Source organism: Microbacterium sp. UCD-TDU (genome assembly GCF_000340625.1).
Lineage (GTDB): Bacteria > Actinomycetota > Actinomycetes > Actinomycetales > Microbacteriaceae > Microbacterium > Microbacterium maritypicum.
Window position 1 is genome coordinate 806,747 of sequence record NZ_KB454446.1, and the last position, 56,428, is coordinate 863,174.

At 69.3% G+C, this 56,428-nt stretch carries 54 protein-coding genes and 1 tRNA gene (1 of these 55 only partly in view); 23 read left to right on the top strand and 32 right to left on the bottom strand.

Features of this window, described 5'->3' with window-relative positions; genetic code table 11:
- Positions 1-65: 65 nt before the first annotated feature.
- From D514_RS26785 to D514_RS26800, 3 genes are all read right to left on the bottom strand, one after another.
- On the bottom strand, positions 66-1,520 hold the full coding sequence (locus D514_RS26785) for a tyrosine-type recombinase/integrase (protein WP_144052973.1): 1,455 nt from the start codon (positions 1,518-1,520) through the stop codon (positions 66-68).
- A 129-nt stretch (positions 1,521-1,649) separates the two neighbouring features.
- Positions 1,650-1,737, bottom strand: a tRNA-Ser gene (locus tag D514_RS26795).
- A 51-nt stretch (positions 1,738-1,788) separates the two neighbouring features.
- Positions 1,789-2,835, bottom strand: a complete 1,047-nt coding sequence (locus tag D514_RS26800; RefSeq protein ID WP_017829409.1) for a hypothetical protein — start codon at positions 2,833-2,835, stop codon at positions 1,789-1,791.
- Positions 2,836-2,947: 112 nt separating this feature from the next.
- Here D514_RS26800 and D514_RS26805 point away from each other — a divergent pair, with 112 nt between their 5' ends.
- On the top strand, positions 2,948-3,745 hold the full coding sequence (locus D514_RS26805; protein ID WP_144052974.1) for a hypothetical protein: 798 nt from the start codon (positions 2,948-2,950) through the stop codon (positions 3,743-3,745).
- A gap of 23 nt (positions 3,746-3,768) precedes the next feature.
- On the opposite strand, the gene cydC is transcribed toward D514_RS26805, so the two are convergent.
- The 5 genes from cydC to D514_RS26830 are packed head-to-tail and all read right to left on the bottom strand — an operon-like array spanning position 3,769 to position 10,282.
- Complete coding sequence (gene cydC / locus D514_RS26810) at positions 3,769-5,460, bottom strand: thiol reductant ABC exporter subunit CydC (protein WP_017829411.1); 1,692 nt, start codon at positions 5,458-5,460, stop codon at positions 3,769-3,771.
- Positions 5,457-7,124 (bottom strand): thiol reductant ABC exporter subunit CydD, encoded by a 1,668-nt coding sequence (gene cydD, locus D514_RS26815; protein ID WP_017829412.1) that lies wholly within the window; start codon positions 7,122-7,124, stop codon positions 5,457-5,459. Before cydD ends, cydC begins: the two co-directional genes overlap by 4 nt.
- The gene (cydB, locus tag D514_RS26820; RefSeq protein WP_017829413.1) at positions 7,121-8,149 is read right to left on the bottom strand and encodes a cytochrome d ubiquinol oxidase subunit II; all 1,029 of its coding nucleotides are present in this window, start codon (positions 8,147-8,149) and stop codon (positions 7,121-7,123) included. The genes cydD and cydB overlap by 4 nt, the downstream gene beginning before the upstream one ends.
- Before the next feature lie 14 nt (positions 8,150-8,163).
- Positions 8,164-9,579 carry a cytochrome ubiquinol oxidase subunit I gene (locus tag D514_RS26825; RefSeq protein ID WP_017829414.1) on the bottom strand — a complete coding sequence of 472 codons (1,416 nt, stop codon included), beginning with the start codon at positions 9,577-9,579 and terminating at the stop codon, positions 8,164-8,166.
- Positions 9,566-10,282 carry a metalloregulator ArsR/SmtB family transcription factor gene (locus D514_RS26830; RefSeq protein ID WP_031205691.1) on the bottom strand — a complete coding sequence of 239 codons (717 nt, stop codon included), beginning with the start codon at positions 10,280-10,282 and terminating at the stop codon, positions 9,566-9,568. The genes D514_RS26825 and D514_RS26830 overlap by 14 nt, the downstream gene beginning before the upstream one ends.
- Positions 10,283-10,382: 100 nt before the next feature.
- Between D514_RS26830 and radA the strand changes: the two genes are divergently transcribed.
- Positions 10,383-11,750 (top strand): DNA repair protein RadA, encoded by a 1,368-nt coding sequence (gene radA, locus D514_RS26835; RefSeq protein ID WP_017829416.1) that lies wholly within the window; start codon positions 10,383-10,385, stop codon positions 11,748-11,750.
- An 18-nt stretch (positions 11,751-11,768) separates the two neighbouring features.
- On the opposite strand, the gene D514_RS26840 is transcribed toward radA, so the two are convergent.
- The 4 genes from D514_RS26840 to D514_RS26850 all read right to left on the bottom strand — a co-directional run bounded on the left by D514_RS26840 (position 11,769) and on the right by D514_RS26850 (position 16,368).
- Positions 11,769-12,179, bottom strand: coding sequence for a hypothetical protein (locus tag D514_RS26840; RefSeq protein WP_017829417.1), 411 nt, complete (start codon positions 12,177-12,179; stop codon positions 11,769-11,771).
- A gap of 339 nt (positions 12,180-12,518) precedes the next feature.
- Positions 12,519-13,169, bottom strand: coding sequence for a hypothetical protein (locus tag D514_RS26845; RefSeq protein ID WP_017829418.1), 651 nt, complete (start codon positions 13,167-13,169; stop codon positions 12,519-12,521).
- A gap of 65 nt (positions 13,170-13,234) precedes the next feature.
- The gene (locus D514_RS0119290; protein WP_017829419.1) at positions 13,235-13,735 is read right to left on the bottom strand and encodes an amino-acid N-acetyltransferase; all 501 of its coding nucleotides are present in this window, start codon (positions 13,733-13,735) and stop codon (positions 13,235-13,237) included.
- A gap of 98 nt (positions 13,736-13,833) precedes the next feature.
- Complete coding sequence (locus D514_RS26850) at positions 13,834-16,368, bottom strand: ATP-dependent Clp protease ATP-binding subunit (RefSeq protein ID WP_017829420.1); 2,535 nt, start codon at positions 16,366-16,368, stop codon at positions 13,834-13,836.
- Between the two features lie 189 nt (positions 16,369-16,557).
- On the opposite strand from D514_RS26850, the gene D514_RS38060 reads away from it, so the two are divergent.
- The 5 genes from D514_RS38060 (at position 16,558) to D514_RS26875 (ending at position 20,370) form a co-directional block, all read left to right on the top strand.
- Complete coding sequence (locus D514_RS38060) at positions 16,558-17,184, top strand: hypothetical protein (protein WP_017829421.1); 627 nt, start codon at positions 16,558-16,560, stop codon at positions 17,182-17,184.
- A complete protein-coding gene (locus tag D514_RS26860) occupies positions 17,184-17,825 on the top strand; it encodes a hypothetical protein (protein WP_017829422.1) in 642 nt (213 codons plus the stop codon). The genes D514_RS38060 and D514_RS26860 overlap by 1 nt, the downstream gene beginning before the upstream one ends.
- Positions 17,825-18,598, top strand: a complete 774-nt coding sequence (locus D514_RS26865) for a hypothetical protein (protein WP_017829423.1) — start codon at positions 17,825-17,827, stop codon at positions 18,596-18,598. Before D514_RS26860 ends, D514_RS26865 begins: the two co-directional genes overlap by 1 nt.
- Positions 18,595-18,831 carry a helix-turn-helix transcriptional regulator gene (locus D514_RS26870; protein ID WP_017829424.1) on the top strand — a complete coding sequence of 79 codons (237 nt, stop codon included), beginning with the start codon at positions 18,595-18,597 and terminating at the stop codon, positions 18,829-18,831. The genes D514_RS26865 and D514_RS26870 overlap by 4 nt, the downstream gene beginning before the upstream one ends.
- A gap of 114 nt (positions 18,832-18,945) precedes the next feature.
- The gene (locus D514_RS26875; RefSeq protein ID WP_017829425.1) at positions 18,946-20,370 is read left to right on the top strand and encodes a dicarboxylate/amino acid:cation symporter; all 1,425 of its coding nucleotides are present in this window, start codon (positions 18,946-18,948) and stop codon (positions 20,368-20,370) included.
- A gap of 89 nt (positions 20,371-20,459) precedes the next feature.
- On the opposite strand, the gene D514_RS26880 is transcribed toward D514_RS26875, so the two are convergent.
- Together D514_RS26880 and D514_RS26885 are read right to left on the bottom strand one after the other, a co-directional pair.
- Positions 20,460-22,190: a sodium:proton antiporter gene (locus D514_RS26880; RefSeq protein ID WP_017829426.1), complete on the bottom strand. Its 1,731-nt coding sequence runs from the start codon at positions 22,188-22,190 to the stop codon at positions 20,460-20,462.
- 54 nt (positions 22,191-22,244) lie between these two features.
- The gene (locus tag D514_RS26885) at positions 22,245-22,571 is read right to left on the bottom strand and encodes a MerR family transcriptional regulator (protein ID WP_017829427.1); all 327 of its coding nucleotides are present in this window, start codon (positions 22,569-22,571) and stop codon (positions 22,245-22,247) included.
- A 135-nt stretch (positions 22,572-22,706) separates the two neighbouring features.
- Here D514_RS26885 and D514_RS26890 point away from each other — a divergent pair, with 135 nt between their 5' ends.
- From D514_RS26890 to D514_RS26900, 3 genes are all read left to right on the top strand, one after another.
- Positions 22,707-23,129 (top strand): Hsp20/alpha crystallin family protein, encoded by a 423-nt coding sequence (locus tag D514_RS26890; protein ID WP_017829428.1) that lies wholly within the window; start codon positions 22,707-22,709, stop codon positions 23,127-23,129.
- Positions 23,130-23,280: 151 nt separating this feature from the next.
- Positions 23,281-24,327: an LLM class flavin-dependent oxidoreductase gene (locus D514_RS26895; RefSeq protein WP_017829429.1), complete on the top strand. Its 1,047-nt coding sequence runs from the start codon at positions 23,281-23,283 to the stop codon at positions 24,325-24,327.
- A gap of 125 nt (positions 24,328-24,452) precedes the next feature.
- Positions 24,453-24,662: a hypothetical protein gene (locus tag D514_RS26900; RefSeq protein WP_017829430.1), complete on the top strand. Its 210-nt coding sequence runs from the start codon at positions 24,453-24,455 to the stop codon at positions 24,660-24,662.
- A 44-nt stretch (positions 24,663-24,706) separates the two neighbouring features.
- Here D514_RS26900 and pheA read toward each other — a convergent pair whose 3' ends face one another.
- On the bottom strand, positions 24,707-25,648 hold the full coding sequence (gene pheA, locus D514_RS26905; protein ID WP_127483035.1) for a prephenate dehydratase: 942 nt from the start codon (positions 25,646-25,648) through the stop codon (positions 24,707-24,709).
- Between the two features lie 88 nt (positions 25,649-25,736).
- Here pheA and pgm point away from each other — a divergent pair, with 88 nt between their 5' ends.
- On the top strand, positions 25,737-27,380 hold the full coding sequence (gene pgm / locus D514_RS26910; protein WP_017829432.1) for a phosphoglucomutase (alpha-D-glucose-1,6-bisphosphate-dependent): 1,644 nt from the start codon (positions 25,737-25,739) through the stop codon (positions 27,378-27,380).
- Positions 27,381-27,444: 64 nt separating this feature from the next.
- Here pgm and D514_RS26915 read toward each other — a convergent pair whose 3' ends face one another.
- Positions 27,445-28,551: a glycerate kinase gene (locus D514_RS26915; protein ID WP_017829433.1), complete on the bottom strand. Its 1,107-nt coding sequence runs from the start codon at positions 28,549-28,551 to the stop codon at positions 27,445-27,447.
- Positions 28,548-29,510: a LacI family DNA-binding transcriptional regulator gene (locus D514_RS26920; protein WP_031205696.1), complete on the bottom strand. Its 963-nt coding sequence runs from the start codon at positions 29,508-29,510 to the stop codon at positions 28,548-28,550. Before D514_RS26920 ends, D514_RS26915 begins: the two co-directional genes overlap by 4 nt.
- Positions 29,511-29,676: 166 nt before the next feature.
- On the opposite strand from D514_RS26920, the gene galT reads away from it, so the two are divergent.
- The 3 genes from galT to galE are packed head-to-tail and all read left to right on the top strand — an operon-like array spanning position 29,677 to position 33,097.
- The gene (galT, locus tag D514_RS26925) at positions 29,677-30,879 is read left to right on the top strand and encodes a galactose-1-phosphate uridylyltransferase (protein WP_051056556.1); all 1,203 of its coding nucleotides are present in this window, start codon (positions 29,677-29,679) and stop codon (positions 30,877-30,879) included.
- On the top strand, positions 30,876-32,066 hold the full coding sequence (galK, locus tag D514_RS26930; RefSeq protein ID WP_017829436.1) for a galactokinase: 1,191 nt from the start codon (positions 30,876-30,878) through the stop codon (positions 32,064-32,066). Before galT ends, galK begins: the two co-directional genes overlap by 4 nt.
- Before the next feature lie 50 nt (positions 32,067-32,116).
- A complete protein-coding gene (gene galE / locus D514_RS26935) occupies positions 32,117-33,097 on the top strand; it encodes a UDP-glucose 4-epimerase GalE (RefSeq protein WP_017829437.1) in 981 nt (326 codons plus the stop codon).
- Positions 33,098-33,100: 3 nt separating this feature from the next.
- Here galE and D514_RS26940 read toward each other — a convergent pair whose 3' ends face one another.
- The 5 genes from D514_RS26940 to D514_RS38065 all read right to left on the bottom strand — a co-directional run bounded on the left by D514_RS26940 (position 33,101) and on the right by D514_RS38065 (position 38,260).
- Positions 33,101-34,426: an MFS transporter gene (locus D514_RS26940; RefSeq protein WP_017829438.1), complete on the bottom strand. Its 1,326-nt coding sequence runs from the start codon at positions 34,424-34,426 to the stop codon at positions 33,101-33,103.
- A complete protein-coding gene (locus D514_RS26945; RefSeq protein WP_017829439.1) occupies positions 34,423-35,352 on the bottom strand; it encodes a polysaccharide deacetylase family protein in 930 nt (309 codons plus the stop codon). Before D514_RS26945 ends, D514_RS26940 begins: the two co-directional genes overlap by 4 nt.
- 63 nt (positions 35,353-35,415) lie before the next feature.
- Complete coding sequence (locus D514_RS26950; protein WP_017829440.1) at positions 35,416-36,564, bottom strand: ROK family transcriptional regulator; 1,149 nt, start codon at positions 36,562-36,564, stop codon at positions 35,416-35,418.
- Positions 36,565-36,713: 149 nt separating this feature from the next.
- A complete protein-coding gene (locus tag D514_RS26955; protein ID WP_017829441.1) occupies positions 36,714-37,217 on the bottom strand; it encodes an HNH endonuclease signature motif containing protein in 504 nt (167 codons plus the stop codon).
- A complete protein-coding gene (locus D514_RS38065; protein WP_081603863.1) occupies positions 37,214-38,260 on the bottom strand; it encodes a DUF222 domain-containing protein in 1,047 nt (348 codons plus the stop codon). Before D514_RS38065 ends, D514_RS26955 begins: the two co-directional genes overlap by 4 nt.
- A gap of 582 nt (positions 38,261-38,842) precedes the next feature.
- On the opposite strand from D514_RS38065, the gene D514_RS26960 reads away from it, so the two are divergent.
- Together D514_RS26960 and D514_RS26965 are read left to right on the top strand one after the other, a co-directional pair.
- Positions 38,843-39,910 carry a M23 family metallopeptidase gene (locus D514_RS26960; RefSeq protein WP_236610923.1) on the top strand — a complete coding sequence of 356 codons (1,068 nt, stop codon included), beginning with the start codon at positions 38,843-38,845 and terminating at the stop codon, positions 39,908-39,910.
- A 51-nt stretch (positions 39,911-39,961) separates the two neighbouring features.
- Positions 39,962-40,486, top strand: coding sequence for a GNAT family N-acetyltransferase (locus tag D514_RS26965; RefSeq protein ID WP_017829444.1), 525 nt, complete (start codon positions 39,962-39,964; stop codon positions 40,484-40,486).
- A gap of 56 nt (positions 40,487-40,542) precedes the next feature.
- On the opposite strand, the gene D514_RS26970 is transcribed toward D514_RS26965, so the two are convergent.
- Positions 40,543-41,994: a gamma-aminobutyraldehyde dehydrogenase gene (locus D514_RS26970; RefSeq protein WP_017829445.1), complete on the bottom strand. Its 1,452-nt coding sequence runs from the start codon at positions 41,992-41,994 to the stop codon at positions 40,543-40,545.
- A 99-nt stretch (positions 41,995-42,093) separates the two neighbouring features.
- Between D514_RS26970 and D514_RS26975 the strand changes: the two genes are divergently transcribed.
- Genes D514_RS26975 through D514_RS26985 form a run of 3 tightly spaced genes read left to right on the top strand, consistent with a single transcriptional unit; the run spans position 42,094 to position 44,338 of the window.
- Positions 42,094-42,561, top strand: a complete 468-nt coding sequence (locus tag D514_RS26975) for an Lrp/AsnC family transcriptional regulator (RefSeq protein WP_017829446.1) — start codon at positions 42,094-42,096, stop codon at positions 42,559-42,561.
- Between the two features lie 29 nt (positions 42,562-42,590).
- Positions 42,591-43,994 (top strand): FAD-binding oxidoreductase, encoded by a 1,404-nt coding sequence (locus tag D514_RS26980; protein ID WP_017829447.1) that lies wholly within the window; start codon positions 42,591-42,593, stop codon positions 43,992-43,994.
- Complete coding sequence (locus D514_RS26985) at positions 43,991-44,338, top strand: cupin domain-containing protein (protein WP_017829448.1); 348 nt, start codon at positions 43,991-43,993, stop codon at positions 44,336-44,338. The genes D514_RS26980 and D514_RS26985 overlap by 4 nt, the downstream gene beginning before the upstream one ends.
- Before the next feature lie 18 nt (positions 44,339-44,356).
- On the opposite strand, the gene D514_RS26990 is transcribed toward D514_RS26985, so the two are convergent.
- Positions 44,357-45,862 carry a carboxylesterase/lipase family protein gene (locus D514_RS26990; RefSeq protein WP_017829449.1) on the bottom strand — a complete coding sequence of 502 codons (1,506 nt, stop codon included), beginning with the start codon at positions 45,860-45,862 and terminating at the stop codon, positions 44,357-44,359.
- 222 nt (positions 45,863-46,084) lie between these two features.
- Between D514_RS26990 and D514_RS26995 the strand changes: the two genes are divergently transcribed.
- Positions 46,085-46,654, top strand: coding sequence for a TetR/AcrR family transcriptional regulator (locus tag D514_RS26995; RefSeq protein WP_017829450.1), 570 nt, complete (start codon positions 46,085-46,087; stop codon positions 46,652-46,654).
- Between the two features lie 9 nt (positions 46,655-46,663).
- On the opposite strand, the gene D514_RS27000 is transcribed toward D514_RS26995, so the two are convergent.
- The 5 genes from D514_RS27000 to D514_RS27020 all read right to left on the bottom strand — a co-directional run bounded on the left by D514_RS27000 (position 46,664) and on the right by D514_RS27020 (position 51,358).
- Positions 46,664-47,584 (bottom strand): site-specific DNA-methyltransferase, encoded by a 921-nt coding sequence (locus tag D514_RS27000; RefSeq protein ID WP_051056586.1) that lies wholly within the window; start codon positions 47,582-47,584, stop codon positions 46,664-46,666.
- 128 nt (positions 47,585-47,712) lie between these two features.
- Positions 47,713-48,762 (bottom strand): biotin/lipoate A/B protein ligase family protein, encoded by a 1,050-nt coding sequence (locus tag D514_RS27005; RefSeq protein WP_017829452.1) that lies wholly within the window; start codon positions 48,760-48,762, stop codon positions 47,713-47,715.
- A 38-nt stretch (positions 48,763-48,800) separates the two neighbouring features.
- On the bottom strand, positions 48,801-49,538 hold the full coding sequence (locus D514_RS27010; RefSeq protein ID WP_017829453.1) for a DUF1684 domain-containing protein: 738 nt from the start codon (positions 49,536-49,538) through the stop codon (positions 48,801-48,803).
- A 195-nt stretch (positions 49,539-49,733) separates the two neighbouring features.
- A complete protein-coding gene (locus D514_RS27015; RefSeq protein WP_017829454.1) occupies positions 49,734-50,585 on the bottom strand; it encodes an alpha/beta fold hydrolase in 852 nt (283 codons plus the stop codon).
- A 35-nt stretch (positions 50,586-50,620) separates the two neighbouring features.
- The gene (locus D514_RS27020; protein WP_017829455.1) at positions 50,621-51,358 is read right to left on the bottom strand and encodes a copper homeostasis protein CutC; all 738 of its coding nucleotides are present in this window, start codon (positions 51,356-51,358) and stop codon (positions 50,621-50,623) included.
- Positions 51,359-51,417: 59 nt separating this feature from the next.
- Between D514_RS27020 and D514_RS27025 the strand changes: the two genes are divergently transcribed.
- The 3 genes from D514_RS27025 to D514_RS27035 all read left to right on the top strand — a co-directional run bounded on the left by D514_RS27025 (position 51,418) and on the right by D514_RS27035 (position 53,548).
- A complete protein-coding gene (locus D514_RS27025) occupies positions 51,418-51,858 on the top strand; it encodes a MarR family winged helix-turn-helix transcriptional regulator (protein WP_031205704.1) in 441 nt (146 codons plus the stop codon).
- Positions 51,859-51,863: 5 nt separating this feature from the next.
- Entirely contained in the window at positions 51,864-53,198 is a 1,335-nt protein-coding gene (locus tag D514_RS27030) for an MFS transporter (protein ID WP_017829457.1), read from the top strand.
- A 62-nt stretch (positions 53,199-53,260) separates the two neighbouring features.
- Positions 53,261-53,548, top strand: coding sequence for a hypothetical protein (locus tag D514_RS27035; RefSeq protein ID WP_017829458.1), 288 nt, complete (start codon positions 53,261-53,263; stop codon positions 53,546-53,548).
- 108 nt (positions 53,549-53,656) lie between these two features.
- Here the strand turns inward: D514_RS27035 and rocD are convergent, their stop codons facing one another.
- From rocD to D514_RS27050, 3 genes are all read right to left on the bottom strand, one after another.
- Positions 53,657-54,862, bottom strand: a complete 1,206-nt coding sequence (rocD, locus tag D514_RS27040; RefSeq protein ID WP_017829459.1) for an ornithine--oxo-acid transaminase — start codon at positions 54,860-54,862, stop codon at positions 53,657-53,659.
- On the bottom strand, positions 54,859-55,737 hold the full coding sequence (gene ddaH / locus D514_RS27045) for a dimethylargininase (RefSeq protein ID WP_017829460.1): 879 nt from the start codon (positions 55,735-55,737) through the stop codon (positions 54,859-54,861). The genes rocD and ddaH overlap by 4 nt, the downstream gene beginning before the upstream one ends.
- A 183-nt stretch (positions 55,738-55,920) precedes the next feature.
- Positions 55,921-56,428, bottom strand: partial view of an NAD(P)-dependent alcohol dehydrogenase gene (locus D514_RS27050; protein ID WP_017829461.1) — the 3' portion only. Its footprint extends 503 nt past the window's final position; only the last 508 of its 1,011 coding nucleotides appear in the window; the start codon falls outside the window, past its right edge — the gene reads right to left on this strand; the stop codon is at positions 55,921-55,923.

The window sequence follows — 56,428 nt, forward strand, 5'->3', positions numbered from 1 at the left end:
CTCAGGCTGTGGCTGTCCTTGGCTGCACATGCCGACCATTCAAGATGCGACGGGCTGAGATCGACCTACAGGTCGTCCCAGCCTTCGACCTTCGGCTTCTCCTTGAGGTATCCGTCAAGATATACCTGAATCATCGGGGCCGCCTGCTTCGCAGAGTCGGCACTACTGTAAGTGGCGATCTGAGCATCAGCGTTCTTGGGACTCCAGCCCATTGTCGCGATGAGATCTTCTCTCTCAGCCCCACCGTCGATGAGCGCAGTCGTCGCCATGTGGCGCAGAGTGTGGACAGTCATTCCTTCTGGCAGTCCATACTTATACTCGATCTGATCCAGAAGCTTGTGGAGTGCTGTTCGATCCCGCTGGCCGTAGATGGGTTTGCCACCTTCCCGGGTGAAGATGAGCTTGTCCAGCCCCTCTCCTGCTTCGGGCTTGAACCCCGGCAGAGTCCGCTTCTGCTTAACTGCCTTGATGTGTTGGTAGGCCAGCACCCACAGTTCTGCACTCAGTCCGATCTCCCGATAGCCGTTCACGGTCTTGGTGCCCTTGAGAACCCAGTGATTCTCTCCGACCCTCCAGGGACATTGAGTAGTCCTCCTGCCGCAGCTCCATTTGCCGGTGGTCGCATCCAGCTTGCAGCCATGCTCAGCTCCTACTCTCTGGAGCTGCTGCTTCACCACGAGCCGGAACAGCCCATCCCGTTCCTGGAAGCAATCATCCGTGAGGCCGAGGGCTTCCGCCTGTCGCAGACCTAGAAGACCTAGAATCCATCGAAGCTCCTGACCGTCCTTGCGGGCTTCCTGGATGATGAGGGGGCCGAGCTTACCGGCGGCCTTCCTGATTGCCAGGGTGTCATCCACCGTCTTCGCCTTCTTTGCTGGAGTCTTCAAACCCACCATCGGATGACGGTAGATGATGTTGTCTCTGAGGTAATGATCCAGCGCGCTTCGGAGACAGATGAAGGTCTGGCGGATGGAGTCGACGCCCAGCCCCTTCGCTGGCAGAGTCCTGCTGAAGAACTCCTTGAGCTCTTCGTAGGTCAGCCCCCGAACCAGCCTTCCGCCAAATGCAGGTAGCAGGTGATTTCTGATCCTGGCGTCATACATGTGGATGGTGGCCGGGGCCAGCCCCTGCTGCCTCTTCTCCTTGAGCCAGTCCAAGAGACAATCGCCTACGGTCAGCGTGGCGATCTTAGAATCTACGGGGAGGTTGGCCGGCGATTCGAGCTGATACTCGACGCGCTTTTTCAGGATCTTCTGATCCCGCTTCTCGATGGCGTCCCGCGCTGTCTTGGCCTGGGCCGTGAACTTCACGCGCGCGCCGCCCAGCTCCACGGTCTTGGCCGCCCAATAGACGGTGGCGATCGTCCCGTCCTTCCGGGTTCGCTCCACGGGGAAAACTGTTCCCTCGCCATGCGCCCGCTTTTTGGGTCGGCGCTCACCCTTCGGGCCGTGCTTCTTACGCGCGAGGAGCTGTTCCGCTTCTTTTTCGGCATTGATCAGCTCGATTTCGGCCTCGTCCATGGGTCGATCATCGACGAAGTCAACTCATCGAGTCAACTCACGCTGTGGTGTGTCATCACCGCCTGGCAATGAAAAAAGCGCATGTTTCCGCCAGATTTGATTTCCTGGCGGAAACATGCGCTCCCTGTGCGGTGACGGTGGGATTTGAACCCACGGTAGGGGGTTACCCTACACAACTTTTCGAGAGTTGCACCTTCGGCCGCTCGGACACGTCACCGCGGAATAGCTTACGCGACGCGGGGCCTGCACGCGAATCGAGACCCGCAGGTCACCAGGCGGCGGCGACGTCGGCGTGCGTGCGCAGGATGCCCTCGGTCGATCCTGCGGGCGCGCGGCCGATGCCGCACTCGGTCGCGACCCCGAACTCGGGGGCGAAGGGGGCGGCGGCGGCGATGCGACGGGCGGCGCCTTCCGCACCGTCCTCCCGGTGCACGAGGCCCAGGTAGAGCTCGCCGACCGGGGCGAGGTCTGCGAGCGGGGCGAAGTACGCCTCGTCGTCATGGTCGATCGGCACCGGCAGGTGCAGCCAGGTGAGCGGACGATCGGATGCGGCCACCACGGCGTTCGCGTAGCGGACGAGATTCCCGGCGTCCCGCGGCTCGAAGAAGTGCTTCTCCCCCGCGTCGCCGTAGCAGAGGTGCACACCCACCTCGACGTCGGCAGGCACCGCGTCGACCAGCGCGGCCAGGCGCGAGACGAGACCGTCGAACGGGTCGCCGGGCCACCACGCCTCCATGACGGAGCCGTAGCCGGCCGCGCGTTCGATGATGCCCATCTCGCTCGCGACATCCCACTGCACCGCGAGGTCTTCGTGCGGGATGGCGGCCAGGATCCGGTCGAGCTCGCGCACGATCGCGGAGGTGTAGACGGGCTCGATCGCCGCGCGGTCATCGCCGTGGAAGAACGAGGAGATCACGGCGAGCGGCGTCGGCAACGACACCTGGAACCGCACACCGGCGGGCACCGCGCCCTCGGCCCGGAGCCGCGTGAACACCGCGTAGGACTCGATCGCGGCAGCGGCGTAGCCGAGCGGAGGCAGCTCGATGCTCGCGGCATCCACCCCTTCGCCGATGCGCAGACCGCGGGCGTCGATGCCGGCGGGGAACGGGATGGGTTCGTCGCCGATGCGCTCGATGCCCTCGGCCCGGCCGATCACGTCGGGCTGGAACATGATCCAGTGGAACCGCTTGCCGACCTCGCCGTCGGGGATGCGGCGCAGTCGCGTGCCGAGCAGGTCCGCGGCGGTACGGATCGTGGTCTCGGCGTCGTCGTAGTTCACGCTGCCCACGAGAAGGGCGCCCTGGGGCTGAGTCATGTCCTCAGAATATCGACGCACCCCGACGGGCTTTTCCCCGGCGGCGGCTCCGCTCACACCGGGGGCATTCGAGTTAGGATGGCCTAAGAACCCGCCGCCTGTGGGGGCAGCGATGACGGGAAGGGCAATCTTCATGGGCTTCATCACGTCCGAGGCGCTGGCCGAGACCGGCTACGTCGTGCTCGACGACCACACCGGTCCCGCCGATCCCGCCGAGTGGCTCGCCCTCGAATACGTCGGCTGGCGCTCTTCCGGCGTCACGCGCTTCGCACCCCTCACCAGCTATGCGGGCGACGTGGACTGCAACGGCTTCTGGAATCACACGCCGCCGCGCGCAGACAAGGATGGCGTGTGGGTCGACTCGCAGGTCGCGATCGCCCCCACTCTTCAGCGCCGCGCCCAGGAGCCCGGTGCCGGCATCGGTCGCTGCCGCGTGATCGAGCTGCAGCCGAACGAGTACGCCGACGCGATCTACAACCTGCACCAGGACGACAACAACCGCCTCAATAAAGAGGGCACCGGCTGGGTGGTCCGCGGGTTCTTCAACCTCTCCGACGACACCGATTCGATGCTGATCCTGCGCGCCGACCGCTTCGACCCGGCGACCGAGATCCGCCTGCCCCTGCGCGCCGGATCCCGCATCATCGTCGACACCCAGCGCTTCTGGCACGCGGTCTGGCACCGCGGCACGGCGCCGCGCTACGCCCTCATCACGTCCTGGACCAGCGGCCCGGAGCTCGACGCATACATCGCCGCGAACCACGGCGACCCGCACCCGCCCGCGGTCGACCTCGACGCGCAGTTCGTCGACGCCGCCCAGGTCGAGCTGCACCGGCGCATCGAGGAGCGCCGTCGCGCGTTCGAAGCGCAGGGCATCGTGATGGAACCGCCCGTCGACATGAACGCCTGAGGCGTCGCAGAAGCGAACACCCCTCAGACCGTGCGGCCGCCCTCGATCCGCACCGTGCGTCCGACGGTTCCCGCCGGGGGCTCGACGTGCGAGATCAGCAGCACCGTCTGATCGCCGGCGGCCTGCAGCAGGTCGCGCAGCAGCGCATCCGAGGCCTCCGGATCCACCCCGGCCGTCGGCTCATCGAGCACCAGCACGGGGAACCCACGCAGCAGCGCCCTGGCGAGGGAGATCCGCTGCGCCTGCCCGCCCGACACCAGCGCGCCGCGATCGCCGACCCGTTCGTCCAAGCCCCCGCGCTCACGCACCCAGGTGCCGAGACCGACCCGGTCGAGCACATCCAGCAGCTCGTCGTCCGTGGCGCTGTCGCGGGCGAAGAGCAGGTTCTGACGGATGTCCTCGTCGAAGAGCTGCGGACTCTGCTCGCACAGCCCGATCACCCGACGCAGCGCCGGCCCCGAGAGCGCCGCAGCATCGCGCCCATCGACCAGATACTCGCCCTCCACGCGCAGGAAGCCGACCAGGGCCGCGGCCAGTGAGCTCTTGCCCGCTCCGCTGGGGCCGGTGACCAGCACCCGCTCCCCGGGACGAAGGTCGAGATCGATCTCCTTCAGCGCCGGGGCACCGCCGGGCCAGTTCGCCCTGACGCCGCGCAGACGCACGGCCGGGGTGCCGTCGATCTCGATGTCGTCGCCGGCGTCGGCACGCAGCTCGTCCGGCATCCGCTCCGGCAGCACGTCGACGATGCGCTCGGCGCTGGAGCGCACACTCCGCCACGATGCCGCAGCGATCGGCACCGCACCGAAGATCTCGAAGACCACCATCGGCACGAGCACGGCCACCGCCAGCCACGGGCCGTCGATCGACCCGTCGACGAGTCCAGGAGCCGCGGCCGCGAGCGCCCAGACCGAGGCGGCCCCGGCGACCGCGGAGACCACACCGGCGGCGATCGCCTGCGCGAGCGAGGCGCGGTCGACGACCTTTCTCAGTGCGGCATCCGCTGTGCTGATCCGCGCGCGCGCCTGCTCCTCTGCTCCGTACGCGATGAGCACGTCGAGGCTGCCGAAGTAGTCGACGAGAGCGGCGGAGAGGTCGGCGCGATGCGCCGAGACCAGCACCTCGGCGCGGGAACCGAAGACCCAGCCCAGACCGATCGCTGCGGCTGCAGCGACGAGCAGGCATACGGCAAGGGTGAGCGCGGCCGGGGGCGAGACGAACGCCACGAAGCCGACGGCCCCGACGGCGACGAGGGCCGCTACCCCGAGCGGCTGCACCACGCGCAGCGGCAGGTTCTGCAGATTCTCGACGTCGTCGACGAGCGCCGTGAGCACCCGACCGCGATCCGTCGAGCCGAGGCCGGCCGGAGACAGCGGGATGAGTCGGCGCACCATGTCGGCGCGGGTCGAGGCGAGCTGACGCAGCGCGGCATCGTGTCCGCTCAATCGCTCGAGGTAGCGGGTGACCGCGCGCGAGACCGCGAAGAAGCGCACCCCCACGACGGCGACCGACAGCGGCACGAGCGAGTCGACGATCGAGGCGCTCACGATCAGCCAGCCGCTGACGGCGAGCAGACTCACGGCGGCAGCGGCCGAGAGCAGGCCCCAGATGAGACCGGGCACGAAGCGCCCGACAGGGGGCTGCGCGAGACGGAGGATGTCGCGGACACGGTGTGTGCGCGGGTGAACGGCGTCGGCTGCGGCGCGGCGCGCGGTCATGCGCTCACCCCCAGCTCCACGATCTGATCCGCGATCTCCCGTGCGGTGCGACGGTGGGAGACGAGGAGGATCGTCGCCCCGGCGTCGGCCCTCCGTCGCAGCGATCGCCACAGCCGGTCCTCGGTCTCGGGGTCGAGGGCGCTCGAGGGCTCATCGAGCGCGAGCACACGGTCGGTCGCGGATGCCTGGCGGTACAGCGCCCTGGCCACGGCCACGCGCTGGGCCTGCCCGCCCGAGAGCCCCGCTCCCTGCACACCGAGCTCGAGATCGGCGTCGATGGTCTCGGCGCAGGCGTCGTCGAGGGCGGCGCGGGTCCGGTCGGCGTCGGGGACCGGGTCGCCGAGCGCGACGTTCGCCGCCACCGTCCCCCGCGTCAGACCGGGAGCCTGCCCCGCCCACGCGAGCCATGCCGACGGCGCGAGCCCCCGCACGTCCTTCCCCGCGAAAGCGGCCGTCCCCTCGAACTCGACCGCGCCGCGGAGAGCTGCGAGCAGCGACGACTTCCCCGACCCGCTCGGCCCTTCGATGACGGTGATGGTCCCCGGCGCGGCCGTGAATGACACGGGCGGCAGATCGCGCACCCGCAGACCGGTGACGATCAGCTCTCCGCCGTCCTCCGTCCGCACTTCAGGAAGAACGTGCTCCGCAGCGCGCTGAACAGGGTCCGCCGGACCGGAGAACGACGGGTGTCCTGAGTTGTGAACAGCGGCAGCACGCTCCCCCGCCGTGTCGAGCACATCGAACACGTCCTCGGTCGCGGCGACGCCCTCCGAAGCCGCGTGGAATTGCACGCCCACCTGTCGGATCGGCAGGAATGCCTCGGGCGCGAGCAGCAGCACGAACAGCCCCACCTCGAGCGTCAGGTCGCCGGAGAGAAGTCGGAACCCCACCGACACCGCGATCAGAGCCACGGCGATCGAGGCCAGCAGCTCCATCGCGAAGCCCGACAGGAACGAGAACCGCAGCACCTTCATCGTCTCGCGGCGGTACTCGTCGGCCGTGACCTCGATGCGATCGGCCGCGCGGCGATCGCGTCCGAACAGTCGCAGCGTCGACAGTCCCTGCACCGTGTCGGCGAAGCGGGCAGCCAGGCGCTGGAGCGTCTGCCACTGGCGCGTCTGCACCGTGCGCGTCGCCATCCCGATCAGGATCAGGAAGATCGGGATCAGCGGCAGGGTGATCACCGCGGTGAGACCGCTCGGCCAGTCCTGCCACCACATCACCGCGACCAGCACCGGCGTCGCGATCACGGTCAGCACCAGTTGCGGGATGTACCGCGCGAAGTAGGCGTCGAGCGCCTCGAGCCCGTGACCTGCGGTGACCGCGAGCTCGGTCTGATTCCGCTGCGCCAGCCACCCCGGGCCCAGGTTCCCGACCGCCGCGACGAGCGCCGAACGCAGCTGCATCCCGGTCTTCGCGGCAGCGCGTGTGCCCGCCGCGTCCGACGCCGCGATCAGCAGTCCGCGCAGCAGCGCCGCCAGCAGCAGCCAGAGCAGCGACGAGGTGACGTCGCGCCCCGCGATCGCACCGGTGATCGCGTCGGTCAGCAGCCACGCGAACGCGATCGTGACCGCCGTCTGGACAACGCCGATCAACGCGGATGCCGCGAGGAAGACCCTCGCGGCACCCGCGTAGCGCAGCAGTCGGGGATCGACGGGTTTCACGCGTGCGCCGGAGCCCCCTCGATCGACTTCCGGGTGACCCGCTTACGGAAGACCCAGTACGTCCACGCCTGGTACGCGAGCACGAGCGGCATCGCGATCAAGGCCGTCCAGCTCATGATCTGCAGCGTGTACGGCGTGCTCGACGCGTTCGCGATCGTGAGACTGTACGCCGGGTCGATCGTCGACGGCATCACGTACGGGAACAGCGCGGAGAAGAGCATGACCACGGCGAACAGCACCGTGAGCATTCCGGAGAAGAACGCCCACCCGTCGCGACGGACCATGGAGAGCCCGACAGCCGCGATCAGACTGACCGCCGCGAGCGCGCCGGCGCCGATGACCAGCCAGAGCAGCGGAGCCTCACGGCCCATCGCGATCGCGACGGTCCAGATCACCGTCGCGGCAGCGACGAGGATCGTCGGGATCGCAGCCTTCTTCGCCAGCTTCTGCGCGTCCTCATGCACCTGACCGTCGGTCTTGAGCGCGACGAACAGCACGCCGTGGAGGAAGAACAGCAGCAGGGTGGTGACGCCGACCAGCAGCGCGTACGGGTTCAGCAGGGCGAAGAAGCCACCCACGTAGATGTGGTTCTCATCGATCGCCACACCCTGCACGATGTTGCCGAACGCGACACCCCACAGCAGCGCGGGAACGACCGAGCCGATCACGATCATCCGGTCGAAGCCGGCCTTCCACTTCACGCTGTCGCGCTGGTGCCGGTATTCGAACGACACCCCGCGCAGGATCAGTGCGAGCAGGATCAGCAGCAGCGGCAGGTAGAACCCGCTGAACAGCGTGGCGTACCACTCGGGGAACGACGCGAACAGCACGGCGCCGGCGACGATGACCCAGGTCTCGTTGAGATCCCAGACCGGACCGATCGTGTTGATGACCTGACGGCGCGAGACGTCGTCCTTGCCGAGGAACGGCAGTGACATCCCGACACCGAAGTCGAACCCGTCGAGGACGAAGTAGCCCACGAAGAAGAAGGCGACGATGAAGAACCAGAGCGTTGCGAGATCCATGATGCTCCTCTCTCTCAGTAGACGACCGACGGCAGCTGGGCCGTCTCGTCATGCGGCTTCTCTTCGGTGTCGGGCCCCTTCTGCGCGGCCCGGATGATGAGACGGATCTCGACGACGGCGAGCGCCGCGTAGATCGCGGTGAACGAGATGAGCGATATCAGCACTTCGAGCCCGCTGACGCCCGGCGAGACACCGTCCTGCGTCGTCATCAGCCCGAACACGATCCAGGGTTGCCGTCCCATCTCGGTGAAGACCCAGCCCATGATGTTGGCGGCCAGCGCGAGCGGGAACGACCAGATCGCGACCTTCCACATCCACGGGGCGACAGGCTTCTTGGCGCCCTTGCGGGTGACCCAGAGACCGGCGACGGCCACGAGCGCTGCGGCGATGCCGAGGCCGATCATCCAGCGGAACGCCCAGTACGTGATCCACAGGACGGGGGCGAAGTCGGTCAGACCGGTGGAGGCATACGTCTGGGCGTACTCGGCGTTCAGGTCGTTGATGCCGTGCACGCACGCGTCGAGCGTGTGGGTCGACAGCAGCGAGAGCAGATACGGCACGCGGATGGAGAACAGCTCCGAGCTGCCGTCCGGTGTGCCGAGCGTGAAGATGCTGAACGAGGCATCCGGCCCGCACACCGTGTTGAACGTCGCCTCGGCGGCGGCCATCTTCATCGGCTGCGCAGCGTACATCGCGAGTCCGAGCTGGTCGCCCGTGAGCACCACGCCGGCGGTCGAGACGATCATGGCCCACAGCCCGAACTTGAGCGAGATGCGCATGGTGTCGAAGTGCTGGCCGCGCGAGAGGTGCCAGGCCGAGACCGAGATCACGACACCGGCCGCGAACATGAAAGCGCCGAAGATCGTGTGCGGGAACGCGGCGAGCGCGACCGGGTTGGTCAGCAGCGCCCAGAAGTCGGTCAGCTCCGCACGGTTGGTCGCCTCGTTGAACGTGTAGCCGACGGGGTTCTGCATGAACGCGTTGGCGGCGATGATGAAGTACGCCGACAGGATGCTGCCGATCGAGACGCACCAGATCGTGGCGAGGTGCAGCTTCTGCGGGAGCTTGTCCCAGCCGAAGATCCACAGCCCGATGAAGGTCGCCTCGAAGAAGAAGGCCAGCAGCCCCTCGAAGGCGAGCGGTGCGCCGAACACGTCGCCGACGAAGCGGGAGTAGTCCGACCAGTTCATGCCGAACTGGAACTCCTGGACGATGCCGGTGACGACGCCCATGGCGAAGTTGATGAGGAAGATCTTGCCGAAGAAGCGCGTCAGATGCAGGTACTGCACCTTGGCGGTGCGCACCCACGCGGTCTGGAAGATCGCGGCGACCAGCGCCATGCCGATCGTCAGCGGCACGAAGAGGTAGTGGTAGACGGTCGTCAGCCCGAATTGCCATCGGGCGAGAGCGAGCGGATCAAGCCATTCCATGCGCGACTCCTGTTCTGTGGTGCTGCGGCGTCGTGCGGTGACGCGGCGGCTCCGTTCCCTCGATCAGCGACGCGGTGGTGTCGCGCAGCTGCACGGTGCAGTCCGAGGCGAGGACGGCATCGCGAACACACTCGGCTTCGAGTGGTCCGCCTGCCTCGTTGAGGACGCCTTGCATGAGTTCGAGGTGCACACGGCACAGCATCGGACGATCCTCAGAGCGTCCGGCGGCGTGCGGGCAGGGGCTGAGGTCGACCGTGAGCCGCTGGTCGTCGAGCACGGGCTCGAAGCCGCTCTCCTCCAGGTGCTCCACGAGCGCGTCGAGCTGGTAGGTGGCGTCTCGGCCGAGTCCGGATGCCACATCGGGAAGCATGCTCCGCATCAGGTCGCCGCGGCGCGCAGCGGCCTTGGCCTTGTCCCGGGCGACGGGACTGGAGGCGCCCGGTGCTCCGGTCGCGGCGCTGTACAGCGTGCGCGGCCGGCCCCGCGTGGTGCGATGCTCGATCGTCGGGATCACGTAGCCGCCCTCGATCAAGCGCCCCAGGTGCTCGCGGACCGTGTTGGGGTGCAGTCCCGTGGCCTCGCACAGCTCGGTGATCGAGAGCTCGCCTCGGGTCTGCGAACTTCCCGCTTCGAAGAGCAAGTGCAGGATCTGCACCCGGGAGTAGCTCGAGATCGGCCCGCAAACGGGCCCGCCGTTGGCCATGAACCCAGTATCCCGCGAGACTGCGAGTTTGCAGAGAGGATGGGCCGTGAATAAACACCTGGCCGATAGGGATGTCTGATGCCGGCGATAGCCTGGGGGCATGGCCACCCGGAAACCCGCTCCACCCGCGTACGTGTGCACGGAATGCGGGTGGACGACCGCGAAGTGGGTCGGGCGCTGCGGCGAGTGCCAGCAGTGGGGAACCGTCCAGGAACAGGCGGCGCAGACCGGCATCCTCCGACGGGTCGGCCCGGTCGCGCCGACGGCCGATCGTGCCGCACGGCCCATCACCCAGATCACGACGCAGGATGCTCCTCGGCGCTCGAGCGGCGTCGGCGAGTTCGACCGCGTGCTCGGCGGGGGCATCGTGCCGGGCGCGGCGATCCTGCTCAGCGGCGAACCGGGCGTCGGCAAGTCGACGCTTCTCCTCGAGGTCGCAGCGCAGGCCGCTCGCGGCGGACGCCGTGTGCTCTATGCGAGCGCCGAGGAGTCTCCCGGCCAGGTGCGACTGCGCGCCGAGCGCACCGGCGCCCTGCACGACGAGCTGTATCTGGCGAGTGAGACCGACCTGGCGACGATCCTCGGTCACATCGACGAGGTGAAGCCGCAGCTCGTGATCGTCGACTCGGTGCAGACGGTCTCATCGTCGTTGATCGACGGTGCTGCCGGGCAGCCGAGCCAGGTGCGAGAGGTCGCGGCGACGCTGATCCGCATCGCGAAAGACCGCGACCTGCCGATCATCATCGTCGGCCACGTCACGAAAGACGGACAGGTCGCAGGCCCCAGGGTGCTCGAGCACCTCGTCGACGTCGTGTGCCACTTCGAAGGCGATCGGCAGACGTCGCTGCGCTTCATCCGCGCCCTCAAGAACCGCTTCGGGCCGACCGACGAGGTCGGCTGCTTCGAGATGACCGGAGACGGCATCGCCGAGGTGCCCGACCCTTCGGGGCTCTTCCTCTCGCAGGGGGCCACCGAACCGGGCACCTGCGTCGCGATCTCGCTCGAGGGCCGGCGTGCTCTTCCGGTCGAGGTGCAGGCGCTCACGGTGCCCAGCAACGCCCCCAACCCCCGCCGCATCGTGCACGGCCTCGACTCCTCGCGGGTGGCGATGGTGCTGGCGATCCTCGAACGTCGCGCAGGTGTGCCCACCGGCAGCCTCGACGTCTACGTGTCGACGGTCGGTGGCGTGCGCTTCACAGAGCCGGCGGCCGACCTCGCGATCGCGATCGCCGTGGCAGGGTCCATCCAGCAGATCTCGGTGCCGCGCACGGTCGCCGCCGTGGGAGAGCTGAGCCTCGCGGGCGAGATCCGTCCGGTCACCCAGGCGGCGCAGCGACGGTCCGAGGCCGCACGCCTGGGATACGAGCAGGTGGTCGACGACCGTTCGAAAACGCTCCGCGCCGCGCTCGGCGATGTGCGGGCGCGCAACACGTCACGCCGCTCCGATCGCGATATCCCGCCGTTCTGACGGGGACGCTCGGGCCTCTCAGGCGTCGAGCGCCTTGAGCAGCTCGGCAGGGTCCGCCTGCATGGGGTGAGGGCCGGCGATGTCGAGGAAGACCGTCGTGATCGGGTGCGCGGCGAGGAACTTGCGCAGCCAGTCGGCACCGTAGATGCCGACGCCGGGGGGCAGATTGGCCGGCTTGTTCTTCGCGTCGCTGAACAGCAGCAGCGCGAGGTCGCCGGTCTTCGGGTCGCGGTAGGTCCACACCTCGCCGCTGTCGAGCGGATTGTCGCGTGCGCCGGGCTTGATCAGCGGCACGACCGTGGTGCCGTGGCGGAGGGCGAGAGCGACCGCAGCGACGTCCTGCTTCTCCAGGGCCTGCGCCAGGGCATCCGAACGGAAGTCCTCGGGTGCGGGCTTGTTCTTCGCGGCCTTCGCCTTCTTCGCTGCCATGTGTCCAGCTTATTCACGGGACGAAGCGCGAAGCGCCGAATGTGCCGTGGAGACGATTGGGGCCCTCTCGAGTCCCACATTGGGGACTGGGGTACTCGAGAGGGCCCTCGGACTCTCGAGCGGCGGTGTCGAAGCGCTGGGGACGCTGTAGTTCGACGCCACTGGGGATGGCTTGGTGCCGCAGATGCGGAGAGTCGCTTCTATGGTATCCCAAAGAGTCACGGTTGTCAGCATCGCGTGCCTACGGCGGCAAACATCGCCCGATTTCGTCGCAACAGCGCCGACTTGCGACGATTTTCGAAGAGCGTCTTCGGAGTTCGCTTCGAAACTCAGCGGGCCTCAGTAGAGCAGGATCTGCGCGCTGGAAGGGCTCGTGAACCCGCCGATCGAGACCTCCACATGGTACGAAGCTCCTCCGCCCGGTGCCCGCTGTCGATTCTCCTGCGCGCACGTCTCGACGCTCGACCGAGTGCGATCCCAGGTGACGGGGTCTTTGCTCGTGACCGTGGTGCCCGCCGTGAGCGTGGCGATCATGCTGCTCGGGTTCTCCTGGCAGTCGGTCGAACGCCACCAGACATCGGCGCCGCTGGAGATCGTGAAGACCTGGGTCGTCGACCCCACATCGATCGTGCAGTCTTTGGCGCCCTTGTTCGTCAGCGAGATCGAGAGCTTCGGCAGCACCCCGGCCGCGTACGTGTCGGAGTCGGTGACTGCCGTGACCTCGATGTCGGCCGCCTCGCAGGCCACGATCGCCGGGGTCTGCGCAGCTGAGGGTTCGGGAGCGGGCGACTCTCCCCCGGCGGACGGATCGGCAGACGGCGAGGGCGACATCGACGGCGTCGCCGGCGCGGGCGATGCCGTGTCGGCGGCGGCCCACGGGCGCGCGATCAGAAGCCAGGCGCCGATGCCGATGGCCGCGACGGCCAGGACGAGCCCTCCGATCACGACCAGTCGCCGACGACGGTAGACGGCGGCGGAGCGACGGGGCATGACTCTAGGCTAAGCGATCCTCCGCTCTCAGCCTGGGAGGCCCCACGGCACGGGCGGAGGCGGAGTCAGAGCACCTTGAGCATGCGGGTGTTGCCGAGCGTGTTCGGCTTGACGTGGGCGAGGTCGAGGAACTCCTCGACACCCGCGTCACCGCTGCGCAGCAACTGCGAGTACACGTCGGAGTCGACCACCTGCTCGCCGATCGGCGTGTAGCCCCGGCGCCCGAAGAAGTCGACCTCGAAGGTGAGACAGAACAGGCGGGTCAGCCCGAGCGTCGCGGCGTTCTCCTCGAGGCGGTCGACGATCGCACGTCCGACGCCGTGGTGCAGCCAGTCGTCGCGCACCAGGAGGGTGCGCACCTCGCCGAGGTCTTCCCAGAACACGTGCAGGGCGCCGCATCCGATCAGCACCCCGTCGGCCTCCGCGACGACGAACTCCTGCACGGCGCCGTACAGCACCGCCAGGTCTTTGCCGAGCAGGATGCGCTGCTCCACGAGCGGCTGCAGCAGGTCACGGATGCCGACGATGTCGGCGCTGCGCGCCGGCCGGACGATGTACTCGCTCACATCACAAGCCTAGAACCCGTGGCCCTGCGGCACCTGTGCCGGACACAGGAAAGGGGCGGATGCCGCAGCATCCGCCCCTTCTCATGATTCAACCGAGGTCACTCCCCGCTGGCGACCGCCAGGTCGGGGGTGCCGGCGATCGCGCCGCCGCCGGTGTTGACACCGACCGCGACGGGGCCGCCGTCGCGCGGGCCGTGCTCGAACAGGAACTGCCCGTCCTTCGCATCGACCTTCACGTGGTCGCCGGAGTTGAGCTCGCCGTGCAGGATCTTCTCCGACAGACGGTCCTCGACCTCGTGCTGCATCGCGCGACGCAGCGGTCGGGCGCCGAGCGCCGGGTCGAAGCCGATCTCGATGAGACGTTCCTTCGCGGCCTGCGACAGCTCGATCGTCATGTCGCGGTCCAGCAGACGCTCGCCGAGGCGCTTGGTGAACAGATCGACGATCTGCACCAGCTCTTCCTTCGACAGCTGCGGGAACACGATGATGTCGTCGACACGGTTCAGGAACTCGGGCTTGAAGTGCCGCTTGAGCTCTTCGTTCACCTTGCCCTTCATCCGGTCGTAGCTGGTCGAGTCGTTGCCCTCGATCTGGAAGCCCACGGGACCGCCGGCGATGTCGCGCGCACCGAGGTTGGTGGTCATGATGATGACCGTGTTCTTGAAGTCCACGATCCGACCCTGACCGTCGGTGAGACGACCCTCTTCGAGGATCTGCAGCAGCGAGTTGAAGATGTCAGGGTGGGCCTTCTCGATCTCGTCGAAGAGCACCACACTGAAGGGCTTGCGCCGCACCTTCTCGGTGAGCTGGCCACCCTCTTCGAATCCGACGAAACCGGGAGGGGCACCGAACAGACGCGAGACGGTGTGCTTCTCACCGAACTCGCTCATGTCGAGCGAGATCAGCGCAGCCTCGTCGTCGAACAGGAACTCGGCGAGAGCCTTGGCGAGCTCGGTCTTTCCGACACCCGTGGGGCCGGCGAAGATGAACGAGCCGGAGGGGCGCTTCGGGTCCTTGAGACCGGCACGCTGACGACGGATCGTCTTGGAGAGGGCGGCGATCGCCTCTTCCTGACCGATGACACGCTGGTGCAGGGCCTTCTCCATGAAGACGAGTCGGCTGGACTCCTCCTCCGTGAGCTTGAAGACGGGGATGCCGGTGGCCTGCGCGAGCACCTCGGCGATCAGACCCTCGTCGACGACCGCGGAGGTCGCGACGTCGCCTGCACGCCACTGCTTCTCGAGACGCAGACGCTCGGCGAGGAGGCTCTTCTCCTCATCGCGCAGGGATGCGGCCTTCTCGAAGTCCTGCTCCTCGGAGGCGACCTCCTTCTGCTCACGCACGGCGGCGATCTTCTCGTCGAACTCGCGCAGCTCGGGCGGGCTCGACAGGATCGACAGACGCAGGCGTGCGCCGGCCTCGTCGATCAGATCGATGGCCTTGTCCGGGAGGAACCGGTCGGAGACGTAGCGGTCGGCGAGGTTCGCCGCGGCCACGATCGCGCCGTCGGTGATCTGCACCTTGTGGTGCGCCTCGTAGCGGTCGCGGAGTCCCTTGAGGATGTTGATCGCGTGCGGCAGCGTCGGCTCGTTGACCTGCACCGGCTGGAAGCGGCGCTCGAGCGCTGCATCCTTCTCGAAGTGCTTGCGGTACTCGTCGAGCGTGGTGGCACCGATCGTCTGCAGCTCGCCACGGGCGAGGAGCGGCTTCAGGATGCTGGCCGCGTCGATCGCGCCCTCAGCGGCACCCGCACCCACCAGGGTGTGGATCTCATCGATGAAGACGATGATGTCGCCGCGCGTGCGGATCTCCTTGGTGACCTTCTTCAGGCGCTCCTCGAAGTCACCGCGGTAGCGGGACCCGGCGATGAGCGAGCCGAGGTCGAGCGAGTAGAGCTGCTTGTCCTTCAGCGTCTCGGGCACATCGCCCTTGACGATCGCCTGTGCCAGACCCTCGACGACGGCGGTCTTGCCGACGCCGGGCTCGCCGATCAGGACGGGGTTGTTCTTGGAACGGCGGGAGAGGATCTGCATGACCCGCTCCGCCTCCTTCTCGCGCCCGATGACGGGGTCGAGCTTGTTGTCGCGCGCGGCCTGCGTGAGGTTGCGGCCGAACTGGTCGAGCACGGCGGAGCCGCCCTGGGCGCTGGCCTGCGAGTCGTTCGTCTGCGCACCGACGGAGGCCGGCTCGCGGCCGGGAGCGCCGGAGAGCAGCTGGATGACCTGCTGGCGGACCTTGTTGAGGTCGGCGCCGAGCTTGACGAGCACCTGGGCGGCGACGCCCTCGCCCTCGCGGATGAGGCCGAGCAGGATGTGCTCGGTCCCGATGTAGTTGTGGCCGAGCTGCAGGGCCTCGCGGAGGCTGAGCTCAAGAACCTTCTTGGCGCGCGGGGTGAACGGGATGTGCCCGGTCGGCTGCTGCTGACCCTGGCCGATGATGTCCTGCACCTGCTCGCGCACGGCGTCGAGGGAGATGCCGAGGCTTTCGAGCGCCTTGGCGGCGACACCTTCGCCCTCGTGGATGAGACCGAGCAGGATGTGCTCGGTTCCGATGTAGTTGTGGTTGAGCATCTTCGCCTCTTCTTGGGCGAGGACGACCACTCGACGGGCTCGGTCCGTGAATCTCTCGAACATGCTGTGACTCCTTATTCGCACGGGGCGAAGACGCGTGAAGCGCTTGTACATCGAGAGTAACCACCACATCGGGCACGTATGCCCGTGTTCGCCGTGGGCATACCGGGGGTTGACCGTGTTATCGACAGTCGTTATGTTAACGAATGTCGATAACACGGGTCCTGAGGGGACCGACGAGAAGGGGACGACATGACCGAGGCACAGACCACGAACAGAACAGCCACGCTCTTGGAGAAGACCGTGCTGGGCTTCATCGCCGGAGCGGCGGCGGCCATTGCCGTCGTCGATCTCATCGGCGCCGGCATCCGCTCCGCCGTTCTGATGGCGAGCGAGGCGATCACGATCCCGTCGATGCCCCTCCGCTCGGTCGATGCGAAGGCATTCCTCGACGTTCCCGCCGTCTCCGACGCGCACTACGACACCGTGACGATCACCGCCGAGGGGCTGAGCCTCTCGCCGCGCCTGTTGCTCGCGATCGCCGACGGTCTGGCGATCCTCGGTCCGGTCGCCCTGTGCTTCGCGGTGGCGTGGCTCTGCCTCCGCCTGTTCATCGGACGCCCATTCGGCACCGCCGCCACCTGGGGCATCGGAGCCGCGGCCATCGCCGTGATGCTCGGCGGTCTGCTGAGCCAGGCCGTGCGCGCCAACGCCTTCAGCGAGGTGTCGCAGGAACTGGGACTCACGCCCGCGGGCGTGCCGACGTTCGAGATGTCCATCGACCTCGCGCCTCTCGGGTGGGGACTCGCTCTGGCCGTCGTAGCCGGCGCTTTCGAGATCGGGCAGCGGCTGCAGCGCGACACGGAAGGACTCGTCTGATGCCCCGCACCACCACCGCCCCCACTCGCTCCGAGACCGCGGACGCCATCACCGTGATCCTCTACGCGGCTGCGGCGCTCGTCACCGTCGCATTCGCCACGATCCTGCGCGTCGCCAGCACCTTCCGCGAAACGGGGATCGCCTGGACGGTCCCCATCGACCAGCAGCCGATCTCCGCCACGACCGACTCCGGTGCCATCTCGATCGAGGGGTTCGCGGACGAGGCGATGGTCATCGCCGACGGGGTGAACGCGGCCTCGGTCACGGCCATCATCGCCGCCATCGCGCTGTGGGCTCTCGCGGCCGTCGCGGTCATCGCTGCGGTGACGCTGGTCGCCTGGAACTTCCTCCGCGGACGCTTCTTCGTCCGTCCGAACGCGCGAGCCTTCGATGTGATCGGCTGGACGCTCGTCGGCGCTCCGATCCTGATCGTGATGCTCGAGACGATGGGCCGCAACGGCGTCACCTCCGCTCTCGGCATCGGCGACGGGGAACCGGTGCATCCGATCGAGTTCTGGAGCGTCGCGCCGATCTTCGCCACCGGGGTGACGGTGGGCCTGATCGCGGTGGCATTCCGCCGCGGCATCCGGTTACAGAACGAGAAGCTCGCGCTCGAGAAGGAAACGGAAGGACTCGTCTGATGCTCAGCTTCGGTTCGGACGAGGTGTGGCCGTCCCTGCTCAACATCGGGATCGCGCTCGCGGTGATCACGGTCATCCTCGGTGTCGTCGTGTGGAGAGGGCGTCGCAGGGGGAGCCGCACGATCGCGCTGGATGCGGCACTCACGCTCTCCGGGTGGTGGATCCTGTTGTCCGCGGTGGGAGCCGTGATCACCATCTTCAAGGCGTTCACCGTCCCCTGGGCGGAGTTCGACGGTCAGACCCACGTGTATCTGGATTGGCCGACCGGTCTCTCGTGCTCGGAGTTCGGCGACAGCGCCACGACGATGCTGACCTGCGGCAGCGAACAGCTCTCCGAGTTCACTGTCGGCCAGGCATCGCTCGGGCTCCGGCTGCTCGCGGCGTCCGCACAACTGAGCAGCCTCGCTCTGGCCACCATGCCCGCGGTCATCGTGGCGGTCATCTGCTTCCAGACGCTGCGTGGCCGCGCATTCTCGCGCTCCGTGACGCGTAGCCTGACCGGCGGCGCGATCGCCGTGCTCGTGTTCGGCGTGACGGCCGACGTCCTGAGCGGGATCGCCGCCACGGCCGGTCTTCGCGAGGTCTTCACCCCGGACAGCGAGTGGTATCCGTCGTTCTACCAACTGACCGTCACGCCGCTCCCCTTCGTCGGCGCGCTCGGCCTGCTGGCCCTCGCCGCCGTGTTCCGACAGGGCACACGCCTCGAGCAGGAGCGGGCGCAGCTGCAGCAGGAGAAAGCGGCTCTCGAGAAGGACACGGAGGGACTCGTATGACCCCGGCCGAGAGCGACGACGAGTTCACCGGCATCCACTGCCGACTCGACGAGCTGCTCGCCGACCGCGGGATGACGCTCACCGAGCTGAGCGCCGCGGTGGGGGTGAGCATCGTGAATCTGTCGGTGCTGAAGAACGACCGGGCCCGCGCCATCCGCTACTCGACCTTGCGGGCGATCTGCGAGGCGCTCGACTGCGAGGTCGGCGACCTGCTGGTGCTCGCACCGCGCTGAGCCCCGCACGGATTGTCATCCTTCGTCATATCCACCCAGGGAATTCTCAGGCAGCCATAGCGTTGGGCCTCATGGCGCGTACTCGGCGCGCCGCGATTCTGGAGTCCCCACCTCATGAGCACCACCGCACGCGCCCAGAAGGCGCCTGACACCCGCGGGCCGGTCCGGAAGCTGCTGACCTCGTTCGGCTTCCAGATCCTCGCAGCCCTCGTCCTCGGCATCGCCGCCGGTCTGATCGGCCGCCAGCTCGGCGCCACCGCCGAGAACCCGACAGGGCTGTCGGCCACGCTCGACACCATCGGCAACTCGTATGTGACGCTGCTGCGCGCCGCCGTCGTGCCGCTGATCTTCACCGCCATCGTCGCCAGCATCTCGAACCTGCGCCGCGTGCAGAACGCCGCGCGCCTCGCCGGCCAGACGATCCTGTGGTTCGCGATCACCGCGTTCATAGCCGTCATCATCGGCATCGTCCTCGGCCTCGTGATCCAGCCCGGCAACCGCGCCGGCGAAGGCCTCGAGCCCGGTGACCCGTACACCGTGGGCACCTGGTGGAACTTCCTGCTGGGCCTCATCCCGCAGAACTTCCTCGGCCTCACCGTCAACACCTCGCCCGGTGCCGTCGAGGGGACCTTCTCGTCGAGCGTCGGCTTCAACATCCTGCAGGTGATCGTGGTCGCCGCCGTCGTCGGCATCGCCGCGCTCAAGGCCGGCAAGAAGGCCGAACCGTTCCTCGTCTTCACCGAGTCGCTGCTCAAGGTCATCCAGCGCGTGCTGTGGTGGATCATCCGCATCGCCCCGCTCGGCACGTTCGGTCTCATCGGCTCGGCCGTGATCAAGTACGGCTGGGAGAAGCTGGCCTCCCTCGGCTGGTTCGCCGCCGCGGTCTACATCGGCCTCGCGCTCGTGCTGTTCGTGGTCTACCCGATCCTGGTGCGCACCCACGGCCTGTCGATCAAGCAGTACTTCTCGGGTGTGTGGCCCGCGGTGCAGCTGGCCTTCGTCAGCCGCTCCTCGATCGGAACGCTGCCCCTCACCGAGCGCGTCACCGAGCGCAACCTCGGCGTGCCCCGCTCCTACGCGTCATTCGCCGTACCTCTGGGCGCCACCACCAAGATGGACGGCTGCGCCGCGATCTACCCGGCCATCGCCGCGATCTTCGTCGCGCAGTTCTTCGGCATCGAGCTGAACTTCGTGCAGTACCTGCTGATCGTGATCGTCTCGGTCGTCGGCTCCGCTGCGACCGCCGGCACCACGGGCGCCGTGGTCATGCTCACGCTGACGCTGTCGACCCTGGGCCTGCCGCTCGAGGGCGTGGGACTGCTGCTCGCGATCGACCCGATCCTCGACATGGGCCGCACCGCGGTCAACGTGGCGGGCCAGGCGCTGATCCCGACGATCGTCGCCAAGCGCGAGGGCATCCTGAACGAAGACCTCTACAACGCGCCGCGCGAGGGGCTGCCCTTCGCCGACGACTCCGGTGACGACGACGCCCCCGAGGCGGATGCGTCCTCCGACAAGGAGCCGGTCAGCGCCCGCTGACCTCACCCCGCGACGCCAGAGCGCCTCGTCCCCTCATGGGGCGAGGCGCTCTGCCGTTCAAGGATTCAGGCGTGCGGGGGTGCGGGGATTCAGGCCCGACTCTGCTGGCGGGTGGCTCCACGGGTGTCGAGCGCGAGCTCCTCGGCATCCATCGCGGCGATCAGCTCGCGCATGACCTCTTCGTCGAGGTTGCCCGCATCCCGCTCGGCGAGGAGGATCTCGCGCCGGACCTGCAGCCAGCCCTTCGACAGCGTGACGAGGTCTTCATAGGAGGGCCGGCTCGCGGCGTCCTCCACCTTCTGCGCCTCATCGGTGTCCTTCTCGACCCTGGTCATGCGCTTGGTGAAGGCGTCGAAGACGCTGAGATCGACTTCGCCGTACTTGCCCTCCCACTCGATGCGCTTCTCGGCGAGGTACTTCTTCCCGGCCTCGCGGCTCTTCGCGCGGACCTCGGCGAGGGCTGCCTCATCCTCCTCCTCATCCACGTCGCTGGCGATGCCGAGACTGCGGATCAGCATCGGCAGCGTCAGCCCCTGGATCAGCAGCGTGCCGACCGTGACGATGAACGCCACCACGACGATCGCGTGCGAGGCCTCGGTGTCGAGGGTCGCGAGGTCGGCGGCCGCCACGGCGATCGCCAGCGTCACCACCCCGCGCATTCCCGCCCAGGAGATGACGGCACTGTCCTTCCAGGTGAGCTGGAGCCCTGCCATCTGCTCGCGCACGATGTGACTGCGCAGTTCGTCGGCGGTGTACTTCGCCCAGCGCCTGGACCTGCGGTGCCGCTTGTCGAACTCCCCGGATTCGACACCGCGATCCCAGCGTTCGAGACGTTTGCGATCCTGGAAGTTCGACCACGCACTCGTCGGGTAGATGAAGAGGGGCCGCACGATGACGACGACGAGCAGAACCGCCCCGGAGAGCAGCAGGATCTGCCCGACCGATTCACTCCCGAGGTCGCTGAGCACGCGCGGGAACTGGAGGCCGATGTACGCGAACACGAAGCTCTCCAGCAGCAGATCGGCCGAGAGCCACAGCGGCTTCTCCTGCTGACGCGTGGTGTAGTCGGTGCGCGGCGAGTTGTAGCCGACGTAGAGCCCCATCGCCACGACGGCGAGCACTCCCGACCCGAGCAGATGCTCGGCGATCGCGTAGGCCCCGAACGGCGCGAGGAGCCCGAACGTGCCGATCACGACCGGATCGCTGATGCGCATGCGCAGCTGGTGCAGGACGATGCCGAACACGAGGCCCACGGCCACGCCGACGCCGACCGCGAGGAGGAACTGCCCGATGCCGCCCAGCACGGAGACGGTGGCGCCGGCGAGGATCGCGGCGAAGACCCGGTACAGCGTGAGCGAGGTCGCATCGTTGATCAGGCTCTCTCCTGAGAGCACCGTCATGATGCGGCGGGGCAGCCCGAGTCGGCGACCGATCGCCGCGGCGGACACCGCGTCCGGCGGGGCCACGATCGCCCCGAGGAGCAGAGCGCCGGGAAGAGTGAGGGAGGGCAGGATCCACCACGCAACGAAGCCGACGGCGAGTGCCGTGAGCAGAACCAGCCAGATGCCGAGGCGGCGGATCTGCGGCAGGCTCCGTTTGAATCCGACGAACGACACGTCCAGCGCCGCCGAGTACAGCAGCGGCGGCAGCACCAGGCTGAGGAGGAGGTGCCCGTCGATGTCGAGTTCCGGCACGAACGGCAGGAAGGATGCGGCGAGCGCCACGACCGTCACGAGCAGCGGTGCCGGCCATCCGCGCCAGCGCGCGAACGCGGCGACGGCGACCGACCCGACGAGGACGTAGAAGATGCCTGCTTCCATGCCTCAACGGTAGTGGTCGGGTCCGATGGACGGTCGACCGCTTCGCACCATCGATCAGTCGGCGACGTGGAGGCCCTTCCCGCGCTGAGCGTCGAGAGCCTCGCGGAGCTGCTCGTTGCGCACCTGCAGGTGGTCGTTCGCATCCTGCAGATCGAGCATCCGGGCGATCCCGGCGATGTTCACGCCGTCTTCGCGCAGCGAGGCTGCTCGCCGCAGCCGTTCGATGTCGTCATCGCTGTAGCGGCGTGTTCCGCCTTCGCTGCGGGCGGGGGTGAGCAGCCCCTTGCTCTCGAACAGGCGGAGCGTCGCTTCGGGGAGGTCGACCAGCTGCGCCGCGACGGCGATGCCGTAGAGCGGCGTCCGGCTGTCACGATGCACCATGCGGTCGTCCCTTGAGGTCGGCGGGATTCGGAGTTGCAAATCTAACACGAGCTGTCGTATAAAAAATCTATAGCAACAGTGCAGATCTTCTGCACGACAGATTCGCCCGTCAGGGCAGCACGAAAGGAGAACCTCATGGCACTGACCTTCGATCCCTTCAGCCAGCTCGATCGCTTCGCCGCGAGCGTGCTGGACTCCGTTCGCGCTCCCCGGCCGATGCCGGTGGACCTGTTCCGCGACGGAGACCGCTATGTGCTCCACGCCGATCTTCCGGGTGCCGATCCCGGCTCGATCGACGTCGATCTCGACGGCGGCCAGCTCACGATCCGCGCGCAGCGCACCCCGGACACTCGTGACGGCGTGCGCTGGCTCGCCCGGGAACGCGGATCCGGCTCCTTCCTGCGACAGTTCTCGCTCGGCGAGGGAGTCGACCTCGACGGCATCAGCGCCTCGTACGAGAGCGGCGTGCTGTCGGTGATCATCCCGGTGAGCGAGCGTGCGAAGCCGCGCAAGATCACGGTGGAGTCCGCTGATCAGCGCGAAGCCATCGACGCCTGAGGATCGGCGTCTGGCGATCGGTGGGGGCGGCAGGAGTGCCGCCCCCACCCCCCTCCACGGAAAGGACGATCCACCTGGCCCTCACCCCCGCACTCGGGCGAACCGGGCGGGGTGGGGAATGACGACGCTCCCGAGGGCGTTGGAGAAGAGGATGTCCGATACAGCTCTCTCCGTCCTCGACCTCGTTCCGGTCCGCACCGGCCAGACCAGCGCCGAGGCCATCGCCGCCTCACTCGCCCTTACGGAGGCCGCCGAGCGCCTCGGCTATCGCCGCTACTGGTTCGCCGAGCACCACAACATGCCCTCGGTGGCATCCACCACTCCGCCCGTGCTGATCGCCGCTGCGGCCACCCGCACCTCGCGTCTGCGCCTGGGCTCGGGCGGCGTGATGCTGCCCAACCACGCACCGCTCATCGTGGCCGAGCAGTTCGCCGCCCTCGAGGCGATCGCGCCAGGACGCATCGACCTGGGCCTCGGCCGTGCACCGGGCAGCGATCCGGTGATCACGCAGCTGCTGCGCGGCTCGGGAACCACCAGCGACGTGGAGCAGTTCCCACGTCATGTGCAGGACATCGCCGCGCTGCTCTCGGGCGACGGGGCCACCGTGCGCTTCACCTCCGGCGGCGAGTACACGGTGCGTGCGACACCGGCGGCGACCGGCACCCCCGAGGTGTGGCTGCTCGGGTCGAGCGACTACTCCGCTCAGCTCGCCGCCTCGCACGGACTGCCCTACGTCTTCGCGAACCACTTCTCGGGGCAGGGCCTCGAGCGCGCGCTGGATCTCTACCGCACCGGCTACCGCCCGAGCGAGGAGCACCCGGAGCCGCGCACGTTCCTGACCGTGAACGCCGTCGCCGCCCCCACGCCGGAGGAGGCGGAGGCCCGCGCACTCCCCCAGCTGCGGATGATGGCGCGCCTGCGCCTGAACCAGCCCCTCGCCGCCCTCGAGACCGTCGAGCAGGCGGCGGCCGCCGTGACCGACGCCGCGACCGACGAGGTCGTGCAGGCCGCCCGCTCGCGGTGGTTCGTCGGCACGGGCGAGAGCGTCGCGGCCGAGGTGCGCGCCTTCGCCGACCGCTACGGCGTCGACGAGGTCATGCTGTCCCCCGTCGCGGGTGCCTACGACGCCGAGCCGAACGATGTCCCGACCGGCCGCGCACAGACACTGGAGCTCATCGCCGCCGCCCTGCACCGCTGATGTCGAGCGCCTGTCAACCCCTGGCATTCCCGGCGGCACAGGCGTAGCGTCACGAACAGTGCCGTCGACAGGGGCGCGGCCCCTTCGGCGAACGCACTCTCGGCAGCAGCAGAAGGAGTTCGACGATGAGCACGACCAAGACTCTCGCCCTCTGGGTGGCCTACGGCCGCAACGGCGTCGTCGGCAGCATCCGCCACGACGAAGACGGCTACACGGTCACGATGGTCGGATCCGACGCGGCCACGGGCACGTACCCGAGCCTCGCCTCGGCGAAGGGTGCCCTGCACTCCCATATGGCCCCTGGCAGCGACTGGCCGCGTTTCCAGGAGCACTGAGACACGCGACGCCCCGGCCGCACCGGGCGGCGGGGCGGGCGGCGTCAGGCCTCCGGCTCGCCGGAGAGGATGCCGCGCAACCAATCGCGCGCCTCGACGAACACGTCGTCGGAGTAGCGGTCCGGGTACTGCACGATCTGCCGGTCCGCGCGCGGATACGAGCCGAGGAAGACGACACGCGGGCTGAAGCGGCGGATGCCGAGCAGCGCGTCGGCCATGCGCTCGTGCTCGATGTGGCCGTCGGCGTCGATCACGAATCGATAGCGGCCGAGTTCGTCACCGATGGGCCGCGACTCGATGAGCGACAGGTTGATGCCGCGGGTGGAGAACTGCTCGAGCATCTCGAGGAGCGAACCAGGGTGGTCGTGCGGGAGCTCGACGATCAGGGAGGTTTTGTCGGCGCCGGTCGGCTCGGGCGAGCGGGTCGTGCGGGTGACCAGGACGAAGCGGGTCACGGCCTGCGCGTTGTCGCCGATGCCTTCTGCCAGGACGTCGACGTCGTAGTGGTTCACGATGCCGGGGGCGGCGATCGCGGCTTGCGCGGCCAGCGTGCCGTCGAGGACGCCGATCGCGGAGGCGACGTTGCTCGATGCGGGCACGTGCGAGTGCGACGGCAGGTTCGCGCCGAGCCAGCCATGGCACTGGGCGTAGGCCACCGGATGCGCCGCGATCACCTCGACCTGATCGAGGGTCGTCCCCCGAGGTGCCACCAGCACGAAGTTCACCCGTACCAGGTACTCGCCGATGATGCGGAGCCCTGGGAGCGTCGCGAGAGCATCCTGCGTGGTGGAGACGCCGCCCTCGATCGAGTTCTCGATCGCGATCATCGCGGCGTCGCTGCGACCTTCGAGGACGTCCGCCAGAGCTTCGCCCACGTTGTGCACGGGGCGCCAGTCCTGGCCGCGGGCCTCGGCCACCTGATCGAGCGCCGCCTCCGTGAAGGTTCCGGCAGGGCCGAGATAGCTGTAGGTGCGGCGTTCAGTCACGGGTTTCACCTTAGCCCTCGGCGGGCCGACCGCTCTTCCTGGTGACTTCTCGGATGCGATCGGGCCGATCAGGGGGCAGACTGAGGGGATGACCAGCCGTGCCGGCCTCCCCGCGGAGGAAAGTGACCTAATCGACGTCGATGAACTGATCGCCGCCTACTACGACCGCACACCGAACCCCGAGGTCGCGGCCGAACGGGTTGTCTTCGGCACCAGCGGCCATCGCGGATCCTCGCTGTCGAACAGCTTCAACGAGAACCACATCCTCGCCACGACGCAGGCGATCGTGGACTACCGCGATGCACAGGGCATCACCGGTCCGCTCTTCCTCGGCCGCGACACCCACGCGCTGTCGCTTCCCGCCGAGCGCAGTGCGATCGAGGTGCTGCTCGCGAACGGCATCGACGTGCGCGTCGACTCCCGCGACTCGTGGGTGCCCACGCCGGCGCTCAGCCACGCGATCCTCACGTACAACCGCGGCAAGGCGGCCGACGACCCCAGTCGCGCAGACGGCATCGTCGTCACCCCCTCGCACAACCCCCCGCGCGACGGCGGCTTCAAGTACAACCCGCCGCACGGCGGACCCGCAGACACCGACGCCACGGGCTGGATCGCCGACCGCGCGAACGCCCTCATCGCCGCGGGCCTCGAGGGTGTGAAGCTGGAACGCTTCGCCGACATCGACTGGGATTCCCTCACCGGCTACGACTTCCGCGACGCCTACGTGCGCGACCTGCCGTCGATCATCGACATCGACGCCATCCGCTCTGCCGGTGTCAGCATCGGCGCCGACCCCCTCGGCGGGGCCTCCGTCGAGTACTGGGCGCTGATCGCGGAGATGCACGACCTCGACCTCACTGTCGTGAATCCCGAGGTCGATCCGACCTGGCGATTCATGACGCTGGACTGGGACGAGAAGATCCGGATGGATCCGTCGTCGCCTTCCGCGATGGCCTCGCTGGTGGCGAAGAAGGGCTCCTACGACGTCCTCACCGGCAACGACGCCGACGCCGACCGGCACGGCATCGTGACCCCGGACGCCGGGCTGATGAACCCGAACCACTATCTCGCCGTCGCCATCGACTACCTCTTCTCGCACCGCGAGGGTTGGCCGCGCGACGCCGCGATCGGCAAGACGCTGGTGTCGTCGATGATCATCGACCGCGTGGCCGAATCGCTCGGCCGGCGCCTGCTGGAGGTGCCGGTCGGATTCAAGTGGTTCGTCCCCGGACTCCTCGACGGGTCGGTCGCGTTCGGCGGCGAGGAGTCGGCCGGCGCCTCGTTCCTCCGCAAGGACGGCTCGGTCTGGTCGACAGACAAGGACGGCATCCTGCTGTGCCTGCTGGCCGCCGAGATCATCGCCGTCACCGGCAAGACCCCGTCGGAGCGGTATCGCGAGCTGGAGACCGCTTTCGGCGCCTCGGCCTATCAGCGCGTCGACGCACCGGCCACGCCGGAGCAGAAGGCCACCCTCGGCAAGCTCGCCCCCGAAGCCGTGACGGCGACCACGCTCGCCGGTGAGGACATCACCGCGAAGCTCTCGCACGCGCCCGGCAACGGCGCGGCGATCGGCGGGCTCAAGGTGCAGACCGAGCACGCCTGGTTCGCCGCCCGCCCGTCGGGTACCGAAGACGTCTACAAGCTCTACGCCGAGAGCCTGCGTGGCCCCGAGCACCTCGCCGAGGTGCAGGCCGAGGCCCGTGCCGTGGTGTCGGCCGCGCTGGGCGGCTGACCCCTCCCGCGCAGCGAGCGACGACCCCGGCCCCACATGGCCGGGGTCTCCGGCAGGAGCGGGATCAGACCACGGCGCGTGCCAAGGCGGCTCCCGCTTCGCGCAGCCAGCGCCCCGGTTCGGCGAGTGCGGCCTCCGGTGAGCCGGCGAGCGCGCTGAGGGAGGCGCACGCGGCGAACGGTGCGGTGTCGGCGTCGTCGGTGATGCGCCCCGCGGCGAGCATCGCACGGGCACCCGCCGCTGCGGCGAGCCCGGCGAGGAACGAGGGTACCTTGCCGTCGCCCGACTGTCCGTCGTACGACCCCTCCCCCGTGACGACGACATCGGCATCGGCGATCGCGCCGGCGAGGTCGATGAGCGCGGCCACCTCTGCGGCGCCGGGAGCGAGCACGCCACCCCACGCCGCCAAGGCACCTCCCGTGCCTCCTGCCGCTCCGTGGCCCTGACCGGCAGTGTCGATATGCAGCAGGTCGGCGAGGCGACGCAGGCCGTCGTCGACCAGAGCGATGTCCTCGGCCGCGCGCAGCCCCTTCTGGGGGCCGAACACCGCGGCAGCACCGCGCGGACCGGTGAGCGGATTGGTGACGTCGGTGAGAACGCGCACCTCGGGGGCCGCGCGCAGGGCGCTCAGGTCGACGGAGGCGATGTCGTCGAGACCGCGCGCGCCGCGTACGACAGGTGCACCCGCGGCGTCGAGGAAGCGGGCGCCGAGCGCGGCGAGCATGCCCGTGCCCCCATCGGTGGACGCACTGGAGCCGATGCCGACGACGAGTCGCGAGACACCGTGGTCGAGGGCGGCGGCCACGGCTTGTCCGAGACCGGTGGTGTCGGCGTCCCACGGGCGCAGCTCGTGCAGCAGCTCGATGCCGGAGGTCGAACCCAGATCGACCACGGCCGTGCCCGCCGGGGCGCTCTCCGTCGGGGGCAACAGCAGCCAGCAGGTGTCGACCCTCTGCCCCGCCGGACCGTCGACCGTGAGCGGCATCCGCACGGCGCCGGGCACAGCCGCCTCGAACGCGGCCATGGTGCCCTCCCCGCCATCCGCCATCGGCCGATGCACGAACTCGGCGGTCGGATCGACCGATGCCCAGCCGTCGGCGAGGGCGGCCGCGGCATCGGCTGCCGTGATGGTGCCCTTGAAGCTGTCGGGGGCCAGCACGACCCTGGTCACCGCACGCTCTCCGCGGTGCTGGCGCGCTCGAGGAGATCGGTCGGGATGACGGCGGCGCCCTCTGCCTCCGGCATACCCTCGATCGCATCGACCAGCGCAGAGACCGCGCGCTGCGCGAGCGCGGTGAAGTCCTGACGGATCGTGGTCAGCGGTGGCCGGTAGTTCGCGGCCTCCGGCACATCGTCGAAACCGATCACGCTGACATCCTCCGGGACCCGGCGACCCGACTCGGAGACAGCCCGCAGAAGGCCGAGCGCCATCTGGTCGTTGGCGCAGAAGACGGCAGTGGACGAGGCGAGTTCTCGACCGGCCGCGTACCCGGAGTCGGCGCTCCAGTCACCGCGGACGACGGCGGGGGGACGGATGCCGGCAGCGGTGAGGGTCTCGCGCCACCCTCGCTCGCGCTCGACGGCGGCGAAGGAATCGGCAGGACCGGCGAGGTGATGCACGATGGTGTGCCCGAGGGTGAGGAGTCGACGCGTGGCGGCGGCGGCCCCGCCCGCGTGATCGCTGTGCACGGAGGTGAACCCGGCGCCGGTCGGTGCGTCGACGACCACGAGCCGCAATCCGGTGGGGCGCTGAGCCGCGGAGACCAGGGCCGATGCCTCGTTCAGCACGATCGCGCCGTCGACCTCCTGCTCCGCGAGTCGATCGAAGGCCTCCGCGACCCCGTGAGCGGCGGTCACGAGGGTGAGCGCGTAGCCGCGTTCGGCCGCCGCTTCGGCCGTCGCCTGCAACATCCGCGAGTTGCCGACGGTCGCCAGGGTGGTGACCACGAGTCCGATCGTCTGCGAGCGGCCGGTGCGCAGGGCGCGGGCTGCGCGGTGCGGACGATAGCCGAGTGCGGTCATCGCCTGCTCGACGCGAGCGCGGGTGTCGGGGTCGACGCGCGAGCTGCCGTTGACGACGCGCGAGACGGTCTGCCCCGAGACGCCCGCGCGGGCGGCGACCATGGCCATCGATACGCGGCCGGACGCCGGACGCCTCCGGCGGGAGACAGATTCCTCGACGCGGTCGCGTCCGCTCTCGCCCACCCACATCCTCCTTCTTCGACACTCCGGCAGACCGCTGGTGCGCGACTCCGGCATGTTGACGTTATCACGGCCCTGTGCGTACCATGTTTACGTGAACACGCCCGAACTTCCTGAGTTGCGCACCGACACCCTCGGCGCCGGCGTCGTCCGACGCGCCACCACCCTCGCCGACGGCCGCGACCTCATCTACTACGACGACCCCGGCACCGCGCTCGGACCCGATCGAGCCATCGACGCCCGTGTGCTCGACCCCCGCCCTGACACCGCGACGATGCGCCTCGACGTGCTCACCGGCGACTGGATCACCGTCGCCGCGAACCGGCAGAACCGCGTGATGATGCCCGGCGCCGACGCCGACCCGCTCGCGCCCCAGACCCCGGGCAATCCGTCGGAAGTGCCCTCGCGCTACGACGTCGCGGTGTTCGAGAACCGCTCGCCCGCGTTCGGGCCCGCCCTGGCAGAAGCGGTGGGCGCCGCGCCCGAGGCATCGAACGCACCCCGCGGACTCGACGACCTCGCAGCTCTCGGCCTCGGCCGCACGCGCACCTCGGTCGGACGCTGCGAGGTCGTCTGCTTCAGCCCCGAGCACGCAGGATCCTTCGGCACGCAGTCCGTCACCCGCGCCCGCACCGTCATCGAGGCCTGGGCCGACCGCACGGCGGCGCTGTCGACGCTGCCCGGCATCGAGCAGATCTTCCCGTTCGAGAACCGCGGCGAGGCGATCGGCGTCACCCTGCCGCACCCGCACGGTCAGATCTACGCGTACCCCTACGTCACTCCGCGCACGACCCGCGTGCTGGAGTCGATCGAGCGCACGGCCCCCGACCTGTTCCAGCACATCCTCGAGTCCGAGCAGGCATCCGAGCGTGTGGTGTTCCGCGGCGAGCACTGGACAGCCTTCGTGCCGTTCGCCGCGCGCTGGCCGCTCGAGGTGCACCTGATGCCGCACCGCCACGTGCCCGACCTCGCCCAGACCACGCAGGCGGAGCGCGACGAGCTCGCCCCGCTGTACCTGCGGCTGCTGCGCGGTGTCGACGCGCTCTACGACTCCCCGACCCCCTACATCGCGGCCTGGCACCAGGCACCCGTGCACGTCGGTCGCGACACCGTGCGCCTGCACCTGCAGCTGACGAGCCCCCGCCGCGCCGCCGACAAGCTGAAGTTCCTCGCCGGCTCCGAGGCCGCGATGTGGGCGTGGGCTGCCGAAGTGCCGCCCGAGGTCGGAGCCGCGCGCCTACGCGAGGCGATCGAACGCGCGTCCCACGACCAGACCGACCCCGGAGCATCCGCATGACCGCCGCGCACGACGCCCGCACCCTCTTCACCCGGCTCACCGGCTGCGAACCGGATGGACTCTGGTCGGCACCGGGACGCGTGAACCTCATCGGCGAGCACACCGACTACAACGACGGGTTCGTCCTGCCGTTCGCCATCCCGCAGCGCACGGTCGCCGCCGTCGGCCGGCGCGATGACGACCGCGGTCGCGTCCTGGTCGGCTCCACCTTCGCGGACGAGCCGGTCGAGGTCGGCCTCGACGACCTCGACCGCCTGTTCCCCACCGCGCCCGGCTCGCATCCGGCCGTCCCGGAATGGGCCGCCTACCCGCTCGGGGTCGCCTGGGCGCTGCGTCAGGCCGCGGTGGAGGCCGGCCCGTTCGGCGGACTCGACATCGCGATCGCCTCCGACGTTCCGGTAGGGGCGGGGCTCTCGTCGTCCGCCGCGATCGAAGGGGCCACGGCTTCCGCCCTGAACGAGCTGTGGGGCACCGGGCTCGACGGCACGACCCTCGCCCGCATCGGACGACGTGCCGAGAACGAGGCCGTCGGCGCGCCCACGGGGATCATGGACCAGATGGCGTCGATGCTCGGCCGCCCCGACACCGCGATCTTCCTCGACTGCCGGTCGCTGGAGACCCAGCTCGTACCTCTCGCCGTCGCCGAAGCCGGACTCGCCATCCTCGTGATCGACACGCGGGTCAAGCACGCCCACTCCACGGGTGGCTACCGCGAACGCCGGGCCTCGTGCGAGCTCGGCGCGTCGATCCTGGGGGTGTCCGCGCTGCGCGACGTGTCGATCGACGACCTGCCGCGCGCCCAGGAGCTGATGGACGACGTCACCTTCCGGCGCGTGCGCCACATCGTCACCGAGAACCAGCGCGTGCTCGACACGGTGCGGGTGCTGCGCGAGCAGGGTGTGCGCGCGATCGGCGATCTCCTGCTCGCCTCGCACGCATCGATGCGCGACGACTTCGAGATCTCGACCCCCGAGCTCGACGCCGCGGTCGACACCGCGCTGGCGGCCGGTGCCCTGGGAGCGAGGATGACGGGCGGCGGATTCGGCGGAGCCGCGATCGCACTGATCGAGCAGGATGCCGTCGAGGCGGTCTCGGATGCCGTGAACGGGGCCTTCGCGGCCTCCCGATTCGCGGCCCCTCTGCTGTTCACGGTGACCCCGTCTGCCGGCCCGCGCCGCGACGCCTGACGAAAAGACCCATCGAGCCGCGACCATGTCGCGGCGGGAGAGGAGACGCAATGTCCTGGATCGTCACCGGCGGCGCCGGATACATCGGCGCCCACGTGGTGCGCGCGCTCGCCGACGCCGGGCTCACCCCGGTCGTGCTGGACGACCTGTCCAGCGGCGTCGCATCGTTCGTGCCCGAGGGGGTGGCGTTCGTGCAGGGCAGCATCCTGGACCGCGAACTCGTCGAGAAGACGCTGCGCGATCACGACGCCGCAGGAGTGATCCACGTCGCGGGATTCAAGTACGCCGGCGTCTCGGTGCAGCGCCCTCTGCACACCTACGCGCAGAACGTCGAGGGCACGCGCGTGGTCCTGGAAGCCATGGAGGCCGCCGGCGTCTCGAACATCGTCTTCTCGTCGTCCGCCGCGGTGTTCGGGACCCCCGACGTCGCGCTCGTGGTCGAGGACACCCCCAAGAAGCCGGCGAGCCCCTACGGCGAATCGAAGCTGATCGGCGAGTGGCTGCTGCGCGACCAGGGCATCGCCACGGCCGGCTCCGAGCGGCCGCTGCGTCACACGTCGCTGCGGTACTTCAATGTGGTGGGCTCCGCCGACCCGACGGTCTACGACGTCAGCCCGCACAACCTCTTCCCGATCGTGTTCGAGGCGCTGCTCGCGGGCACGACCCCCAAGATCTTCGGCGACGACTACGCCACCGAAGACGGGACGAATGTGCGCGACTACGTGCACGTCGGCGACATCGCGGCGGCCCATGTGGCCGCCGCGCAGCGCCTCTCCGACGGACGTCCGATCGAAGCCGCCTACAACCTCGGCTCGGGCGACGGACTCAGCGTGAAGCAGATCATGGACGCCGTCGCCCGCGTCACCGGCATCGACTTCGCCCCCGAGATCGGACCGCGGCGTGCGGGCGACCCCGACCGCATCGTGGCGACGGGCGCGCTCGCAGCGCGCGACCTCGACTGGACCATGCGGTATTCGGTCGACGAGATGGTGCGCACGGGGTGGGAGGCGCGGCAGGCTGCTCGCCCATAGCAGTCAGAGGTCGCGGGACCTGATCGGATAGAGCCAGAAGCAGAACCAGGCGAGCGCGGTGAACCCGAGCGGGATCACTGCGAGCATCAGCCGGATGCCGCCGTCGACGCTCTCGGGCTGTGCGTCGCCGAGAGCGGCGTCGAAGCCGGATGCCGTCAGCACCACCGCGGCGACGATCGCCTGCAGCACGACCGAGCCGCGCACCACGAAGCCGTTCACTCCGAAGTAGGCGCCTTCACGACGATGACCTGTGCGCGCGGCATCCTCGTCGATGATCTGGGCGAGCACGACCTCGAGCAGCTGCAGCAGGCCGCCGACGCCCACGCCGACAGCCACACCGACCAGAACCGCACCGGGCACGTCTGCCGCCACGAGGTAGCCGAGCATGGCCGCGCCGAACACCGCGACGCTCCACAGCAGCGCGGTGCGGGGAGAGGTGCGGCGGACGACCGCGCTCCACAGCACGATCGAGGGGATCGCGGTGACGAAGATCACCCCGAGCAGCAGGCTGCCCTCTCCCTCCGGTGCTCGCAGGGAGTACCTGACGTAGAAGGGGACCGCCGCCAGGATCACGGCGATCGAGGTCTGCACGAACAGCGATCCGAGCACGTAGGGGACGAACGCGCGGTTGCGGAAGGTGTACTTCAGCTGGTCGCCCCAGCGCATGGCCTCCGATGCCGCCTCCGGAACCCGCCGCTCGATCATCCCCCCGAAGAACGACCACACGAGCAGCACCAGGCAGACGGCGCCGAGCACCAGGGCCATGCCCGGCCAGCCGAGCGCGCTGTACAGCGCCGGCGCACCGGCTGTTCCGAGCACCATGCCGAGGATCGCGAAGATCTGTCGTGGGACATTTCCTCGGGCGCGCTCCTCGGTGGTGCGGAAGATCTCGGGGAAGAGGGCGGAGATGTTCAGCACCACGACCACGAAGGCCACGTCGTACACGGCGACGACCACGAGGAACCAGATGATGAGACCGCTCACGGGGAGCTCTGGTGGCACCCACACCAGCGCGAACGCGACGACGAGCGGCACGATGCCCAGGCCGATCCAGGGGATGCGCCGGCCCCACGGTGTGCGCAGTCGGTCGGAGACCGTGCCCACGACGGGGTTCAGCACAGCGTTCAGGATGCCGTGGGCGATCATCGCGACCGCCACCCATCCGGCGGGAACGGCGAGATGAGAGACGTAGAAGTAGACGACGAAGGCCGAGAACGTCTGCGCCATGAGCTGCGTCGGGAAGCCCGAGGCACCGAAGGCGATCGTCTGCGCTCTGGTCGGCGCCGCGTCCAGACGTCTGTCACGCACCCGCTCGCTCAGCGACGTCACCGGGCGTCTCCTCTTTGCAGGTCGCGCAGGTCGCGCCAGCCGATGCGCACGAGTGCCTCATCCTCGATCGCCTGCAGCACGGCAGGATCGCTCAGCAGTCGCAGTTCGTAGCCGCGCTTCGCCGCGCTGAAATCGACAGCCGCGCGGAGCTCGTCGTCGTCGACCATGGGATGCAGGTAGATCTCGGTGACGCCGGCCGGCACTGCTCGCAGCAGCGCGATGAAGCCGTCGCGCATCTGCTCGTACGTCTCCTCGTCCGGTGTGCCCTCGCGAAGGAGCTCGAACGGGTGCGACCACAGCCGGTCGATGATCTCGACGCCGGCTGCATCAGCGGCTGCCGCCGCAGCGTCGAGCTGGGCCTGCAGCGCGGGATCCTCGCCGACCCCGTCCATGCTGCGCGGCAGCCGGAACGGGAGACCGTGTCGTGCGGCGAGCTCGAACACCGGACGGAGGAAGCCTCGTCCGGTCACGAGCCCGTAGACCGAGCCCATGTGATTGTCGAGGTGCGTCACGTCGACGCCGGCGTCGAGCGCGGTCTGCACCTGAGCGGCGAGTTCGTCGGCGACATCGTCGTCGGTGGCGTTCTGCTCGACGGACAGGACGTCGGTCGGGAAGAAGCCGGTTTCATCGACGAGGCTCGTGGCGGTACCGGTCAGCGGGCGCCACCGGTAGCGGGCCCATTCGCTGGTGAGAACGAGGTGCACGCCGACGTCGAGGTCGGTGCGGGAGGCCGCGAAAGCGAGCGCTGCCGGTGACCACGAGCACGGGACCATGACGGTCGTGGAGTCGATGCGTCCGGCTGTGAGCAGGTCGACGATGGCGGTGTTGGCCGCATGGCACATGCCGAAATCATCCGCATTGAGGATGATCGCCCGCGCACCGGGCGCGAGACCGAGTCGATCGGCGAGGTCGGAAGGTGCGGTCATCGGGGATCCTGTCGGGTGATTCGAGCGGCGGTGCTCGGACGGGTGGTGTTCAACGGGCGGTGTTCAACGGCCGCCCTGGGAGGTGGGAGTGAGGATGCGGGCGAAGAGTTCGCCGCGGAGCGCAACGGCCGCTTCGTTGACGGCGCCGACCAGTGGAGCCTCCGGACCGAAGGAGGAGACGAGAAACCGCAGGGGGAGCTGCGCCTCGTACTCGGCGGCGATCCGCACGATCGCGGCGACGAGTGCCGGGTGGGCTGCCTCGCCGCTGAGGATGAATGCTTCCGGGTCGAGCACCAGCCCCACGCTGCCGGCCACGAGAACGATGCGTCGAGCGATCTCGGACACGATCCGTACCGCCGCAGCGTCTCCGAGGACGGCCGCCTCCAGATGATCGGCGAAAGAAGCCCCGGGATCGCGGCCGGCGCCGAGGGCCAGGTCGCCCACGACCGCGTCGCCCACGAGGGGCGCACCGATCGGGATGGGCGTCTGCGGCAGGTACATGACTTCGCCGGCGACGCCGGAGAAGCCGCGGTGCAGCGCGCCGTCGATCACGATGCCGGCTCCGAGCCCGTCGTCGAGGAGCAGGAGCGCGAAGCTGGCGAGGGCCGCTCCTTCTCCGGCGGTGAGCTCGGCGAGGGCTGCGAGATTCACATCGTTCTCGATGCGCACAGGACAGTCGAGGGCGGTCGACAGCGCCGCGCGGAAGGCTCCGCCGTCGGGGCCGAGGTCGTCACGGATGCCGCCGTCGGCGGTGACGATGCCGGGCACTCCGACGACCGCCAGGTGAACGGCGCCCTTCGCCGCTTTCACCGTGCGGCGACACCGCTCGACGAGGGAGACGATGTGGGTCACGCGATCTTCGGCCTCGGTGAACGGGGCGTGCTCCTCCGCCCGCACGGTTCCTCCGGCGTCGACGAGCACGACGTGGGCGGCATGGTGATCGACGTGCACGGCGACGGCGAACCCGAGGCGCGGATGCAGGGCGACCCGTCCGGCGGCGGGTCCTCTCGTGTCCCGGTCGAGGCCTGCCGATGCGACGGCCCCGGCGTTCTCGAGCATCCGCAGCACCTGCGTGACTGCGGTGCGTGACAGACCGGTGGCGGACATCAGCTCCGAACGGGTCTGCGGGCCGCTGCGCGCGAGCGCCTCCAGGATCGCGCGGCCGTTGAGCGTGCGCAGCAGGCCCTGCGGTCCCGCGAGTGGTCTGGACATCTGTTCCCTGGGTTGCCTGTCTGGTTTTCGCGTACCGCGCCAGGTGTCGTTCCGACGCGATGCCGACACGGAGCCGGGCGCAACGCCCGCCAGCATGCCACATCGTGTCGCACTAGTCGACACGTCGCGCCGAGCCTGCACGTCTCAGTTCACGTTCTGAGCAGTGCAGAGCGGCGGGCAGCCGGCCTGTCGCGGGCTGTGCTCACCGGCTGGGGCACGCGCCATCGTCGGGCGGGATCCCACCACGCGGGGCCGCGGACGTGCGGGGTGCCGTGTCGCATGCGGATCTCCCATCCGGAGGCGTCGAGGGTGCGGTGATGGTGCCAGCAGAGGGCGACGCCGTTGTCGGTGTGGGTGGGCCCGCCGCGCGAGTGCTCCTGCACATGGTGGATCTCGCACCACGTCGCGGGGACGTGGCAGCCGGGAATCAGGCATTCGCGGTCACGGAGAGTGATCGCTCGGCGTTGATGGGCGCTGAAGATCCGGTCGGAGTTGCCTATTCCGATGATGCGCCCTGCCGGGTCGAACAGCACCCGCTGCACTCCACCCGCGCAGGCGGTGTGCGCGGCGGTGCGCACGGATACGGGGGCGTCGGTACCGTCGACGTGCGCCCACCCGTGCCCGGCGATGTAGTCGTCGGCGGTGACGGTCACGACCAGAGTCGGTGCGGCGCCGCCGAGACGGGCATCTCATCGTGCCTCGCAGCGATCCCCAGCACCGCGGCGAGGGTGTCGTGCTGCTTCTGTGCGCGGGACCGGGTGTCGATCGTCCGGGCGGGATCGTCGGAGGGAAGGACATCGTCGCCCGTTGCCCCCACCGCCTCGGTGGAGGCGGCCTCGTCATGGTCGACCAGGACGGACGGCTGGAAGACGACGACCCCGGGCGCGGATGGCCCGTCGACTCTCGGATTCAGGTAGGCATCGAAGATGCGCTGCAGCTGTCCCGCGACCTCGGGCAGCAGCCCGCCCCGGATCGGGATCACCCCGTCTTTCGCCCGGCCCAGGATGATCCCCCGGGCGCGCATCGCGATGTCGCCTGCCGGCTCCGCCCCGTCGGGGTCGAGGTACTGCACGATCACCTGAGCCAGGATCCGGAGGTCTTCCGGCGTCGCCGGTGGTGCCTCTTCGCCGTCGACAGCCGCATCCGCGTCGGCGCAATGGCCGTCGTCCGCTCCCTGGGCAGCGACCGCGCATCCGCGGGCATACGCCGCAAGCTCCGCATCTGCGAGCAACCGGTCAGCCGTACCGACCCGGACCGCAGCGTGTTCCACCGGTCCTGTCGCCGCCAGCAGCCCGGCCACCCCCACCGCCCCGTCGAGCATCGCCGCCCGCATCGCCGGCCACCGAGCCGGCAGGCGAACCCCCGATGACAGCTCCACCTCGCGACGCACAGCCTTCGCCGCCTTCACCACTCGACCAGCGCCCGCGGCATCCGTCCGCAGCACCCGCTGCAGCAGCTCGCCCATCGTCCGACACCCGAATCGACCGCAGAATGCCAGCTCACCCGACCCGGCCGGGCGCGCATCGACAGACGCGACCGTCTCCACGACCAGCGCCTCCACGCGCCGCTGCACCTCCCCCGCCACACGCAAGAGCTGCATCTTCGCGTCATCCGGCAGCCCCGCCACCACGTCGGAGCGCAGCAGCACGTCCATATCAGCGGCCGTCTGACCGAGCGTCTCCACCGGGGTTGTCATACGCGTAAGTCAACCCGGAACCACCGACATTCCCCGCCGAATAAGGCCAGTTCAGGGCAGTATTCCGGAACTCATACGAGGTCCGCGATTCCTCCACAGGCGAGGCGGATTCCCGCCTTTCCCCACGTACGGCAGATCGCGCCCCACGGCTCGCCCGGACGTCGGGCTCCCGGCGCAGAATCGGTACATCGCCCTCCACAACACACACCCGCCGAGGTCGATGGAAGCCCGAGCACCCTCCGCGACACGGATCTCGATCCATGCGCTCTCGATTTGACGCTCTCGATTTCGCGAATTAGATTACAGATCGGTAACGGTGGCATCCGGGGGGATCGACCGCCGCGCACACCTGCCTCCCGGAAGGACCCCGTCACGAATTCCCTGCCACCCGAGCGCCATCACGACGCCTCGGAAGCCCCCGCACACGTCCCTGGCTCGACGCGACCGCTCTTGCGGCGCGACCTGAGGCGCTCCGCAACCGCGGATACACGGAGTTCCCGACGGGCGAATGCAGTTCCCGCCACCTCCACGCCCGAAGCAGCCACCCCGGTCGATGCACCGTCCGCCGGCGACACCACTTCCGTGACTGACCCCACCCCGGCACCCGAGGCAACCCCCACACCCGAGGCAGCACCCGCACCAGAGGCGGCCCCCGCGCCCGAGGCGGCCCCCGCGCCCGAGGCAGCCCTCACGCCCGAGGCAGCCCTCACGCCCGAGGCAACCCCCACACCCGAGGCAGCACCCGCACCAGAGGCGGCCCTCGCCCCCGGGGCAGCCCCCACCTCCTCCGCAACGCCCGCCCCCTCCGCCGACGCCCCTCCGGCCAGCCCACAGGCACCCCGCGCTCCCCGTTCCTGGGATCCTCGTCTGCGCCCGCGACACCTGGCCGCGCCGACGGCGCCGACTTCTCGAGCTCTGGTGCGCCGGGAGAAGCGTCGGTGGGCGAGGGCCAAGGCGCTCGGGGCCACACTGGCGATCGGCGTGCTGATCTCCGGCGCGGCTCTTCCCGCACTCAACCCGGTCGGCGGCCAGGCCGCCAACGCCAGCGCCAGCGTCTCCACCGCGGCAGAAGGAACCGCGCAGTCGTACACGGCGAAGGCGGGAATCCGCGCCCAGATCGATCCTCGCGGGAACTTCTCCGCGACGACGCCCGAGGAGATCAAGGAGACCCGCTCCCGCGCCGCTGCCGCCGCCGTCGCCGCCGGCATGCCGCTCTCCAGCGCGATGGACATCCCTCTCGCCGGACGCATCGTGATGCCGATGGCCGATGGGACCTACTCGTTCACCGATGGCTTCGGCGCCTCGCGGCCGGGCCGATCCCACCTCGGCCAGGACTTCGCCGCCCCCATCGGCACCCCCATCAACGCAGCGATGAAGGGCTGCGTCTCGCGGTCCACCGAGAGCTACCAGGGTTACGGCGTCACGATCCAGATCGAGAGCATCGTCGACGGGCAGGCCGTGAGCACCGTCTACTCGCACATGACCTACGGCAGTCGCGCGGTCGAGGTCGGAGACTGCGTCGAGGAGGGTCAGTACATCGGCGACGTCGGCTCGACAGGGTACGTGTTCGGTTCGTGCCTGCACTTCGAGGTCCACATCAACACGGTGGCGGTCGACCCCCTTCCGTGGCTCAAGAAGAACGTGAGCTGACCGGTACCGCACGACCCCACGCCGCCTGTGCGATCACCGTAGGGTGGCGGGATGAGTCCACTGGCGATCCGCGACGCACGCGCCGAAGACGCCGATGACATCGCCGGCGTGCACGTGCGTTCGTGGCAGGCCGCCTATCGAGGACTCATCGACCAGTCCGTGCTCGACGGCCTCTCCGTCGATGAGAGGGCCGCGGGTTGGCGGCGCATCCTCGCCGAGCCGCTGCCGACGAGCCTCGGAACCCTCGTCGCCGTGCGCGACGACCGCCTCGTCGGCTGGGCGTCACTCGGCTCGGGCCGCGACCCCGACGGCCTCGCCGACGGAGAGGTGTACGGCATCTACGCCGACCCTTCCGCCTGGTCCACCGGCGCGGGTCATGCCCTGCTGGCAGCCGCCGAGCAGCGGATCACCGAGGCCGGTCACGACCGCGCGTACCTATGGGTGCTCGACGGCAACGAGCGCGCCGACGCCTTCTACGCCCGTCACGGCTGGCTCGAAGACGGCGCGATCAAGATCGAGGAGCGTCCTCAGCTCACCCTGCGCGAGCACCGCCGCGTGAAGACACTCTCCGCGTGAAGACGATCCCCGCATGAAGATCCTGAGCACCTGAGGGCACGCCGCCGGCGGCCGCCTCAGTCGAGTGCGCTCATCACGTGCTTGATACGGGTGTAGTCGTCGAAGCCGTACTGCGACAGATCCTTCCCATAGCCGGAGTGCTTGAATCCGCCGTGGGGCATGTCCGACACGAACGGGATGTGGGTGTTTATCCACACGCAGCCGAAGTCGAGATCACGCGAGAAGCGCATCGCCCTGGCATGATCGGTCGTCCACACCGACGCGGCGAGCGCGTAGGGCACGTCGTTGGCCATCTCCAGGGCCTCGGCGTCCTCGGAGAACGCCTGCACCGTGAGCACCGGTCCGAAGATCTCGCCCTGCACGACCTCGTCGTCCTGTCGCACGCCCGATACGATCGTGGGCTCCCAGAAGTAGCCGCGGTCGCCCTGGCGGCGTCCGCCGGTCTCGATCGTCGCGTGCGCGGGCAGGCGGTCGATGAAGCCCTGCACCTGCGCGAGCTGTGCCGCACTGCTCAGCGGGCCGTACAGCACCCCCTCCTCGTGCGGGCCACCGGTGCGGGCGTGGGTCTTCGCCCTGGCGACCAGCGCGGCGATCAGCTCATCGTGCCGCGAGGCGTGCACCAGCACCCGGGTGGCGGCGGTGCAGTCCTGTCCGCCGTTGAAGAATGCGCCGGTGATGATGCCCTCGACGGCCTTGTCGATCGACGCATCGGCGAACACGATCGCCGGAGCCTTGCCGCCGAGCTCGAGGTGCACGCGCTTGACGTCGGCGGCCGCCGAACGGGCGACCGCCATGCCCGCACGCACCGACCCGGTAATGGCGACCATCTGCGGCGTGGGGTGCTCCACGAGCGCGACACCCGTGTCCCTGTCTCCGAGCACGACGTTGAGCGTGCCGGCAGGCGTGTGCAGCGCGACGATCTCGGCGAGCAGCAGGGTGGTGAGCGGCGTCGACTCCGCAGGCTTCAGCACGACCGTGTTGCCGGCGGCGAGCGCGGGAGCGATCTTCCACACCGCCATGTTCAGCGGGTAGTTCCACGGCGTGACCTGGCCGATCACGCCGACGGGTTCGCGCCGCACGAAGGAGGTGTGGCCCGCGAGATACTCCCCCGCAGCCCTGCCCTCGAGGCTTCGCGCCGCACCCGCGAAGAAGCGCAACTGATCGACGGACTGCATGATCTCGTCCGCGACGAGGCTGGCCCGGGGCTTGCCGGTGTCCTGCGATTCGAGGTCGGCGAACTCCTCCGCTCGCGCCTCCATCTCATCGGCGATGCGGAACAGCGCCAGCTGCCGTTCGCCGGGCGTGGTGTCGCGCCAGATCGGGAAGGCGGCGGATGCGGCGGCGTAGGCGGCATCCACGTCACTGCCGTCCGATACCGGGAGCTCCCCGTAGGTCTCTTCGGTGACAGGGTCGACGAGCGGCATGCGGTCGGCGCCGCTCGCGGGCACGTAGCGGCCGCCGATGAAGTTCTGCAGCGGCGCGGAGTTCTTCAGGAGGTGACTGGACATGGGGTCATCGTATCGACATCCATACGGAATCTGAAGATCTGATCAGACGAAACAACTGAATCGGTTGCAGAATGCAGAACCGGCTGACAATATCGACACATGAGCACGAAGCCGTCCCAGCCTGCCCTTGATGACATCTCGAAGCGCATCGTCGAACTGCTGCAGGAAGACGGCCGCCGCCCCTACGCCGAGATCGCGCGCGAGGTCGGCCTGAGCGAAGCAGCGGCTCGCCAGCGCGTGCAGCGGATGACCGAGGCCGGCATCATCCAGATCGTCGCCGTCACCGACCCCATGCAGCTCGGCTTCCACCGCATGTCGATGATCGGCATCCGGGTCTCGGGTGACCCGCGCGAGATCGCCGAGGAGCTCACCACGATCCCCGAGCTGGCGTATGTGGTCGTCACGCTCGGCACCTTCGACATCCTCGTCGAGGCCGTGTGCGAGAACGACGAGCACCTGATCGATCTCATCGCGACCCGCATCCGCACCATCCCGGGCATCACCCACACCGAGAGCATGCTCTACGCAGGCCTCTACAAAGACCTCTACAACTGGGGCACGCGCTGAGGCGCGCCCCGCACACAACGGAGAGAACAATGGGCACCACCGTCTTCGAACGCCAGCAGCCGTCGCCGTCCGTCATCGACGCCTCGCTCCGCGACACCGACCTGCGGGTGTTCTGGCTCGACGACGTGGATCGACCGACACACCCTCGTCTCGACGGCACGGTTCGCGCCGACCTCGCGATCGTCGGCGGCGGGTACGCCGGGCTGTGGACGGCGGTGCGCGCGAAGGAGCGCGACCCCGAGCGTCGTGTCGTGCTGCTCGAGGCCTCGCGCATCGCGTGGGCCGCGTCCGGACGCAACGGCGGCTTCTGCGAGTCGAGCCTCACCCACGGCCACGAGAACGGTGTGAATCGCTGGCCGGAGGAGATCGACCGACTCGAAGAGCTGGGCCACGCGAACCTCGACGGCATCGGCGAGACGATCCAGCGCTACGGCATGGATGCGGAGTTCGAGCGCACGGGGCAGCTGGCTGTCGCCGTCGAGCCGCACCAGGTCGAGTGGTTCCGCGATGAGCCGGGCTTCCTCGACCGAGAAGCCGTGCAGGCCGAGGTGCACTCCGACACCTTCCTGGCCGGAGACTGGGACCGCGACGGCTGCGCGATGGTGCACCCCGCCAAGCTCGGCGTGGAGCTGGCCCGCGTGGCCGCCGACCTGGGGGTGGAGATCTACGAGCACAGCCTGGTGCGCGGGATCGAGGGCGACGGATCGGGACCGATCACCCTGGTCACCCCGAACGGCCGGGTGGTCGCCGATGCCGTGGCCCTCGGCACGAACGTCTTCCCCTCGCTCCTCAAGCGCAACCGCCTGATGACCGTGCCCGTGTACGACTACGTCCTGATGACCGAGCCGCTCACCACCGCGCAGCTGGCATCGATCGGCTGGTCGAACCGGCAGGGACTCGCCGACAGCGCGAACCAGTTCCACTACTACCGGCTCACGGGCGACAACCGCATCCTGTTCGGCGGCTACGACGCGGTCTACCACTTCGGCGGCAAGGTGCGGCCGGAGTACGAGGACCGCATCGAGAGCCACCGCCGGCTCGCCTCGCACTTCTTCACCACCTTCCCGCAGCTGGAGGGTCTGCGCTTCACCCACCGCTGGGCCGGGGCGATCGACTCGTCGAGCCGCTTCTGCGCCTTCTTCGGCACCGCCCGCAAGGGCCGCGTCGCCTACGCGACCGGATTCACCGGGCTCGGCGTCGGCGCCGCGCGCTTCGCGGCCGACGTCATGCTCGACAAGCTCGCCGGCGAGGAGACCGAGCGCACCCAGTTGCGGATGGTGCGCGAGAAGCCCATCCCCTTCCCTCCCGAACCCGCCGCCTCGATCGGAGTCAACCTCGTGCGCGCAGCGATGAACCAGGCCGACCACAACGAGGGCAGGCGCAACCTGTTCCTCAAGACGCTCGACGCCGTGGGCATGGGGTTCGACTCGTGAACGTTCTCGCCGCAGGGGCGGGAGTGGATGCGGCGGCTCTGCCCCTCGATCACGGACCTCTCCCCGCGGACGATGTGCTCGCCGGGTCGCCGACGGCCGCCGTGCGCGAGCTGGCGGCGCTCGGCGGGACCGAGATCGGCATCTGGGAGATGACACCGGGTACCGCGACCGACATCGAGGCCGACGAGGTGTTCGTCGTGCTGTCGGGGCGCGCCACGATCGCGTTCGCCTCATCGGGACTGCCCGACCTCGAGGTCGGCCCCGGCTCGGTGGTGCGCCTCGCCGAGGGCATGCGCACCACCTGGACCGTCACCGAGACGCTCCGCAAGATCTACATCACCTGACGCACCGGGGCCTCCCGCTCACCCCTTCAGCAGCGGACGCACCGAGGCGTAGGCGTCGGCGACGTCGCGCGTCGGCACGTCGTAGACCCGGGCGATGCCGTTCGCGCCCTGGTGGCGCGGCCAGCCGGGGTCCCCTCCGGTGACGAAGGCGACAGCGGCGCCGTGCACCTCGTCGGCCAGCTCCTGCGGCGGATGCGGTCCGGCGAGCGGCTCCATGGCCGGACCGTCGAGGCAGTCGAAGAAGAACGGCACGTCGAGGCAGTGCTCGGCGAACCCGAAGTGGCCCGACGGCCAGGAGAACCGGTACAGCCAGGTGGGGGCGTCACCACGGTCGGCGACGATCTTCAGCAGCGCCGAGCGGAACATCCGGTCCGTCAACAGCCGACCGCCCACCCGGGCGTTGCCGAGCCCGGTGATGTCGGAGTTGGCGGCGAGGTACTCCCGTCGCACGCTCTTCGGCAGCCCGAGCCTGTTCAGCAGGAGCGACCTCGGCACCCAGCGCAGCTTCTTCTCGGACCCTGTGAACACCATCGTGAACTCGTCGTCGGTCGCACCGAGCACGAGCGGCTTGTCCGCCCCGACCCCCGCGGCGAGGGACTCCCGCGTGGGGCGCACCAGCAGGTCGCCGTCGACGGCGGGCCCGAGCGGCAGGCCGTCTTCGACCACGCTGCCGAGCGAAGCCGGTCCGAGCGCGGTCGCCTTCTTCTGCAGCTCGAGGATGCGCTCCTCGCTCAGAGACGAGAAGCCCGCGACGGTCGGCTCGACGCCCGCCGCTGCGGCAAGCGCACGCCCGAATGCCTCGGCACGGGCGGGAGCCACGTCGGCGAGCGCGCCGGAGATCGCGTACACGCCCTGGAACAGGTGCTGCGCCTTCTCCATCCCGAGCAGGGTCAGCACAGCCCCTCCACCGGCGGACTGCCCGGCGATCGTCACCCGCGACGGATTCCCGCCGAAGTCCGCGATGTTCTGCTGCACCCATTCGAGGGCGAGCAGCCAGTCGCGCACACCCCGATTGGACGGTGCGTCCTCGATCCAGCCGAAGCCGTCGAAGCCCAGGCGGTACGACAGCGACACCGTAACGACGCCGTCGCGGTTGAAGTTGCGTCCGTCGTACCAGGGGCTCGCCGGTGAGCCCGCGAAGTACCCGCCGCCGTGGATCCACACCAGCACCGGGAGGCCGGTCCCCTGCTCGGCGCGGGTCGGGTCGGGGGTGAAGACGTTCACGTTGAGCGTGGAGTCGCCCTCGATGCTCGGCTCGGGGATGAGCGTCACACCGGGGTCCCCGCGCTGCGCGGTGGCGGCGAACTCGAGCGCGTCGCGCACACCTTCCCAGGGTGCCTTCGGCACGGGCGCCTGGAAACGCAGCTCTCCGATCGGCGCCTCGGCGAACGGGATGCCGAGGAAGCCGGCAGAGCGCGCATTGCCGCGCCCTCCCGTGGTCGCACGCCAGCGGCCGCGCACCCGTCCGGCGCTCGTGCTCACCTCGACATAGTCGGCGGTCGTCTCGAAGTCGGTATCGGTCATGAGAGCATTCTCCCGGTCGTTCCTGGTCATCAGCGCACTCCCCTATAGCCGCGACCGCGACCGCGACCGCGACCGCGACCGCGACCGCGACCGCGAGGATATTAATGCCGAATGTTGTTCGGTATTAATCCGACATGCTGGCAGATCGCAGGACATCCCCGCAAGCCATTCACGAACGTTGTTTGGTTTTTGTGTTCTCGTCGCGCCGGTTACCCTGGAGCCATGGCGACACGAGGGGCGTATGCGAAGGGCGTCGCCAAGCGTGAGGAGATCCTCGAAGCCGCTCTCGCCGTCGTCGCCGAGCACGGCTACCGCAAGGCCTCGGTGCGGGAGATCGCGGATGCCGCCGGTCTCAGCCCCGCGGGCCTGTTGCACTACTTCGGCAGCAAGGAAGAGCTCTTCGTCGCGATCCTCCGCGCCAGAGACGACCGCGACGAGCAGGAGTACGCGGGCGAAGACGCCTCCAGCGCCTTCCTCGCGGTCATGCGCCACAACACCTCCGTCCCCGGACTCGTGCAGCTCTACGCGCAGCTGGCCGCCGAGGCGGGAGACCCCGCGCACCCCGCTCACGCCTACTTCCGCGAGCGCACCGAGCGGGTCGAGGCCCTCACCCGCGCCCGGGTCGCCGAGGATCAGAAGGCCGGCCGGATGCGCGACGACCTCGACCCCGCCTGGGTGGTGCGCACGCTGCACGCCCTGGCCGATGGGCTCCAGGCCGCGTGGATGCTCGATCCATCCCTCGACATGGCCGCCGAGATCGAGCAGTTCCTCGTGCTGCTGCGTCCGTCCTGACGACCCGCGTCAGTCGAGCGTCGTCGCCGCGGCGTGCGGCATCCGCGCCCTCATGATCCGCACCGCCTCGGGGTTGTCGTCCACGAGCACGGCGTCCCGGCCCAGCGCCGAGGCCACCGCTCCCGTCGTGCCGCTCCCGGCGAACAGGTCGAGCACACGGTCTCCGGGACGACTCGATGCCGTCACGATGCGGCGGAGGATCCCCTCCGGCTTCTGCGTGGGATAGCCGGTCTTCTCCCGCCCCGTCGTCGGCACGATGGTGTGCCACCAGACGTCGGTGGGCAGCTTGCCGCGCGCGGCCTTCTCGGGGGTGACCAGTCCCGGCGCCATGTAGGGCTCGCGGTCGACCTCGTCGGAGTTGAAGACGTACTCGCGCGGATTCTTGACGTAGACCAGGATCGTGTCGTGCTTGGTGGGCCAGCGGCTGCGCGACTTGGCGCCGTAGTCGTACGCCCAGATCAGCTCGTTGAGGAAGCAGTCCCGCCCGAACACCGCGTCGAGCATGACCTTCGCGTAGTGCGCCTCCCGGTAGTCGAGGTGCAGGTAGAGGGTGCCGTCGTCGGCCAGCAGCCGCCACGCCTCCTCGAGCCGGGGCATGAGGAAGGCGCCGTAGTCGTCGAAGCGGTCGTCGTAGGCGCGCAGCATCCCGCGCACCCGCTCGTACGCATGGCCGTGGAATCCGTGCCGCACCTCGGTCTCGGCGGCCGCCGGTGCAGAACTCCGGACGATCGGCGACGCATTCCCCGTTTCGGCAGCCACCGCGCCCGGATCCGCGCCTTCTTCCTGAGTTGTGAACGACCGTCGCGCGGTGACCACCTGCCGCTCCTGTGTGCGACCGGTGTTGAAGGGCGGGTCGAGGTACACGAGGGTGAAGGATCCGGAGGACAGGGTCGCGGCCACGGCGAGGTTGTCGCCCTCGATGATCGTCACCGCACCGCGCACGACCGGCTCAGGCACGACCGGCTCAGGCACGACAGGCTCAGGCACGACAGGCTCGATCGCGTGCGGCGCGGCGTCCGGCGGGTCCGCCGCGGTGGACAGGTCGGGATCCGGCGCCGTCACGGCACCCGATGCAGCCACGCCTCGGTGGCGAACTTCGACTCGACGAGGGCTTCGGCATCGGCGTACTCGTCGGCCGAGATCGATCCCGTCTCGGCGTCGGTCAGCGAGCGGAACGTGTCCTTGAAGCGCTCGATGATCTCGGCGCGCTCGAGCCCGGTCTGACTGCGCAGCGGATCGACGCGCTTCGCGGCGGAGGTCGTGCCCTTGTCGCTGAGCTTCTCGCGGCCGATGCGGAGGACCTCGGTCATCACCTGACCGTCGATGTCGTACGACAGGGTCGCGTGGTGCAGCACTCCCCCGTTGGCGAGGCGCTTCTGGGCAGCACCGCCGATCTTGCCGGTCGGACTCGCGATGTCGTTGAGCGGCTGGTACACCGCGTCGATGCCGAGCGAGCGCAGCGCCTGCAGCACCCAGTCGTCGAGGAACGCATAGGAGTCGGCGAAGGTCATGCCGGCGACGAGCGATGCGGGCACGTACAGCGAGTACGTGATGATCTGTCCGGCCGCCATCAGCATCGCCCCTCCGCCGGAGATGCGGCGGACGACGTCGAACCCGTGCGTCGCCGCGCCCTCGGGATCGACCTCGTTGCGGTACGACTGGAAGGATCCGATCACGACGGCCGACTCGTTCCACTCCCAGATGCGCAGGGTGGGTCGACGGCGGCCCTCGCCCACCCGAGAGGTGAGAACCTCGTCGAGGGCGAGGTTCATGCGCGGCGAGACGGCATCATCGTGCACGATCTCCCAGTCGAAGTCACGCCAGCCCGGAGCGGTCACGAGCGCACGGCGCACCGCGGTGCCCACGGCCTCGGGGCTGAAGCCGAGCAGCTGGGCGCCGTCGGGAAGAGCTCCGCGGACGGCGTTCGCGATCACGGTCGCGTCCGACTCGACCGGCAGTCCGTTCACGGCGGCGTTGATGTCGTCCAGCGCCGAGTCGGGCTCGAGGAAGAAGTCGCCGGCGAGGCGGAAGCGGGCGATCCGATCGTCCTCGATCTCGAGGTCGACGACGACGAGCTTTCCACCTGGGACCTTGTATTCACCGTGCACGGTTCCAGCTTAAGGCGCGCAGCCCCGGTTCCGGCGGGTCAGCCTCCGAGCACCACCACCCGCTCCCCGGCGCGGATGGGCGTCGAGTACCGGTTGCCGACCGGCGGGAGCGGGCACACGAACTGGTCCGAGAACGCGCACGGGGGCAGGTAAGCGCGGTTGAAGTCGATCACGGCCGTGCCGTCGGCGGCGGGTTCGTCGACCGGGAGGAACCGGAAGCGGTACGTCTCGAGCCCGTTCGTGCCGTCGGCGAAGACCGCGCCCAGCGCTCCCTGCGCGCTCCGGGTCACGGTCAGCGTCTGCGGAGCCCCTGCCAGCTCGAACCGCAGTCGACCGGCGACGGGCGTCTCCCGCGCATCCCCGTCGACCGACGTGATCACGATCTGCTCACCGGGCGTCTCCTCGAACACGGCCGGCAGCCGCCAGCGCTCGTCGGGGGCGTAGGCGTCGATCGCCGTGAACCACTCGCGCTGCGGACGGGCCGGATTCAGCACCCGCAGGGCGAGCGTGCCGTGGCGCTCGAACACGCGCAGCTCGCGGCGCCCGAGGCGGATGCTCTCGCCTCCGCGCAGCACGACGGTGGATCCCGCCCGACCGAGCTCGCTGCCGCGGATGCCTCCGTCACCGGTGAGCGCCCAGAGACCGGGGATGCCGTCGACGGCCGCCGCCTCGGTGATGAGCCAATTCGTCGACTCCAATGCCGACGGACCGTACTCCGAGCCCGCGTAGCGCTCGCGTGACGCGTGCCAGTCCTGCCAGTCCTTCACGAAGCTCATCGGAGCGGTCCCTCCCGTGCGAGGGCACCGCAGAACGGGGCACTCCTCGCTCATGCGCGGAATATTGCCCCGAATCTACGGGGGCTCCGCGCCGGTCGAGGCGGCAGCGTCACACGCCTTCACCGCGCGTAACGCCGCGTCACACCGGCCTCATCCGGGAACATCTCACGGGTCTCGGCGATGAAGCCGCGAATCTCAGCGGGCGGGGATGTGCGCGTCGAGCCAGGCGAGCACGTCGGCGCGCACCTCTTCCTGCTGCAGCTCCGCGAAGATCTCGTGACGCGCATCCGGGTACACGAGTGTCGTGACATCGGTGAGGCCGGAGCGGCTGCGGTACTCGTCGGCGAGCTTGTGCACGCTGCGGGGTCCGCCCACCGGGTCGTCGCGACCCACGAGCAGCAGCATCGGGATGTCGTGTGCGAGGTCCTTGGCCGGGCGGCCGTAGAGCTTCGCGGCCTCGATCGGGCCGAAGAGCTTGAGCAGCGGCACGTCGGTGGTCAGCGGATCCTCGTCGAACGCGGCCCACACGGCAGGATCGCGGCTGAGCCACTCGAGCCCCGTGGCCCCCTCGCCTGCCCAGCGCGCGTTGAGCGGCGCGGCGTTCAGCGAGCCGGGCATCCGCAGCGCAGATCCGGAGAGGATCACGGCGTCCCAGGCTTCCGGGTGATCGTTCACGAGCATCTGCGCGAGGAACGAGCCCCAGGAATGCCCGAGCAGCACGAGCGGGAGGTCGGGGTTCTCCTCACGGATGATGCCCGTCAGCTGCCAGATCGCCTCTTCGGCTGCGCGCAGTCCGCCCTTGCCCAGGCGTCCGAGCTTCTCGGGTCCGCCGTGCTGGCGGATGCCGGTGCGTCCGTGCCCGCGGTGGTCGTCGGCGTAGACGTGGAAGCCGGCGCCGGTGAGCGCGGCGATCAGCGCTCCGTACCTCCCGGCATGCTCGCCGACGCCGTGCAGCAGCTGCACCACGCCCCGGGGCGTCCCGTGCGCAGGATGGACGTCGTAGACGATGTCGACGCCATAGGCGTCGGTGAACTCGCGGGTATCCATCACGGTGCGAGCCTACTCACCCTGCGAGGGGGCGGCTACCGCGCGAGGGCGTCCCGGATCGCGAAGGCGATGTCGCGGTCGGTGACCTCGTAGCCGCCGACCCCGTCGGAGGCCGACCCCATGCGCACGCCGCCGTCCTCGGTCACGGCACGCTTCGCGGAGAAGTGGATGGCGTCGACGCCCGCCGCCGCCAGCACCGGAGCGCTGGTCACGTCGACGCCGCTGCCGGCCATGATCTCGATCTCGCCCTCGGCGGCGGCGACCAGAGCGCGCAGCGTCTCGATGCCGTCGATCGCGGCGGATGCCCCGCCCGAGGTGAGCACGCGGCGAAGGCCGAGCTCACGGGCGCTCTGCAGCGTCGCGACAGGATCGGCTGTCACATCGATGGCGCGGTGCAGGGTGACGGGGGCGCCCCCGGCGGCGTCGCGCAGACGGGCCATCGCGAAGAGGTCGAGGCGCCCTTCGGCGTCGAGGGCTCCGATGACGACGCCTGCGGCACCGGCGGCGATCGCGCGGCGGACGTCGCGTTCGGAGACGACGAGCTCGTCCTCGGTGTAGTGGAAACCTCCAGCGCGGGGCCGGACCAGCACGTGCACCTCGGGGCCGTCGGCACCTGCCGCCTCGACGGCGAGCTCGAGGGTCGCGGGAGACGGGGTCAGCCCGCCGAGGGCGAGGGCCGTGGCGAGCTCGACGCGGTCGGCGCCGACTTCTGCGGCGATCCGCACTCCAGCGGGGTCCTGCACGGCGATTTCGAGAGCGAGCGTTCGGGTCACCCCTCCATTGTGCCCGCTGCCGAGACGGCATCCGAAAAATTAGATAGGCTATCTAAGTAATGTCTGCGTCTGATGATTCACTCCACCTCACCGCCACAGACCTTCGCATGGCCACGTTCCGGCTGGCCCGCCGCCTCCGCTGCGCCCGCGCCGCCGACTCGATGAGCGACGCGCAGCTGGCGGTGCTCGCCGACCTGCGCATGAACGGCCGCCGCACGATCTCCACCCTCGCCGAGCGTGAGCGCGTCACAGCCCCCTCGATGACCAGCACCATCAACGGCCTCGAGGAGCAGGGCTACGTGGTGCGCACGCCCGATGAAGACGACCGCCGCCGCGTGCAGGTCGACATCACCGCGGCGGGCACCGACATCGTCGTCGAGACCATCCGCCGACGCGACGAGCTGCTCGCCGACATGCTGCGCGAGGTCGAGTACACCGAGGCCGAGCTCGCCACGCTGCGCGAAGCCAGCGCGCTGATGAGGCGGGTGGTCGAGCGATGAGCGCCATGTTCCGCTCCTTCGCGAACATCAACTACCGGATCTGGTTCGCGGGTGCCCTGATCTCCAACGTCGGCGGATGGATGCAGGCCACCGCTCAGGACTGGGTGGTGCTCACCGAGCTGACCGACAACGACGCCACCGCGATGGGCGTGACGATGGCGCTGCAGTTCGGGCCTCCGCTCGTGCTCGTGAGTCTGACCGGGTGGGTGGCCGACCGCTTCGACCGACGGCACATCCTGTTCGCGACCCAGTCGGCACTGCTGACCCTGGCCATCGCGGTCGGCGTGCTGCTCCTGAACGACCTCATGACGCTGCCGATGATGTTCGGGTTCGCCCTCGGATTCGGCATCGTGAACGCCTTCGACGCCCCGGCCAGGCAGGCGTTCGTCTCGGACATGGTCTCGACCGGCGACACCTCGAACGCGGTGGCCCTCAACTCGGCGTCGTTCAACCTCGCCCGCATGGTGGGACCGGCCGTCGGCGGCCTGCTGATCGTGGCGATCGGCTCGGGCTGGGTGTTCATCGTGAACGCCGCGACCTTCCTGGCGATGCTGCTCGCACTGATGCTGATGCGCCGGAGCCTGCTCGCTCCGCGTCTGAAGAACCGCAACCGCGGCGGACTCGCTGCCGGATTCCGCTACGTGTGGGGGCGCAGCGACCTGCGCGTGGTGTTCGTCACGGTGTTCCTGATCGGCGCGTTCGGCATGAACTTCCCGATCTTCGCCTCCACCATGGCTCTCGAGTTCGGCGCCGGGGCCGACGGGTACGGCGTGCTCAGCTCGGTCCTCGCGATCGGCTCGCTGATCGGAGCCCTGCTCGCCGCCCGACGCGATCGAGCCCGCGTGCGCGTGGTGATCCTCGCCGCCGGCGGGTTCGGCATCGCCGCTTTCGTCTCGTCGGCCATGCCGACATACGCGTCCTACGCCGTCACCCTGACCTTCACCGGGTTCATGATCGTGACCCTCCTCACCACCGCCAACGGCTACGTGCAGATCACCACCGATCCCGCTCTGCGCGGACGTGTGCTCGCCCTGTACATGGCGGTCATCATGGGTTCGACACCCGTCGGAGCGCCGATCGCCGGATGGGTCGCCGACACCTTCGGACCGCGCGCCGCGATCATGCTCGGCGGCACCGCGGGATTCGTCGCGTGCGCGATCGGCGTGATCTGGGTGGCGACCTCTGGCCGCCTCCGGCGCGATGAGAATCGCCGCTTCCTGCTCACGCTCGACGAGACCCGTCCCCTCCGCGTGATCGAGGTCGACCCGATCGAGTTCAGCGACGAGGCGGCTGTGACCACACCGATCCGCAGCGCCAAGAAGAGCGAGCGCGAGAACTGACCCGCGTCGGGGCGTTTGTCAACGCCCTCTCCGAGACGAACGCCTCGACGTACCGTCGATGCATGGACGAGAACACGGAACGCACCCCCCACCCGCAGGATCCGGCCGAGGGCGCGCGCCGCGTCGGAGGAGCCGACGAGGACTCCGGTCAGGGCGACGGCACCGGCGGCGCGATCCAGGGCGACAGCTCGCGCGGAGAGTCGACCGGCGGCGCCATCCAGGGCGACGCGGGCCAGGGACACCGCGCGGCGCTCGGCGGCGACGAGACCACCGAGGATCAGCTCGACGCCGACAACGACGCAGAAGAAGACACCCTCAAGACGCTCGATCCGGACTCGCCGCCGGCCTGAGCACGCTCGAGGGCAACGCCACCGCCAGCCGTCGCCATCCCCAGGCCACGGCCCTCCCCTGCGGTGGCGTTGCCCGTGCCTGCATCTACGCAGACGGGATACGCCTGATCAGGCGCCCAGCACGAGCTTGAGCTGCTCCACCGCCCAGTCGAGTTCGGTCGCGCGGATCACGAGCGGCGGTGCGATGCGGATGGTCTGCCCGTGCGTGTCCTTCACGAGCACACCGCGCTCGAGGAGCTTCTCGGCGATCTCGCGCCCCGTGCCCTTGGCGGGATCGATGTCGACACCGGCCCAGAGCCCGGCGATGCGCACGGCGGTGACGCCGTGGCCGATCAGCGGCTGCAGTGCCTGCTCGAGATGGGCGCCGAGTGCACGCGCCCGCTCCTGGAACTCGCCCGTCTGCAGCATCTCGACCACACGCAGGCCCACGGCCGCAGCCAGCGGGTTGCCGCCGAAGGTCGAACCGTGCTCGCCCGGACGGATGACGCCGAGCACGTCGGTGTCGCCGACCACGGCCGAGACCGGGAGGATGCCGCCGCCGAGCGCCTTGCCGAGCAGGTAGAGATCGGGCACGACGCCCTCGCGGTCACAGGCGAACGTCTCGCCCACGCGCCCGAGTCCGGCCTGGATCTCGTCGGCGATGAACAGCACGTTCTTCTCGTCGCAGATCTCGCGGATGCGGCGCAGGTACCCCTCCGGCGGGATCACGACGCCGGCTTCGCCCTGGATCGACTCGACCAGCACGGCTGCCGTCTCGTCGGTGATGGCCGCGGCGATGGCCTCCGCGTCTGCGTACGGCACGACGTCGAAGCCCGGCGTGTAGGGACCGAAGTCGTCGCGGGCCGTCTCGTCGTCGCTGAAGCTGACGATCGTGGTCGTTCGACCGTGGAAGTTGCCGGCAGCCACGATGATGCGCGCCTTGCCCTCGGGGATGCCCTTGACCCGGTAGCCCCATGCGCGGGCGACCTTGATGCCGGTCTCGACGGCCTCGGCCCCCGTGTTCATCGGCAGCACGAGGTCTTTGCCGGCAAGCTCGGCGAGCGCCGCGGCGAACGGTTCGAGCCGATCGCTCTGGAACGCACGGCTGACGAGCGTCACCCGACCGAGCTGCTCGGTGAGCGCCGCGACGAGGGCCGGGTGCCGGTGGCCGAAGTTCACGGCCGAGTATGCCGCGAGCAGGTCGAGGTAGCGCTTGCCCTCGACGTCGGTCACCCACGCCCCCTCCGCGCGGGCGATGTTCACCGGCAGCGGGTGGTAGTTGTGTGCGACGTGCGGCTCGGTGCCTGCCGCGGTGGTCTCGTCGAGCGCAGTCACTTCGCACCCCGCAGTTCGAGCGTGCAGCACTTGATGCCGCCGCCGCCGAGCAGCAGCTCGGACAGGTCGACCGTGATCGGGTTGTATCCGCGCTCGCGCAGCTGCTTCTCGAAGCCCTTCGCACGCGGCGAGATGACCACGTTGTAGCCGTCGCTCGCCGAGTTCAGGCCGAAAACCGAACCGTCCTCGTCCGACACCAGGATCGCGTCCGGGAAGCGCTCCTCCAGGATGGCGCGGCTCGCGTCGTCGAAGGCACCGGGAAGGTAGGCGATGTTCGCGCGCTCCGGGCCGCCGTTCTCCGTGCCCTGCACCGGGTCGAGCACGGCGATCGCGGTGTCGAGGTGGTAGAAGCGCGGGTCGATCAGGTTGAGCGAGACGACCTCGCGACCGAAGACCTCCCCGACCTCGCGGTGGCTGTCGCCCGTGGAGCGGAAGCCGGTGCCGGCCAGGATCACGTCGCCGACGAGTAGGAAGTCGCCCTCGCCCTCGTTGACCTCCTTCGGCATCACCGTGTCGTACCCCGCGGCGCGGAACCATTCGGCGAAGGCCGGAGACTCACCCTGGCGCTCGACGAAGCGGAACTCGGGCACGTAGGCGCGGCCGTCGATGAGGAACCCGCCGTTGGCCGTGTAGACCATGTCGGGGTACCCGGCGAGCGGCTCGATGAGCTCGACCTCGTGGCCCAGCTCGATGTAGAGGTCGTAGAGCTTCTGCCACTGGGCCACCGCGTTGGCGGTGTCGGTGGGCTTCGTCGGCTCCATCCACGGGTTGATGGAGTAGTTGACGGTGAAGTGCTCCGGCTTGCACATGAGGTAGCGGCGGTGGTGCGCGGTGCGGGCGGGGGCGGTGGATACGGCGGCTTCAGGCGTCGACATGGGTGCTCTCCTCGGAGGACGGGCGCGGCGGACGCTGTCCAGGGGCCCGGCGGTCCTTCGACCCTTCACTCGTTCAGAGCGGGCTTCGGGGAAGATGCGACTCGGGCACGCCGAGGTCCATTGTGTCACCCGCCCCCTGTGCGCCGCCAGAGCGCCGTGCGGCGCCGCCCCATCCGGGCGGGCTCAGGAGCCGGTGACCACGACCTTGCCGACGGTGTGACCGGCCTCCAGCCGGGCGAGGGCGGTGGATGCTTCGCCGAAGGGGTACTCGCGCTCGATCACCGGCACCACGCGACCTTCGGCGACGAGTTCGAGGAGCTTCGCCAGCACCTCGGCGCGGGGCGACGCGGCGAGCGGTCGGATGCTCCGCGAGCCGATCGACAGGAACACGGCGCGCAGCATCCGTGGGAGAGGGCCGAGCACGTGTCCGCCGTCGCCCGTGACCAGCACGACGCTGCCGCCGGGAACCACGAGGCGCTTCAGCTCTCGAAGCGGGATCCCTCCGGCAATGTCGATGATCACGTCGAATCGCCCGTCCGGCAGGGCGCTCAACGGCGACTCCCGATGATCGAACGTGCGCACGGCGCCCAGCTGCTCGATCAGGGGGGCGTTTCGGTCACGGCAGCTCGCCCAGACCTCGGCGCCACGCAGGGCCGCGAGCTGCACCGCGAATGTGCCGACACCTCCGGAG

Excerpts from the sequence above, each read along its gene's own strand:
- D514_RS26990 (WP_017829449.1), bottom strand. The coding sequence starts at position 45,862 with ATGACCGATACCGACTTCGAGACGACCGCCGACTATGTCGAGGTGAGC.
- D514_RS26850 (WP_017829420.1), bottom strand. The coding sequence starts at position 16,368 with ATGTTCGAGAGATTCACGGACCGAGCCCGTCGAGTGGTCGTCCTCGCC.
- D514_RS26965 (WP_017829444.1), top strand. The coding sequence starts at position 39,962 with ATGAGTCCACTGGCGATCCGCGACGCACGCGCCGAAGACGCCGATGAC.
- D514_RS26840 (WP_017829417.1), bottom strand. The coding sequence starts at position 12,179 with ATGGCAGCGAAGAAGGCGAAGGCCGCGAAGAACAAGCCCGCACCCGAG.
- D514_RS26995 (WP_017829450.1), top strand. The coding sequence starts at position 46,085 with ATGGCGACACGAGGGGCGTATGCGAAGGGCGTCGCCAAGCGTGAGGAG.
- D514_RS26900 (WP_017829430.1), top strand. The coding sequence starts at position 24,453 with ATGAGCACGACCAAGACTCTCGCCCTCTGGGTGGCCTACGGCCGCAAC.
- D514_RS27025 (WP_031205704.1), top strand. The coding sequence starts at position 51,418 with ATGTCTGCGTCTGATGATTCACTCCACCTCACCGCCACAGACCTTCGC.
- D514_RS26875 (WP_017829425.1), top strand. The coding sequence starts at position 18,946 with ATGAGCACCACCGCACGCGCCCAGAAGGCGCCTGACACCCGCGGGCCG.
- pgm (WP_017829432.1), top strand. The coding sequence starts at position 25,737 with ATGACCAGCCGTGCCGGCCTCCCCGCGGAGGAAAGTGACCTAATCGAC.
- D514_RS26805 (WP_144052974.1), top strand. The coding sequence starts at position 2,948 with ATGACGGGAAGGGCAATCTTCATGGGCTTCATCACGTCCGAGGCGCTG.
- galK (WP_017829436.1), top strand. The coding sequence starts at position 30,876 with ATGACCGCCGCGCACGACGCCCGCACCCTCTTCACCCGGCTCACCGGC.
- D514_RS26980 (WP_017829447.1), top strand. The coding sequence starts at position 42,591 with ATGGGCACCACCGTCTTCGAACGCCAGCAGCCGTCGCCGTCCGTCATC.
- D514_RS26860 (WP_017829422.1), top strand. The coding sequence starts at position 17,184 with ATGCCCCGCACCACCACCGCCCCCACTCGCTCCGAGACCGCGGACGCC.
- D514_RS38065 (WP_081603863.1), bottom strand. The coding sequence starts at position 38,260 with ATGACAACCCCGGTGGAGACGCTCGGTCAGACGGCCGCTGATATGGAC.
- D514_RS26920 (WP_031205696.1), bottom strand. The coding sequence starts at position 29,510 with ATGGCCATGGTCGCCGCCCGCGCGGGCGTCTCGGGGCAGACCGTCTCG.
- D514_RS26870 (WP_017829424.1), top strand. The coding sequence starts at position 18,595 with ATGACCCCGGCCGAGAGCGACGACGAGTTCACCGGCATCCACTGCCGA.
- cydB (WP_017829413.1), bottom strand. The coding sequence starts at position 8,149 with ATGGATCTCGCAACGCTCTGGTTCTTCATCGTCGCCTTCTTCTTCGTG.
- galE (WP_017829437.1), top strand. The coding sequence starts at position 32,117 with ATGTCCTGGATCGTCACCGGCGGCGCCGGATACATCGGCGCCCACGTG.
- D514_RS26825 (WP_017829414.1), bottom strand. The coding sequence starts at position 9,579 with ATGGAATGGCTTGATCCGCTCGCTCTCGCCCGATGGCAATTCGGGCTG.
- D514_RS26885 (WP_017829427.1), bottom strand. The coding sequence starts at position 22,571 with ATGGTGCATCGTGACAGCCGGACGCCGCTCTACGGCATCGCCGTCGCG.
- cydC (WP_017829411.1), bottom strand. The coding sequence starts at position 5,460 with ATGACCGCGCGCCGCGCCGCAGCCGACGCCGTTCACCCGCGCACACAC.
- D514_RS26890 (WP_017829428.1), top strand. The coding sequence starts at position 22,707 with ATGGCACTGACCTTCGATCCCTTCAGCCAGCTCGATCGCTTCGCCGCG.
- D514_RS26880 (WP_017829426.1), bottom strand. The coding sequence starts at position 22,190 with ATGGAAGCAGGCATCTTCTACGTCCTCGTCGGGTCGGTCGCCGTCGCC.
- D514_RS26845 (WP_017829418.1), bottom strand. The coding sequence starts at position 13,169 with ATGCCCCGTCGCTCCGCCGCCGTCTACCGTCGTCGGCGACTGGTCGTG.
- D514_RS27015 (WP_017829454.1), bottom strand. The coding sequence starts at position 50,585 with ATGGATACCCGCGAGTTCACCGACGCCTATGGCGTCGACATCGTCTAC.
- D514_RS27035 (WP_017829458.1), top strand. The coding sequence starts at position 53,261 with ATGGACGAGAACACGGAACGCACCCCCCACCCGCAGGATCCGGCCGAG.
- D514_RS26975 (WP_017829446.1), top strand. The coding sequence starts at position 42,094 with ATGAGCACGAAGCCGTCCCAGCCTGCCCTTGATGACATCTCGAAGCGC.
- D514_RS26865 (WP_017829423.1), top strand. The coding sequence starts at position 17,825 with ATGCTCAGCTTCGGTTCGGACGAGGTGTGGCCGTCCCTGCTCAACATC.
- D514_RS26950 (WP_017829440.1), bottom strand. The coding sequence starts at position 36,564 with ATGTCCAGACCACTCGCGGGACCGCAGGGCCTGCTGCGCACGCTCAAC.
- D514_RS26895 (WP_017829429.1), top strand. The coding sequence starts at position 23,281 with ATGTCCGATACAGCTCTCTCCGTCCTCGACCTCGTTCCGGTCCGCACC.
- D514_RS27030 (WP_017829457.1), top strand. The coding sequence starts at position 51,864 with ATGTTCCGCTCCTTCGCGAACATCAACTACCGGATCTGGTTCGCGGGT.
- D514_RS26785 (WP_144052973.1), bottom strand. The coding sequence starts at position 1,520 with ATGGACGAGGCCGAAATCGAGCTGATCAATGCCGAAAAAGAAGCGGAA.
- D514_RS26945 (WP_017829439.1), bottom strand. The coding sequence starts at position 35,352 with ATGACCGCACCTTCCGACCTCGCCGATCGACTCGGTCTCGCGCCCGGT.
- D514_RS27010 (WP_017829453.1), bottom strand. The coding sequence starts at position 49,538 with ATGAGCTTCGTGAAGGACTGGCAGGACTGGCACGCGTCACGCGAGCGC.
- ddaH (WP_017829460.1), bottom strand. The coding sequence starts at position 55,737 with ATGTCGACGCCTGAAGCCGCCGTATCCACCGCCCCCGCCCGCACCGCG.
- D514_RS38060 (WP_017829421.1), top strand. The coding sequence starts at position 16,558 with ATGACCGAGGCACAGACCACGAACAGAACAGCCACGCTCTTGGAGAAG.
- D514_RS26970 (WP_017829445.1), bottom strand. The coding sequence starts at position 41,994 with ATGTCCAGTCACCTCCTGAAGAACTCCGCGCCGCTGCAGAACTTCATC.
- D514_RS26830 (WP_031205691.1), bottom strand. The coding sequence starts at position 10,282 with ATGGCCAACGGCGGGCCCGTTTGCGGGCCGATCTCGAGCTACTCCCGG.
- D514_RS26800 (WP_017829409.1), bottom strand. The coding sequence starts at position 2,835 with ATGACTCAGCCCCAGGGCGCCCTTCTCGTGGGCAGCGTGAACTACGAC.
- radA (WP_017829416.1), top strand. The coding sequence starts at position 10,383 with ATGGCCACCCGGAAACCCGCTCCACCCGCGTACGTGTGCACGGAATGC.